This window comes from Pseudomonas sp. ASL8 (assembly GCF_056680355.1).
The window spans coordinates 3692501-3750171 of record NZ_CM155278.1 but is presented as its reverse complement, the minus strand read 5'-3'; the positions used below and the strand labels follow the sequence as shown (position 1 = coordinate 3750171).

Below are 57671 nucleotides of genomic sequence, written 5' to 3'. Positions count from 1 at the left end.
TGCGCTGTCGCGCAGCAAACCAGGTTGTGATTTGTGTGTCGTAATCAGTGGTGGCGTGTCAGATGAGACGCCTTCGCGAATAAATTCGCTCTCACCGGGATCTTGATTTGCCTTTGGTTTTTGAGTGAATTGACTGCCGAATTACGGCGAGGCCCCGTTTCCAGAAGGCCGAGCGCAGGCGTTGCGCAGGGGGTGACGAGGCAAGGACGCCGAGTAAGCCGCACGGGGCCAGGGACGGCCCCTTGCGGCGACCCCCGAAGCAACGCCGGAGCGAGGGTAGTCGGAGCCATGGCGAGGACCCGTATGGAGGGGCAAGCGTTTTCGGTTACCTTTTAGGCGTTTGTAAAAGGTGACACGCTGTAAGAGCGGAACCGTAATTCCAGCACACCCAAATGCCGGATATACACATCAAGACCAGCGCCAACTCATTGTTTTTAAATAATTAAAAATTAGTTTGATGAGAGCGCGACGCAGCCAACCGCCAGACCCGCGCCAGATCACGGGCTCGATCATGCAACAAGCTCGCGGCGTTGCGACAGGCATAACCGAGCGTCATTGGACCGCTGGTCAACGCAAACGCCGCACTGATGCCATGCGCGTACAGGTCGGCATAGCCCTCCCCCAACGTCCCGGCCAACACGATCACTGGCACCCCCTTGCGTTGGGCAATGCGGGCGACACCGAACGGGGTTTTACCCCGCAGCGTCTGGGCATCAAAACAGCCTTCGCCGGTGATCACCAAATCGGCACCGTCCAGCGCGTAGGCAAGGCCCACAAGGTCGGCCACCACTTCTATGCCTGGGCGGAAGGTCGCATTCAGGTAAGCCTTGGCAGCGAAGCCCATACCTCCTGCCGCCCCGCAACCGGGTTGGTCGCGCACGTCATGACCCAGCACCTGGGCCGAATGATCGGCGAAATGCCCCAGCGCGGCATCCAGCTCCAGCACTTGCTGCGGGGATGCCCCCTTTTGTGGGCCAAAAATATGGGAGGCACCCTGCGGACCGCACAGAGGGTTATCGACATCCGCCGCAACCTCGAAATGCACGTCGCGCAAACGCGCATCAAGACCGTCCAGTTCGATCCGTTGCACCTGCGCCAAAGCCTGACCACTCGGTATCAGAGGCTGATCATTACCGTCGAGAAAACGCGCACCCAACGCCGACAGCATGCCACTGCCCGCATCATTGGTCGCGCTGCCGCCAATCGCCAGGATGATCCGTTGCGCGCCAGCGTCCAGCGCCGCACGAATCAACTCGCCCGTGCCATGCGTGCTACTCAGGCAAGCGTCCCTTTGCTCAAGGGTCAGTAACTGCAAGCCGCTGGCCATGGCCATTTCAATGATTGCGGTCCGGGTCTGCTCCAGCCAGCCCCACTGTGCCTCGACCGCAACACCCAGCGGTCCACTCACAGTGGTGCTCATCCACTGCCCATCACAGGCGGCCAGAACCGCTTCGATGGTGCCCTCACCCCCATCAGCCATCGGGCATTGAACCAACTCGGCGTCAGGCCAGACTTCTGCCAGGCCCCCGGCAATAGCATTGGCGACAGCCTGAGCACTCAGGCTGTCCTTGAAAGAGTCGGGTGCGATGACGATTTTCATGGGGGTCTCCTATCCGTAATGAGTGGATGTTCTCACCCTCGCCGAGGTTTTCCGCCTGACCTTCGCACAAGGAACGTCGGCGGTTATTGGTCATTGGACCAAAACGCCGTACTGGATTTTAGTCCGTGACGATTCGAGGCGTCATTTGCACGCCCAGATACAAGCGCAACAAATCGTCGGTTTTGTAGGGATCGCAGCCGCTGAGTTCAGCAACCTTTTCCAGTCGATAGCGCAGGCTGTTGCGGTGAATACCCAGCGCGTCTGCACAGGCCTGACTTTCACCGCTGTAGTCGAACCAACTGCGCAGGGTTTCCAGCAACTGCCCGCTGTTGCTTTTTTGCAGCCGGATAATCGGGTCGGCCACGCCTTGGGCGAGCCAATCGTTGCGATAACGCCAAAACAGCACTGCCAGACGATGAACGGCCAGGCGTAATAGCCGCTGCTGCGGATGGACATGCCGGGCATAGTCGAGCAAATCACGCCCCGCGGCACAGGCCTGGCGCAACGTCACCAGATCAGCCGATTGCTCGACCGTGACCATTCGCACCACGGGCCAGCCCTGCTCGTCAAACTGCTCCAACAGCAGCGTATCGTCGCGCTCTTTACCTGCGGCGCGGCACCAGTGCAACAACGTCGGCTCGCGCACCACACACCAACTGTGGGCATAACGGGCGTTCAACCAAGTGGCAATCTGGTTGGCCGCAGGCGTTTGCGCAGGCAGCTCGATCAATACCGACTGACGCGGCAATTGCGGTTGCAGCCCCAGATGCTCGGCTTCGTCGACCTGGCTGTCAGGGCAGTCGACCAGCAACAACCGCGACAGCAGGTCCTCGCTGCGCTGATGCCGCCACTGTTGATCCGCCTGCTGGCGACGGTGCTCCATGAGCATCTCGGCAGTCATTTTCACCAGTTCGCCATAGACCCGGACCTCGTCCGGCTCACCGGTAATCCCCAGTACGCCCACCAGTTTCTGGTCAAGCATCAACGGCAGATTGACCCCCGGACGCACACCATTCAGATGCTTGGCCGTGTGCGAATCAATCTCCACCACCCGGCAGTTGGCCAACACCAACTGCGCGCCTTCATGCCGTGTATACAACCGATCGGCCTCGCCACTGCCGATGATGATACCCAGATAGTCCATCACATTGACGTTGCACGGCAGAATCGCCATGGCACGGTCGACGATGTCCTGCGCAAGGTCGTGATCAAGAGCGAACATGGTGGGCTCCGGGGAGAGTGGGGTTGTGAAGAGCCTGCCTGAGATACCGCATTCGCGAATGGACCGACGCGAAATCTGATGCTGCCTACTCAATCGGCGCCAAGCGTTCGCGACTGTTGGTCAAGTGGGTCCACATGGCGGCGCGGGCGGCGTCCGGGTCCTGGCGACGAATCGCGTTCAATAGCGCTTCATGTTCGAGGTTGGCCAGATAACCGTGGTGAGCGAGGGTGTTACCGGCACGTTCGCTCGACGCAATACGGCTGCGCGGAATCATGGCACTGCCCAAGTGCTGCATGATCTCAATGAAGCACGGATTGCCGGTCGCTTCGGCGATCAACAGGTGAAAACGTCTGTCCGCCTCGACGCAGCTGTCGTCCTTGGCCAGCAGGTCCTGATAATCATCCAGAGCCTGACGCATGGCCACCAGTTGCTCATCGGTACGGCGCCGGGCAGCCAGCGCAACCGCCTGAGTTTCCAGACCGATGCGCAGTTCGATGATGTCACGCACGCTGGCGGCGGTTTCCACCTTCAGACGCAAACCGGTCTGACCTTGATGCTCAAGCACAAAGGTGCCGATGCCATGGCGGGTTTCAACCAGCCCTGACGCCTGCAACTTGGAAATCGCCTCGCGAACCACGGTGCGGCTGACGCCGTGCTCGCGCACAATTTCATTTTCCGAAGGCAGTTTTTCCCCCGGATTGATCTTGCCCAGCAGGATGCGCTGGCTCAGTTGCGTCACCAGATCGGTGGCCAGGCTGTGCGAACGCTGTTTGGGGGCGACACGGATTGGGTCGTGCATGCGGATGATGTCCAGATAAAACGTTGAACGCTGCGATAGCGGGATCATACCACCAGCCAAGGGGGCAAGAACCTGCAACAGAAAGCGCCGTTCACTCGCGAAAACCCTCACACTAGCTTGTATGACAACCTGCTAAATACTTCCTGAACCCCTATCCTCTCCCCTAAAGCGCGAACCCTGAATAAGCGCATAAAACAGCGTAATTACTCATCAAAAACCTCTTGCAGAGTAAAATTTTACTTGTATGATGACTGTCAACCAGGCGCATGACCTTGGTGCAACTCAACCCGCATAAAAATAACGAGTGGGAGATCCAACTGTGACTACATCCAATTCCAGGGTGAACGAGGGCGCGAGCTCGGCGCTGCTTTCGGCCGTGTCGAAAGTGAAGCGCCATGTACTGCCGCTGTTCGTCATCATGTTCATCGTCAACTACATCGACCGAGTCAATATCGGCTTCGTGCGCACCTACATGGAACACGACCTGGGCATCGGCGCTGCCGCCTACGGTCTGGGCGCCGGCTTGTTCTTTATCGGCTACGCGCTGTTTGAAGTCCCCTCCAACATTCTGCTGCAAAAGGTCGGCGCGCGAATCTGGCTGACCCGCATCATGCTGACCTGGGGCCTCGTGGCTGCGGGAATGGCATTTATCCAGAACGAAACCCACTTCTACATCCTGCGCTTTCTGCTGGGCGTCGCTGAAGCCGGCTTCTTCCCTGGCGTCATCTACTACTTCACCCGCTGGCTACCAGGGGTCGAGCGTGGCAAGGCCATTGCTATTTTCCTCAGCGGTTCGGCGATTGCCTCCCTGATCTCTGGCCCGCTGTCGGGTGCGCTGCTCCAGGTGAGCGGCTTGGGTTTGCACGGTTGGCAGTGGATGTACTTCATTGAAGGCATGGTCTCGGTCTGCCTGTGCTTCTTCGTCTGGTTCTGGCTGGACTCCAAGCCCCACGATGCCAAGTGGCTGAGCCGCGACGAGCAAGATGCGCTGGTCAATGCCATCGACGCAGAGCAACTGGAGCGCGAAGCCGCCACACCGATCAAACCGTCGCTGACCACCCTGCTCAAGGATCGGCAGATCATCCTTTTCTGTGTGATCTACTTCTTTATCCAGCTGACCATCTACGCCGCCACCTTCTGGCTGCCCAGCATCATCAAGAAGATGGGCGACCTCAGCGACATGCAGGTGGGGTTGTTCAACTCCATCCCGTGGTTGCTGTCGATTATCGGCATGTACGCCTTCGCCTCGTTCTCGGCGAAATGGAAACACCAGCAAGCGTGGGTTGCCGTAGCACTGCTGATCGCCGCTGCCGGGATGTTCATGTCCACCACCGGCGGGCCAGTCTTTGCCTTTGTCGCGATCTGCTTTGCGGCACTGGGTTTCAAATCGGCATCGTCGCTGTTCTGGCCCATTCCGCAGGCCTATCTGGATGCGCGGATCGCTGCCGGGGTCATCGCGCTTATCAACTCGGTCGGCAACCTCGGTGGGTTCGTCGCTCCGACAACCTTCGGCTGGCTTGAAGAACACACGGGGTCAATTCAGGGCGGTCTGTACGGCCTGGCCGGGACCTCGATCATTGCCGCAATCATCGTTTTCGCCGCGCGCAATAAACCCAAAGGAGCACCCGCCGCCATTGCAGGAAAACCGGCGCCGACCCACTCCTGATGCTAATGGCCGCGCGTCGAGACTGATCGATTCAGTGCTCGGCGCCGCCCCGAAACGACCGAATACCTATTTTTACAGGATCACACCATGACCACCTTGAACTCCGAAGTTGTGGGCAAAGCCCCCGTCATCACCAGCATGCAGATCGTTCCCGTGGCCGGCCACGACGGAATGCTCCTGAACCTGAGCGGCGCTCATGGGCCGTTTTTCACCCGCAACATCGTGATCCTCAAGGACAACGCAGGGCATACGGGCGTCGGCGAAGTACCGGGCGGCGAACGCATCCGCCAGACCCTGGAAGACGCCCGCTCGCTGGTCGTCGGCAACCCGATTGGCACGTACCAAAAGATTCTCAATCAGGTGCGCCAGACGTTCGCCGAGCGTGACTCCGGCGGCCGAGGCCTGCAAACGTTCGACTTGCGCATCACCATCCATGCCGTCACTGGCCTGGAAGCCGCCATGCTGGACTTGCTCGGCCAGCACCTGGACGTGCCCGTCGCGGCCCTGCTGGGCGAAGGCCAGCAGCGCGACGAAGTGAAGATGCTTGGCTATCTGTTCTACGTTGGTGACCGCAACAAGACCGACCTGGCCTACCGCAGCGAACCTGACGCCGACAACGATTGGTTTCGCGTGCGCCATGAACACGCCATGACTGTCGAAGCCGTGGTGCGCCTGGCTGAAGCCGCCCACACAAAATATGGTTTCAAGGACTTCAAACTCAAGGGCGGCGTGTTACGCGGCGAAGAGGAAATCGAAGCGGTTACCGCCCTCGCCGAACGCTTCCCGGACGCACGCATCACCCTGGACCCCAACGGCGCCTGGTCGCTGAAAGAGGCGATCCGTCTATGCCGCGACCAGCATCATGTGCTGGCCTACGCCGAAGACCCCTGCGGCGCGGAAAACGGTTTTTCCGGTCGCGAAGTCATGGCCGAATTTCGTCGCGCCACGGGCATGAAGACCGCCACCAACATGATCGCCACCGATTGGCGCGAAATGGGCCATGCGATCCAGTTGCAGTCAGTCGACATCCCGCTGGCCGACCCGCATTTCTGGACCATGCAAGGTTCCGTCCGCGTGGCGCAGATGTGCAACGAATGGGGCCTGACCTGGGGTTCGCATTCGAATAACCACTTCGACATCTCCCTGGCAATGTTCACCCACGTCGCAGCGGCGGCACCGGGCGACATCACCGCCATCGACACCCACTGGATCTGGCAGGACGGGCAACGCTTGACCAAAGCCCCGCTGCAGATCGTCGACGGCTGCGTGCAAGTACCGAAAAAACCGGGGCTGGGCGTTGAATTGGACATGGACCAGGTAGCCAAGGCTCACGAGCTGTACAAAGGCATGGGGCTGGGCGCGAGGGATGACAGCGTGGCCATGCAGTTTCTGATTCCAGGCTGGTCGTTCAATAACAAGCGTCCGTGCCTTGTTCGTTAAGTTGCAGAGGCGATAAGTTGCAAGTGCGGTAAGGCTATTGCCAACGTGGCGCACGGCGCGGAATCACTTCCGCGCCGTTTTTTCTTCTGGCGCAGAGGCCGTGCTAAGGTTCGCGCAGACCCTGACCGCGATGCCCTCCGATGCCCCATCTCGTCCATACCCACCCTCGCCTGACTGCCGCGGCACTGCTCGGTTGTATCGGTGGTTTCCTGTCCAGCTACGTTGTTCCCGGTCTCGCGCCCACCACTCAAATATTGATTGGCTGGAACGTTGGGGTATGGACCTACCTGATCCTGATGATCTGGCTGACGTTTCGCGCTCAAGCCGACGACGTCAAACGCTTCGCTATTATTGAGGACGAAAATGCCGGGCTGGTGCTGGCGACGGTGTGCGTAGCAGCGATTGCCAGCCTTGCCGCCATCGCTCTGGAGCTGGTCGGCAGCAAGGACTTGAGTGCCCATGACAAGGCCCTGCACTACGGTTTTACTGGCGTGACCGTCGTCGGTTCCTGGCTGCTCACCGGCGTGATTTTCAGCCTGCATTACGCCCGCCTGTTCTACACCTCCACCACCAAGGAACCCCCTCTGCGCTTCGCCGATGGCGAGAAAAAACCGGATTATTGGGACTTTCTCTACTTCTCTTTCACCATCAGCGTCGCCGTACAAACAGCAGACGTTGGCGTCGCAAGCAGAGACATGCGCAAAACCGTACTGGCTCAGTCACTGATCGGCTTTTTGTTCAACACCGCTATTCTGGGGTTCTCGATCAACATCGCAGCAGGGCTGTTTGGTTGAGTGGAGCCCTGTTTCGATCGCAGGTTATCCGGCGGCACGGCTAGTCCCGCGAATAATCCCACTGTGTTTTTGGCGAGGAAAACCTCAATGACTGAACATTCCCTCTTACAGATCGCCGTGCTCGATGACTGGCAGTCGGTGGCGAGTAACGTGGTGGACTGGACCGTTCTCGACGCCATTGGCAAAGTCAGTTTCCTGCATGAATTCCCGGCAGATACCGCCAGCATGGTGGCGCGCCTGGAGTCGTTTGACGTGGTGTGTGTCATGCGTGAACGCACCCTGTTCAACGAAGCCTTGTTGAGCCAGTTGCCGCGCCTGAAATTATTGGTCACTGGCGGCATGCGCAATGCCGCAATCGACCTCCCGGCGGCCGCACGATTGGGCATTCAGGTGTGCGGCACTGACAGCTACAAGAACGCAGCCCCGGAAATGACCTGGGCCCTGATCATGGGAATTACCCGTAACCTGGTGGGCGAAGCCAATTCGTTGCGCAATGGCGGCTGGCAGATCGGCCTGGGCGGCGATTTGTACGGCAAGACCTTGGGGATTCTCGGCCTCGGCAGCATCGGCAAATGGATTGCACGCTATGGCCAGGCCTTTGGCATGCGGGTTATCGCCTGGAGCGAAAACCTCACGGCCGAACGCGCAGCGGAATCGGGCGTGACGTACGTCAGCAAGCAAGCGCTGTTTGAACAGGCGGATGTATTGTCGGTGCACCTGGTGCTCAGCGACCGCAGTCGCGGGATGGTCGATGCGCAGGCGCTGAGCTGGATGAAACCCACCGCGTACCTGATCAACACCGCACGCGGCCCGATCATCGACGAAGCGGCATTGATCAACGCGCTGCAACACCGCCGAATCGCCGGGGCAGCGCTGGATGTGTATGAACCGGAACCCCTGCCCGCCGACCATCCGTTTCGGCACATGGACAACGTGCTGGCGACCCCGCACATCGGCTATGTCACCGAGAACAATTACCGGACCTTCTTCAGTCAAATGATCGAAGACATCCAGGCCTGGCACGGTGGCAAACCGATTCGGGTGTTTGATTGATCATGAGCGGCGGGACAAGCGTGCGCAGCACCTACTCGCCCAACGCAAAACGCTTCAGGGTTTCGCCATCCAGCCGGTAGCGAACCCACTCATCCTGCGGCGCGGCGCCGATGGCTTTATAAAAATCGATAGCCGGCGTGTTCCAGTCCAGCACGCTCCATTCGAAACGACCACAACCGCTGTCGTACGCCAGTTTCGCCAGATGCCGGAGCATTTTCTTGCCCGCCCCGCCGCCGCGATGGCTGGCCGAGATGAACAGGTCTTCCAGGTACAAGCCCTTGCGCCCCTGCCAAGTGGAATAGCTCAAGAAGTACACGGCGAAACCAATCGGCTGATCGTCTGACAGGCAGATCAAAGCCCGTGCTGGCGACGGCTCGTCGAACAGGCTGCGCTCGATGTCCGCCACACTGGCCAACACTTCGTGCTCGGCCTTTTCGTAGATCGCCAGTTCAGTGATAAAACCCAGAATAACCCCGGCATCGGCCCTGGTCGCTTCGCGGATATGGATGCTCACGGTCACGCTCCTGAATTTGAACGGTTCTACTTAACGAAATGCTCTCACCCCGGAGGGCGAACGCTCAGCAGCGGATTGTGTCTTAACTCTCAGTACCGTGCAGCATTCGATGCAAACCCGCGTGACGTGTGCGCTGAACTTGACCCGAGGACTTTTATGAACAGCAAAGAAAATGGCAAGACCCCCGGTCTGTCCGCTGAAGAAGAAAAAGACGTCGAAAAAAGCCAACCCCCACGTGCCGCCGTGCTGCACGAAACCATTCGCCTCCAGGGTGATCAGGAGCTGGAGCGCAGCATCGCCGCCCTTTGGTGGTCGGCCCTTGCCGCCGGTCTGACCATGGGTTTGTCACTGATGGCCATGGGGCTGTTCAATGCACGGCTGCCCGCCGGCGAGGCCAGCAAAGTGATTGCCAGCCTGGGGTATTCGGCGGGGTTTCTTGCGGTGATTCTGGCGCGTCAGCAGTTATTCACCGAAAACACCCTGACCGCCGTGCTGCCGGTGATGACCAAACCAACACTGGGCAACTTCGGTCGGCTCTTGCGTTTGTGGGGCGTGGTGCTGGTCGGCAACCTGACCGGCACCCTGCTGGTGGCCTACGTCATGCTGCACTTGCCGATTTTCGATGCAAAAACCGATGCAGCGTTTCTCGATATTGGCCGCAAGGTCATGGAAAACAGCGCGAGCCAGATGTTTTCCAAAGGCATCATTTCCGGCTGGATGATCGCCACCATGGTCTGGATGATCCCGTCCATGGAGAGCGCGAAAATCTGGATCATCATCCTCATCACCTACCTGATGGCCTTGGGCGATTTCACCCACATCGTGGTTGGTTCGGCCGAAGTTTCATACCTGGTGTTCGCCGGTCAACTGCCGTGGAAAGACTTCTGGCTGATCTTTGCCGGGCCGACCCTGGCCGGGAACATTATCGGCGGCAGTTTTATTTTCGCCCTGATCAGCCATGCCCAAATCCGCAGTGAAAGCGGTCCACCCAAACAACAAGGAAGCAAGGACCGGGGTCAGCCTGACAAACACAAGAATGAAGAGATCAAGCGCGGATAAGAGCGCGCGCCTATCTGGAAACGGAGCGGCGCGCCTCAAAGCCACTAACGGCAAATTGTTCGGCAAAGGCGGCGCGGCAGAGCTGTTGGGGCTTAAACCGACGACCCTGGCTTCAAGGTTAAAGCGGCTGGATATTGAGTTGGAAGACGGAAATAAAGGGTAAGTACCCCATCATTATTTTCAGGAATAGTCGCTATCACCCTCGCACCCCTTCTTACTTCGCGGCAGAACAATTAGCCTGCGCGCAATCTATTACCAGACAGCCTTTCGCGCGCGTGTTGCAGGCGTGTTTGGCTCACTTGTCCGCCCGAGAACGCTTTTCTTATGAGTACCACGACCCAAACCCGCCACGCCGAGGCCCCCACGATGACGCGAGGCATGGTGATGCTGTTCGCGTTTTGCTGTGGCGCTATCGTCGGCAATATCTATTACGCCCAGCCAATCATCGAGCTGATTGCGCCGGACATCGGCCTGTCCAGCACCATGGCCAGCGTGATCGTGTCGCTGACCCAGATCGGCTATGCGCTTGGGCTGTTCTTCCTGGTGCCGCTGGGCGATTTGCTGGAGAACCGACGGCTGATGATCATGACCTCGCTGTTGGCCATCATCAGCTTGTTGGGCGCAGCGTTCAGTCAACAACCGAATGTGTTTTTGCTTGCGTCGTTATTGGTGGGGTTCAGTTCAGTGTCCGTACAGATCCTGATCCCGCTGGCAGCGCATCTGGCACCGGAGGAATCCCGAGGGCGGGTCGTTGGCGGGATCATGGGCGGGTTACTGCTGGGGATTCTGCTGGCGCGACCGCTGTCCAGCGTGATCGCCGACCACTTCGGCTGGCGAGCGGTGTTTGTCTCGGCATCGGTACTGATGATGATCATCAGTGTGGTGCTCGCCACCACCATGCCCAAACGCCAGCCTGACCATAGCGCCTCGTACGGGCAACTGCTGTTTTCGCTGTGGACCTTACTGCGTACGCAACCCGTGTTACGTCAGCGGGCGTTCTACCAAGGGTTGATGTTTGCCGCGTTCAGCCTGTTCTGGACCGCCGTGCCGCTGGAGCTGGCACGCAACCATGGCCTGTCGCAGACGCAAATCGCCTTGTTCGCGCTGGTCGGGGCCATCGGCGCGATCGCAGCGCCCATCAGTGGGCGTCTGGCCGATGCCGGCCACACCCGCATTGCCAGCCTCGGGGCATTGGTCCTGGCGGCCTTGAGTTTCCTGCCGGCGCTTATTCACCCTGTTTACAGCGTGATCGGGCTGGCCGTGACCGGCGTGGTCCTGGACTTCTGCGTGCAGATGAACATGGTACTGGGCCAGCGTGCGGTCTACGCCCTGGATGCCACCAGCCGCAGCCGCCTGAATGCGCTGTACATGACCAGTATTTTCATCGGTGGGGCCTTCGGCTCGGCGATTGCCAGTGTGCTGTATGACCACGGCGGCTGGCTGTGGATCGTCGTTGCCGGCAGCGCGTTCCCGGTGGTAGCGCTGCTCAGTTTCCTGAAAAACGCGTCAGGCGAACGGCGCGACGCTGTCATCGCTGGCTGATCAGCGCATTGACCCGTCCTGAAAATAAGGGGCGCCCGGCTCGAAGCCTTCGCGCACTAAACTGCGCGTACCGGGGCGCCCCACAGGTTCAGATCGTCAGAGATGCAACGCATGCCCCAACGCACGCAACGCCGCTTCCTGGACCGCTTCGCCGAGTGTCGGGTGAGCGTGGATGGTGCCTGCGATGTCTTCCAGGCGAGCGCCCATTTCCAGGGATTGGGCAAAGGCCGTAGACAGCTCCGACACGCCGACCCCGACGGCTTGCCAGCCGAGGATCAGGTGATTGTCACTTCGTGCGACCACTCGCACGAAACCGCTTTTCGATTCCAGAGTCATCGCCCGGCCATTGGCCGCGAACGGGAAGTTGGCGACCAGCACCTCCAACCCTTCGGCCTTGGCCTCCTGAGGCGTCTTGCCGACCACCACCAGTTCTGGATCGGTGAAGCACACGGCGGCAATCGCCACGGGATTGAACTCGCGCTGTTTGCCGGCGACCAGCTCTGCAACCATTTCGCCTTGAGCCATGGCACGGTGAGCGAGCATCGGCTCCCCCGCCAGATCGCCGATGGCCCAGACATTGCGCATGCTGGTCTGGCAACGCTCGTCGATCTTGATTGCCGCGCCGTTCATGTCCAGCGCCAAGGCTTCGAGGTTCCAGCCTTGGGTATGCGGACGACGACCGACAGCGACCAACACCTGATCAGCTTCCAGCGCCAGCGTCTCGCCCTCTGGATTGCGCACCTGCAAGGTCTGCGTGACCGGGTCGAAACCTTCGACGCTGTGTTGCAGGTACAGCTTCACACCGAGGGTTTTCAGGGTCTCGGCAATCGGCTGGGTCAGTTCCTGATCGTAAGCCGGCAAGATCCGGCCGCGGGCCTCGACCACGCTGACGTCCGCGCCCAGCTTGCTGTAGGCAATGCCCAGCTCTAGACCAATATAACCGGCACCGACCACGATCAAACGCTTGGGGATGGCGCTGGGTGTCAGCGCTTCAGTGGACGAAATGATCGGCCCACCGAGGGGCAGCATCGGCAGATTGACCGAGGTCGATCCGGTGGCCAGCAGCAGGTGCTCGCACTGAATACGCATGCCAGCGCCTTCAACCTCGACGGTCTTGCCGTCAATGATCCGCGCCCAGCCGTGAATGACCTGAACCTTGTTTTTCTTCAGCAAGGCCGCGACGCCTGAGGTCAAGCGGTCAACGATGCCGTTCTTCCAGTTCACGCTTTGGCCGATGTCCAGCGTGGGTGGCTGGACACTGATGCCCAGCGCCGAGCCTTGACTGAGGCGCGTGGTCTGATGGAACTGTTCAGCGACGTGGATCAGCGCCTTGGACGGTATGCAGCCGACGTTCAGGCAGGTGCCACCCAGTGTCTGGCCTTCGATCAAAATAGTCGGTATGCCCAACTGCCCGGCACGAATCGCCGCGACATAACCGCCGGGGCCGCCGCCGATGATCATCAAGGTGGTGCTAAGAGTCTGCTGCATGATTACTCCACAAACAGGGTGGCGGGTTGTTCGAGCAAGCCACGAATGGCCTGGATGAATTGCGCCGCGTCCATGCCATCGACCACGCGATGATCGAAGGAGCTGGAGAGGTTCATCATTTTTCGAATCACGATCTGGCCTTTAATCACCATCGGCCGTTCGACGATGCGATTGACGCCGACGATGGCCACTTCCGGCAGATTAAGTACCGGCGTACTGACGATGCCACCCAATGCGCCGAGGCTGGTCAGGGTAATCGTGGAACCGGACATCTCCTCGCGACTGGCTTTGCCTGTACGTGCCGCGCTGGCCAGACGGGAGATTTCCTCAGCGTTGGCCCACAGGCTGCGGGCTTCGGCGTGACGGACCACGGGCACCATCAGGCCGTTATCGCTTTGGGTCGCGACACCGACATGCACCGCGCCGTGACGGGTGATGATTTGCGCCTCATCGTCGTAGCGGGCGTTGATCTGCGGGAAGTCGCGCAGGGCCACCACCATGGCGCGCACAAGAAATGGCAACAACGTCAGTTTGCCGCGACTGGCGCCCCATTTTTCGTTGAGGTGGACGCGCAGTTCTTCGAGCGCAGTGACGTCCACTTCTTCGACGTAACTGAAGTGCGCCGCGCGGCGTATCGCGTCTTGCATGCGTTGGGCGATTTTGCGCCGCAGGCCGATCACCGGGATCTGCTGTTCATCATTGCGCTCGGCGTAAGCGGCTGCGGGGGCAGCACTGGCTTGCTGGCTCTGCTCGATATACGCGTCCAGATCTTCATGCCGAATGATGCCGGCCGGGCCGCTGCCCTGCACGAAACGCAATTCGATACCGGCATCCAGGGCCCGCTTGCGCACGGCTGGCGAGGCTAACGGACGATCATCGGCCTGACGGGTAGACCGCGCTTCAAGCGAGCGTTTTACACCGGGGACAGGCGCGGCTTGAGGTTTGGCTTCAGCCACGACGCTGACATCGACCTTGGGCGGGGCGACAGGCGTTGGCTGATGAGCAGGTTCAGCCACGGCAGTCGAGGCAGTCTCCTTGAGGTTACCGGCGCCTTCGACTTCGATCCGAATCAGCTCACTGCCTACAGCCATGACTTCACCGGGCTGCCCACCGAGAGCAATCACCTTGCCGTGTACCGGGGACGGGATATCGACCATCGCCTTGTCGGTCATGACATCGGCCAGCACCTGATCTTCAACGACCATATCGCCGACCTTGACGTGCCACTGAGACAATTCGACTTCTGCAATGCCTTCACCAATGTCCGGCATTTTAATAACGTGCGTGCCCATTCAGACCTCCATGACCCGTTTCAAAGCCGCACCCACTCGGGATGGACCGGGGAAATACGCCCACTCTTGAGCATGAGGATAAGGGGTATCCCATCCAGTAACGCGCTCGATAGGCGCTTCCAGATAGTGGAAGCAGTGTTCTTGCACCAGCGCCACCAGTTCGGCGCCAAAGCCGCAGGTGCGCGTGGCTTCGTGAACCACCACACAGCGACCGGTTTTCTTCACCGAATTGACGATGGTCTCCAGGTCCAGCGGCCAGAGGCTGCGCAGGTCGATGACTTCAGCGTCGACGCCGGTCTCCTCGGCCGCCACTTGAGACACATACACGGTGGTGCCATAGGTCAGCACGGTGACGTCGTTGCCGGGACGGGCAATTGCCGCCACGTCCAGCGGCACCTTGTAATACCCCTCAGGCACGGCACTCGCCGGATGCTTCGACCACGGCGTTACCGGCCGGTCGTGATGACCATCGAACGGGCCGTTATACAGGCGTTTGGGTTCAAGAAAAATCACCGGATCATCATTCTCGATGGAGGCGATCAACAGGCCCTTGGCGTCATAGGGGTTGGACGGCATGACTGTGCGCAAACCGCAGACCTGGGTGAACATTGCCTCAATGCTTTGGCTGTGAGTCTGACCGCCATAAATGCCGCCACCGCAGGGCATGCGCAGGGTCAATGGGGCGGTGAACTCGCCGGCCGAGCGATAGCGCAAACGTGCGGCTTCAGAAATGATCTGATCCGACGCCGGGTAGACGTAATCGGCGAACTGAATCTCGACCACTGGCCGCAACCCGTAAGCCCCCATGCCCACCGCGACGCCGACGATCCCGCTTTCGGAGATCGGCGCATCGAACACTCGCGAGGTGCCGTATTTGCCTTGCAGGCCTTCGGTGCAGCGAAAAACCCCACCGAAATAACCCACGTCCTGGCCAAACACGACCACGTTATTGTCGCGCTCAAGCATGATGTCCATGGCCGAGCGCAAGGCCTGGATCATGGTCATGGTGGTTGTGGTCATGGCGGTTTCCAACTGAATATTATTGTTGTGATCGTTCATGTCAGATCCCCAGTTGCTGGCGCTGCTGGCGTAAGTGCTCCGGCATCTCTTTATAGACGTCTTCGAAGAGGGTCGCGGCGCTGGGCATTTGCCCGCCAGCCAAGGTGCCGTAGCGTTCGGCTTCTTTCTGCGCGGCGATGATTTCGGCTTCGAGCTCGGCGCTGGTGGCTGCGTGTTCCTCTTCGGACCATTGGCCGATGCGGATCAGGTGTTGTTTGAGGCGCACAATCGGGTCGCCCAACGGGAAGTGACTCCAGTCATCGGCAGGCCGGTATTTGGACGGATCATCGGACGTCGAGTGCGGGCCAGCGCGGTAGGTCACCCACTCGATCAGAGTCGGACCCAGGTTGCGCCGGGCGCGTTCAGCCGCCCAGGCCGAGGCCGCGTAGACCGCGATGAAATCGTTGCCATCCACCCGCAGCGAGGCAATCCCGCAGCCCACACCGCGACCGGCAAACGTCGTTGCTTCGCCGCCGGCAATGGCCTGGAAGGTAGAGATTGCCCATTGGTTGTTGACCACGTTGAGGATCACCGGCGCGCGGTAGACGTGGGCGAACGTGAGGGCGGTGTGGAAATCCGATTCGGCGGTGGCGCCATCGCCGATCCAGGCCGACGCGATTTTAGTATCGCCCTTGATCGCCGACGCCATGCCCCAGCCGACCGCCTGAACGAATTGAGTGGCCAGGTTGCCGGAGATGGAGAAAAAACCGAAGTCACGCACTGAGTACATGATCGGCAGTTGCCGTCCTTTGAGGGGGTCGCGTTCGTTGGACAGCAGTTGGCAAATCAGATCCACCAACGGCACTTCGCGAGCCATCAGGATGCTTTGCTGACGATAGGTCGGAAAGCACATGTCGGTCACGTTCAACGCCAAGGCCTGGGCGCTGCCAATGGCCTCTTCGCCAAGACTCTGCATATAGAACGACATTTTCTTCTGGCGCTGGGCGACGACCATGCGGTTGTCGAAAATCCGCGTCTTGAGCATGGCACGCATGCCTTTACGCAGGATTTCGACAGAAACGCCTTCAGCCCATGGGCCGAGTGCCTGACCTTGATCGTCGAGTACCCGAATCAGGCCTTTGGCGAGGTCAGCGGTATCGGACGGTTCGACATCTATTGGGGGCTTGCGGACGAGACCGGCATCGTTCAGATGCAGGTACGAGAAATCGGTTTTACAGCCTGGACGGCCAGAAGGTTCAGGAACGTGCAGGCGCAGGGGTTCGTATTCGTTCATGGGCTTTCTCTACGCTCGCTTTTGTCATGTGTTTTTGTTGGGCGCTGGAGCTTGTTCAATCACTGGACGCCGATATTCCCTTTGGAAAATCTTGTCCTACACAAATCATAGGCCTGAGCGTGGAGAATATTTTTCTCAACTTCGTTGCGTGCAGAGCCATTTAAAGATATTTATTCTGAATAAATAGAATAAACAGGCGTATTTGTCTCATGAGAAAGCTTGATCGTACTGACATAGGGATTCTCAACAGTCTTCAAGAGAATGCCCGGATCACCAATGCCGACCTCGCACGCTCCGTCAATCTCTCCCCTACACCCTGCTTCAATCGGGTCAAGGCGATGGAAGACCTGGGGCTCATCCGGCAACAAGTCACCCTGTTGGACCCGGAGCTGTTGGGGCTGCACGTCAACGTGTTTATCCATGTCAGCCTGGAAAAGCAGGTCGAGGAAGCCTTGCACGAGTTCGAAGAGGCCATCGCCAATCGTCCCGAAGTGATGGAGTGCTATTTGATGGCGGGCGACCCGGATTACTTGATTCGGGTGCTGGTGCCGACCATTCAGGCACTGGAGCGGTTTTTGCTGGATTTTCTGACCAAAGTGCCAGGAGTGGCCAACATTCGCTCCAACTTCGCGCTCAAACAGGTGCGCTACAAAACGGCGTTGCCGTTGCCAGCCAATGGGTTGAGCCTCGAGCGCTAGTGAGCCCGGTACGGACGCTTGTCAGCCATCGCCGTGTTACTATCGCCGCTCATTCGCAGCCGTCTGGCATCGTCGTGAAATCTTCTCTTCTCTTCTCTTTTTGCCCATGACATCAACGTCCGATACCCAACCCGACTTGCCGACAATTCTTGTTGTCGATGACGAGTTGCGCTCGCGGGAGTCGCTGTGTCGGGTGCTGAATCAAGAGTTTGAAGTGCTCCTGGCCGACTCGGCGATCGAGGCTCGCAAGCTGCTCGAAGAGCACCCAGTCTCGGTGATTATCTGCGACCAGCGCATGCCCGGCATGAGTGGCATCGAGTTCCTCCAGGAAGCGCGCGAGCGCTGGCCGGAAGTGGTGCGTATAGTCCTTTCCGGCTACACCGATTCGGAAGACATCATCAACGGCATCAACCTCGCCGGGATCTATCAGTATCTGCTCAAACCCTGGTTACCGGAGCACTTGCTGAGCACCGTACGCAACGCGGTGGAAAGCCAGGCCCTGCAAAATCATATGCAACGACTGGACCTGGAGTTGCGCGCTGGCACTCCGGTGCTGCGACGGCGCAACCAGGAGACCCTTTCCCGGGTGCGTGAAACCTTCGATTTTTCACGCATTGTGCGTGCCGTTGGCGGACCGCTGGATGCGCTCTGTGAAATGGCCGCGCGCGTTGCCCGTTATGACCTTTCAGTGCTGCTGCTGGGGGAGTCGGGCACCGGCAAGGAACTGCTCGCTCGCGGCATTCACTATGCCAGCCCGCGAGCAGCCAACGCATTTGTCATGGAGAACTGCGCGGCGCTGCCCGACACCTTGCTTGAGTCCGAGCTTTTCGGTCACAAGCGTGGCGCCTTCACCGGCGCCCATCAGGATCACATCGGCCTGTTCCAGCGGGCAAACGGCGGTACCCTGCTGCTCGACGAGATCGGTGATACCTCACCGGCGTTTCAGGTCAAGTTATTGCGGGTTCTGCAGGAAGGCGAGTTACGCCCGGTCGGCGCGTCCAGCACAGTACGAGTCGACGTTCGGGTCATTGCTGCGACCCACCGCGACCTTGAAGAGGACGTGCGCGCCGGGCGTTTCCGTAGCGACCTTTATTACCGGCTGGCGGGCGTCAGCCTGGCGCTGCCGCCCCTGCGCGAACGCAGCGCTGACGTATTACCGATTGCCAACAAGTTACTGGATGACGCCCGCCAGGAACTCGATCTACCCGAATTGAACTTCGCCAACGATGCCTTGGCCAGCCTGATCGGCTACTCCTGGCCCGGCAATATCCGCGAACTGCGCAACGAGATCTACCGCGCCGCCGCCTTGTCCGATGGCATGCAAATCAACGCGCGGGCCTTCTCCTGGCGCGTGTTGCAAGGCCAGGCCAGACTTGCCCTGTCCACCAGTACACCGACCTCAAGCCCGACCGGAACACTGCAAGAGCAACTCGACGCCATCGAGGCAACCCTGTTAAAAGAGTCGTTGTTGCGTCATCGCTGGAACAAGACCCACGCGGCCCGTGAGTTGGGCCTGTCTCGCGTAGGCTTGCGGCAGAAACTGCGCCGCTTCGGTTTGGAGGAGTCCTGATGAAAGACAACGCGTTCAATGTGCTTTGGCTCCAATCGGGTGGCTGTGGGGGCTGCACGATGTCGCTGCTGTGCGCCGATACTCAGGACTTCGCAGGCATGTGGCGCAGTGCCGGAATCGAACTGCTCTGGCACCCGTCGCTGTCGCTGGAAACCGGCGACGAAATGGTCAGCATCCTCAACGACTGCTTGCAGGGACGTACCCGTCTCGACGCGCTGTGCATCGAAGGCTCCATGCTTCGCGGCCCCAACGGCACCGGGCGCTTTCACATGCTGGCCGGCACAGGTCGGGCAATGATCGACTGGGTTCGGGACCTGGCCGGGGTGGCCGAGTACACCCTCGGCATCGGTACCTGCGCCGCGTATGGTGGCATCACCGCTGCCGGCAACAACCCGACGGACGCCTGCGGCCTGCAATACGACGGCCATCGCCTGGGCGGCCTGCTGGGTGCCGATTACCGTTCACGTCGCGGCCTGCCGGTGATCAACGTCGCCGGATGCCCGACTCACCCTGGCTGGGTCACCGACACACTCATGTCACTGGCCGCCGGCCTGTTCGCCGAGCCCGACCTGGATGTCCTGGGGCGGCCGCGCTTCTACGCCGATCAACTGGTTCACCACGGCTGCACGCGTAACGAGTTCTACGAATACAAGGCCAGCGCCGAGAAACCTTCGGACCTCGGCTGCATGATGGAAAACCTCGGCTGCAAGGGCACCCAGGCCCACGCTGATTGCAATACACGCTTGTGGAATGGCGAGGGTTCCTGCACCCGTGGCGGCTATGCCTGCATCAACTGCACCGCCCCTGGCTTCGAAGAACCGGGGCATGCGTTCAACCTCACGCCCAAGGTGGCAGGCATTCCCATCGGCCTGCCAACCGACATGCCCAAAGCCTGGTTTGTCGCCCTGTCAGCGCTGTCCAAATCGGCAACGCCCAAGCGGGTCAAGCAGAACGCCACGTCCGACCATCAACTCATCGCGCCCGTTGTGCTTATCCCACGGCGTTAGGAAAGCCTTATGTCACGTCTGGTGGTGGGTCCTTTCAATCGTGTCGAAGGTGACCTCGAAGTGCAGCTTGAGGTGGAGGATGGCCGCGTGCGTTCGGCGCAGGTCAACGCCACCATGTTTCGCGGCTTCGAGCAGATACTGCTGCAACACGCCCCGCTTGATGCGCTGGTCTATGCCCCACGCATCTGTGGCATTTGCTCGGTATCCCAGTCGATTGCCGCCGCCCGTGCACTGGCCTCACTGGCCGGTGTGCAACCGCCTGACAACGGTCTGCTGACGATCAATCTCATGGCGGCGACAGAGAATCTCGCTGACCATCTGACTCATTTCTATTTATTTTTCATGCCCGACTTCGTGCGCCCGGCGTATGCAGGACGACCGTGGTACGCAGCCGCTCAGGCGCGCTTTACGCCGGGCCACGGTAGCCAGCAACGTCTGGCGGTGTCCGCCCGCAAACGCTGGCTGGACCTGATCGGTACCTTGGGCGGAAAGTGGCCGCACACTGGCTCCATCCAGCCCGGCGGCTCGACCCGAGCCATTGATGCGGCCGAACGTCTGCGTTTGCTGACACGGGTTCGCGAGTTCCGCCAATTTCTCGAAACTGAGCTGTTCGCTACCCCGCTGGAGCGCATCGTCGGGCTCGGCAGCGAAAACGAACTCTGGGCCTGGCAGGCAGAAGCGTCGGGCCAAGGCGATTTGCGCCAATTCCTCGACATCGCGCTGGACAGCGGACTGGAGCATCTCGGTCCGGGACCGGGGCTCTATCTGTCTTATGGCGCCTATCCGCAGCCCGACGGGCACATGGTGTTCCCACAAGGTCTGTGGAACGCGGTCACGCAGCGAGTAGAAAGCCTGGACCTGGCTGATATCAGCGAGGACGCCGCCCACGCCTGGCTGGATGACAGCGGCGGCCCCCTGCATCCGGCCCAAGGCCAAACCGAACCGCTGGCAGAAAAACCTGCCGCCTATACTTGGAACAAAGCCCCACGACTGGCAGGCGCGGTGCTCGAAACCGGGGCCTTGGCCCGTCAACTGATCGCGGGGCAACCGTTGCTGCGCGATGCCGTCGCCCGCTGCGGAGCAACCGTCTACACCCGCGTACTGGCCAGGCTGATGGAGCTGGCCCGTGTGGTGCCGCTGATGGAGCAGTGGCTGATGGCCCTGCGCCCCGGCGAACCCTATTATCGCGCCGCAGAACTGCCCGACAACGGCAGCGCCGTGGGCCTCACTGAAGCGGCGCGCGGCGCCCTCGGCCATTGGCTTCGGGTCGAGCACGGACGCATCGCCAGCTACCAGATCATCGCGCCGACCACCTGGAACTTTTCCCCGCGTGACGCCCAGGGTCGGCCCGGGGCACTGGAGCAAGCCCTTGAGGGCGCGCCCGTGCTGCCCGGCGAGAAAACACCGGTTGCGGTGCAGCATATCGTTCGTTCTTTCGACCCGTGCATGGTTTGCACGGTGCATTGAACCAGGAGAACGTCATGGCGCGCAAAGCAGCGCCCGGCAACCTCGACGAGGACGCCTGGCTGGAAGTGATCGGCAAGATGGATGAAGTCTATTCACAGCTGGTGCAGGACGAAATCGCCCTGGAAGAAAAAAATGCCGAGCTGGAACAGTCGCAGCAGTTCATTGCCGGGCTGCTGTCGTCCATGTCCGATGTGCTGCTGGCCTGCGACCCGGACGGGCGCATCGAAGAATCCAACAATGCCCTGCGCACGCTGGTAGGACGCGACGAACAGACACTGCTCGGCAGCCCGGTCTACGCCTTGCTGGCCGACGCGCGAAGTGACGAACAACTGCGCAAGACATTAGCCGGCCTGCGCAGGCCCAATGCCAGTGCCAGCCTCGAACTGAACTTCAAGGACGCCCTCGGCGCGCCACTGCCCGTAGACATCAGCTGCACCGTGCGCAGTACGGGCAACGGACGCTGCATCGGTCACGTGCTCGTGGGGCGCCCGCTGGGTGAGCTGAAACACGCCTACCGCCAGTTGCACGAAGCCCACGAAGCCCTTAAGCGCACCCAGCAACAACTGCTGCATGCGGAGAAAATGGCCTCCCTCGGTCGGCTGGTCGCCGGGGTCGCCCACGAACTGAACAACCCGATCAGTTTCGTGCTCGCCAATGCCCATGTTCTGGGGGGTTACCGAGAGCGTCTTGAGCAGTATCTGGAGGCAGTCAACGCCGACGAACCACGGGAGATACGCGAAGCCCTGCGCCGACAGTTGCGCATCGACCCACTGCTGGCCGACCTGCCGTCGCTGATAGAGGGTACTCTGGAAGGCGCGCAACGGACCGCCGACATTGTCAGCGCGCTGAAGCGTTTTTCGGCGGTGGATCGCGAGACGCTGGGCGAGGTTGCGCTGAACGAAGTGGTCGAGCGAGCCATTCACTGGATCACCCGCGGCATCGCACCGGACCTGCGCGTGCACTGGCACCCCGACAGTGCACCCTGCGTGCACGGCAACAGCGGACAGTTGCTGCAAGTGCTGATGAACCTGATGCAAAACGCCTACGACGCCGCCCAGGCCGCCGAGCGCGAAACAGCGGAAGTGTGGATAAGCGTCGAACAGGAGCCCGGCTGGGTCACCCTGCGCCTGCGCGACAATGGCAGCGGCATTACCGCAGAGCATCTGACCCAAGTGTTCGATCCCTTCTTCAGCACCAAGCCGGTCGGCAAGGGCACAGGCCTGGGGCTGTCGATCAGCTACAGCATTGTCGAACGCTGCGGTGGCCGCCTGATCGCAGGCAATCATCCTCAAGGCGGGGCCGAGTTCACCCTGATCATCCCCAGTCAGTTCGCTGACTAAGCGCAGACGCGCCGAGTGCCACTGCAAAGTGAGTGTCCATTTACCCACGAACAGTGCAAAAGCAGTGTCCAGCGCACGCCACACAAACACGGCTGCTACGCGGTCGAACGGGGCTGGCACAGGGTTTGTATGACATTCTCTTTGATTTCCAGCCTGCCCCCCTTCCTTGCGGAGTACTCATGCCTGTATCCAACGCCGCCGGAACCGCCAAAAGCGTGGCACCTTTGATCTTCAAGCGCCACGTGGTGATGATTTTCGGCGGCCTGCTCGCCGTCAATCTTATGGCCTGGCTCTGGGCCTTCATTGCCTTCCGCGACTACCCGTTGCTGCTCGGCACCGCGTTCCTCGCCTACAGCTTCGGCCTGCGTCATGCCGTCGATGCGGACCATATCGCCGCCATCGACAACGTCACTCGCAAGCTGATTCAAGAAGGTCAACAGACCGCCACCGTAGGCCTGTTCTTTTCCCTGGGACACAGCACCATCGTGATCCTCGCGACCCTGGTCATCGCCCTGACCGCCTCGACGTTCAAGGCGGACATTGAGGCGTTCCACGGTATCGGCGGCCTGATTGGCACCTCGGTTTCCGCCGTCTTCCTGCTATTGGTGGCGCTGATCAACCTGATCATCCTGCGCTCGGTGTACCTGGCTTTTCGCCGGGTCCGGCGCGGCGAGCGGGTCGGCGAACAAGAGATGAATGCAATGCTCGCGGGCGGTGGCCTGATCGCGCGACTGGTACGCCCACTGTTCGGCCTGATCAGTCGCAGCTGGCACCTTTACCCACTGGGTTTTCTGTTTGGCCTGGGCTTCGATACCGCCACGGAAATCGGTTTACTGGGCATTTCAGCGGCACAGGCTTCGCAGGACTTGCCCATCTGGTCGATCCTGGTCTTCCCCGCGCTGTTCACCGCAGGCATGGCGCTGGTCGATACCGCCGACAGCGTGATGATGACCGGCGCCTACCACTGGGCGCTGATCAAACCTGCGCGCAAGCTCTACTACAACCTGACCATCACCTCGGTCTCGGTGTTGGTGGCGCTGCTGGTGGGTGGCCTGGAAGTGCTGCACCTGATTGCCTCACGCCTGGGTCTTGAAGGTGGCGCATGGGACGTTATCGCGTCCCTGAACGACGACTTCGGCTTGATCGGCTACCTGATCATCGGACTCTTCATCCTCACATGGACCCTCTCCCTGCTGTTCTACCGCCTTAAAGGCTACGACCGGCTGGACCTGGATTACCCCGCTGCGTGAACCCGCCGCCCCCGTCTTCGACGCCGCGCTGTCGCGCAGCAACCTGGGTTGTGATTCTGCCCGGAGGGCGTAGGAGCGCGCTTGCCCGCGATAAGGTCCGAAGGATCTTCCTGCGATAGTGGATCCAGTCATTTTGCGACTGCTTCGCAGCCGATCGCAGGCAAGCGCGCTCCTACAGGATCGGTGTTTGGCTGAAAACATAATGAAATTTACGCTTTATTTTTCAATAACTTATATTTTTTTGATGGGAGCAGTTCGCTCCCATCGGGGTCTTGATTGGTCTTTGGTTTTTGAGTGAATTAACTGCCGAATCACGGTCAGCCCGCCCGCCTCTTACCGATCAGTCCGTTGCCAGTAAATAAGGCCACTGGACACCAACTATCCACTTACTTGCAGTCGACCTTAAAGCACCACGCCCGAATAATATTAAAAACTCCTTAAAAAACAACCACATACATGAAATTAAGCGCTACCTGGCAAGACCGCGACGAAATGGCACAGGTCTTGTAGTTACCAGGTATTACTTTCAGTACGCGGCGTGCAACCCCACTCGAAGAATATTCCTGGGGAGGAGAAAACAGGTGACCGAAACATTTTATGAAGTGATGCGCAGACAGGGCATCTCACGTCGGAGCTTTCTCAAGTTCTGCTCCCTAACCGCGACGTCACTGGGGCTTGGCCCTGCGTTCATGCCAAAAATCGCCTGGGCGATGGAGAACAAGCCGCGCACGCCGGTGCTCTGGCTGCATGGCCTGGAATGCACCTGCTGTTCCGAGTCGTTCATCCGCTCCGCGCACCCGCTGGCCAAGGACGTGGTGCTGTCGATGATCTCCCTCGATTATGACGACACCCTGATGGCTGCTGCCGGGCACCAGGCTGAAGCCATCCTCGACGAGGTGATGACCAAATACAAAGGCAACTACATCCTCGCCGTTGAGGGCAACCCGCCGCTGAATCAGGACGGTATGAGCTGCATCATCGGCGGCAAGCCGTTCATCGAACAATTGAAGCGCGTTTCCCGCGATGCCAAGGCGATCATTTCCTGGGGCTCCTGCGCCAGTTGGGGCTGCGTGCAAGCGGCCAAACCCAACCCGACCCAAGCGGTGCCGATCCACAAGGTCATCACCGACAAACCGATTATCAAAGTACCGGGCTGTCCGCCGATTGCCGAAGTCATGACGGGTGTAATCACCTACATGCTGACCTTCGACCGCTTGCCTGAGCTGGATCGTCAGGGTCGGCCGAAAATGTTTTACAGCCAGCGTATCCATGACAAGTGCTATCGCCGTCCGAACTTCGACGCCGGTCAGTTCGTCGAGGCCTGGGACGATGACGCCGCACGCAAGGGCTACTGCCTTTACAAAGTCGGCTGCAAGGGCCCGACCACCTACAACGCTTGCTCGACCGTGCGCTGGAACGGCGGCACCAGCTTCCCGATTCAATCCGGGCACGGCTGTATTGGCTGTTCCGAGGAAGGGTTCTGGGACAAAGGTTCGTTCTATCAGCACCTGACCGACGTCAACGCTTTTGGTGTGGAGGCCAATGCCGATCAAATCGGCCTTGCCGCAGGTGTCACGGTCGGCGCTGCAGTCACTGCCCATGCCGCAGTGACCGCCCTCAAACGCGCCAGCAATGGCAAAACGCCCACTGCACCGCATGACGCCCCAGCGACAAGACAGGAATAACCATCGATGAGCAACTATTCGACCCAGGGTTTCGACCTGAACAACACTGGCCGACGCATCGTCGTTGACCCTGTCACTCGCATCGAAGGCCACATGCGCGTAGAGGTCAACCTCGACGCCAACAACATCATTCGCAACGCGGTCTCCACAGGCACCATGTGGCGCGGCCTCGAAGTGATTCTCAAGGGCCGCGACCCGCGTGACGCCTGGGCCTTTGTCGAGCGCATCTGTGGCGTGTGCACCGGCTGCCACGCGCTGGCCTCGGTGCGTTCGGTCGAAGATGCTCTGGGCATCCGCATTCCGCCGAACGCGCACCTAATCCGCGAAATGATGGCCAAAACCCTGCAGATCCATGACCACGCAGTGCACTTCTATCACCTGCATGCGCTGGACTGGGTGGACGTGGTGTCCGCGCTCAAGGCCGACCCCAAGCGCACCTCGGAATTGCAGCAACAGGTCTCGCCGTCTCACCCGTTGTCGTCGCCTGGCTATTTCCGCGACGTGCAGAATCGGCTGAAGAAGTTTTTCGAAAGCGGCCAACTCGGACCGTTCATGAATGGTTATTGGGGCAACCCTGCCTACCAATTGCCGCCTGAAGCCAACCTGATGGCGGTCACCCATTACCTCGAAGCCCTCGACCTGCAAAAAGAATGGGTGAAGATCCACACTATTTTCGGTGGCAAGAACCCGCACCCGAACTACCTGGTGGGCGGCGTGCCCTGCGCGATCAATATCGACGGCGACCTGGCCGCCGGTGCCCCGCTGAACATGGAACGGCTGAACTTCGTCCGCGCCCGCATCGATGAAGCGCTGACCTTCTGCCGCAACGTTTATGTACCGGATGTGTTGGCCATCGGCACCATCTACAAACAGAAAGGCTGGTTGCATGGCGGCGGTCTGGCCGCGACCAACGTGATGGACTATGGCACTTACGCCAAGGTCAATTACGACGACAGCACCAACCAACTGCCGGGCGGCGCGATTCTCAATGGCAACTGGGACGAGATCCTTCCGGTTGACCCTCGCGATCCGGAGCAAGTGCAGGAGTTCGTCACCCACTCTTGGTACAACTACCCGGACAACGATAAAGGCCTGCACCCGTGGGACGGCATCACCGAAGCCAATTACGAGTTGGGGGCAAAAACCAAGGGCACCCGCACCGCCATCGAAGAAGTCGACGAAAGCGCGAAGTACTCCTGGGTCAAATCGCCTCGCTGGCGTGGGCATGCCATGGAGGTCGGGCCACTGGCTCGCTACATCCTGGGATATGCCCATGCCCTCAAAGGCAACCCGCACTGTCAGCGAGTCAAAGAGCAGCTTGAGGGCGCATTGCAGGCGGTCAACCACAGCCTGCCCAAGACCCTCGGCATGCCTGAGACCGACTACAGCGCCAAAATACTGCTGCCAAGCACCATCGGCCGCACCCTGACCCGCGCGCTGGAAGCCGAATACTGCGCGGAGATGATGGTCGACGACTGGAACGAGTTGATGACCAACATCCGCAACGGCGACCGCTCCACCGCCAACGTCGAGAAATGGGACCCTGCCACCTGGCCGTCCGAAGCCAAAGGTGTCGGCATCGTCGCCGCACCGCGTGGCGCGCTGGGCCACTGGATACGCATCAAAGACGGTCGCATCGAAAACTACCAGTGCGTCGTGCCGAGCACCTGGAACGGCAGCCCGCGTGACGCCAAGGGACAGATCGGGGCTTTCGAAGCCGCATTGATGAACACCCCCGTGGCCATTCCCGATCAGCCGGTGGAAATCCTGCGCACCCTGCACTCCTTCGACCCTTGTATGGCCTGCGCCACCCACGTGATGAGCGAGGACGGCGCAGAGCTGAGCACCGTCAAGGTGAGCTGAGTAATCAAGGCATCCGGCAGGTGCGACAAGGCACCTGCCCTTCCAAAGGTGAAGATATGACCCTCCAGACCGAAACACCCATGGGCCTGCCGGAGTACGTTTACGAGGCACCGGTGCGCCTGTGGCATTGGATCAATGCCGCCTGCATCTTGGTGCTGGCGGTAACCGGGTACTTGATCGGCTCGCCGCTGCCCTCCCAGCCAGGCGAAGCCAGTGCGCACTTCCTGATGGGCTACATCCGCTTCGCGCACTTCAGCGCAGGGTATCTGTTTGCCATTGGTATCCTGGGCCGCGCCTATTGGGCACTCGTGGGCAACCATCACGCCCGCGAGTTGTTCTCGGTTCCGGTGTTTAGCAAAGCCTACTGGACCGATTTCCTCAGCTGGCTGCGCTACTACCTGTTCATCGGGCCTACCCCGGCGCCCACATTCGGGCACAACCCGCTGTCGCGCTTCGCGATGTTTTTCGTCTTCCTGCTGAGCTCGCTGTTCATGGTGCTGACCGGTTTCGCCCTATACGGCGAAGGTTCGCAAATGGGCTCATGGCAGGAACGGATGTTCGGCTGGGTACTGCCACTGCTCGGGCAATCCCAACAAGTCCACACCCTGCATCACGTGGGCATGTGGGTCATCGTGGTGTTCATCATCCTGCATGTGTACGCCGCTGTGCGCGAAGAAATCAGCGGTCGCCTCAGCCTGATCGGCGGGATGATCTCCGGCTACAAGACCTTCAAAAAATGAACACACCGACAGAGTCGCACATGAACACTTCAGAATCGCCCCGTCCGCGCATCACCGTATTGGGAATCGGCAACCTGCTGTGGGCCGACGAAGGCTTCGGCGTGCGCTGTGTCGAGGCCTTGCAACAACGCTATGAGTTCGCCGACAACGTCGCGCTGATCGATGGCGGTACTCAGGGCCTGTACCTGATCCAGCATGTGCAGGAGGCTGATTATCTGCTGATTTTCGACGCCGTCGATTACAACCTGGCCCCCGGTGAATTGAAATTCATCGCCGATGACGAAGTGCCCAAGTTTCTCGGGATCAAGAAGCTCAGCCTGCACCAGACCGGCTTTCAGGAAGTGCTGATGCTCGCCCAACTGACCGCTCACTATCCTCAACGGGTACTGCTGATTGGTTGCCAGCCGGAGCAGATGATGGACTATGGCGGCAGCTTGCGGCCCAGCGTCAAGGCGGCCATGGAAGGCGCACTGGACGAAGCCGTTCGGGTGCTTGAAACCTGGGGTGCCGAGCCGCGCAAACGTGCTTCGCCGCTGACCGGGGACGAAGCCGTGACCCTGCCGCATCTGGAATTGCAACGCTACGAAGGCGAACGCCCGTCCGCGCAGACCGCCTGCCGGATCGGTGACGAACGCATCCTCGCCAGGCGCGCCTGATATGTGCATCGGACTGCCCATGCAAGTGGTTGCCGTCAACCCTGGCTCAGCGGTGTGCCGTGACCGCCACGGCGCGGAACGGCTCATCGATACAGTGCTGGTCGACACCTGCACTGTGGGTGACTGGTTGCTGATCTTCCTCGACGCGGCACGCGAACGCCTCGATGCACAGCGGGCGGCGGAAATTGATTCGACCCTCGCCATGCTCGAAGCCGCGATGTACGGCACCCCGCCAACACCCGACAGCGCACCCGGTTTCAGTCTGCCCTCCGCGATGAACGCCGAGCAGCTCGCCGCCCTGCTGGGCCAGATGCCACCCGTTGCTGCGCACACGCGGCCTAACCTCAAGGAACCCACATGAGTGAATCCGCCGCCTTCATGGCGCCCATTCCCGTCACCCCGGCTATCCCGCCACTGATCACCCGTCTGGTAGAGCAATTCGATGCCACCTGGATTGGCAGCGACAACCTCGACGCCTGGCTCGCTGAAGGCGGTAACTGTCTGTTACTGCTGTGCGGTGACCCGGTGCGCCACCCTGAATCGCTGGATGTGGCAGTGGTGTTGCCCGAACTGCGCCAGGAAGTTGCCAGGCGCCATGGCTGCACCCTGCGGTTGGGCGTGGTCCATCGCGCCGAGGAAGAAGCCATCGCGGCACGCTTCGCCCTGCGCCGCTGGCCAACCCTGGTCTGGCTGCGTGACGGTGGCTATGTCACCACCATCGACGGCATGCATGACTGGGACGAATACCTCAGCCTGGCCGACAAGGCCTTGAACCTGAGCAACGCCCGCATCCCCTTGTTCGCCGAAACGCCCAGCGGCGCTACCGGCGGCTGCCAGTGAATAGAGAAACGCCCATGGCCCCGCAAATGTACATCCCGGTGGTCGATCTAGGCCCAGGCTCTCAAGTGGAAGACGAGGTCCTCGAATACATCAGCATGCCGCAAGGTATGTACACCCACAGCGCCCCGATACTGCCCGAACCGGAAGAACTGGATACGCTGCCCGGCGCCCGTCAGGCCTTGCAGGACCTGCTGCAAATGCTCCACGCCTGCAATCGCGGTGAAGTGACCCAGAGCCTCGACCTCAGTGGGCTTGAGGCCGGCGACCGCACGTTGCTCGATCAACTGCTCGGCGAGGGCGAAGTCAGCGTACGCGTTGTCGTGCAACCTCCGTTGCGCATCCAGGAATCGATCTTCGCCGGGGTCTGGCGAATTTACGGTGAGGGCCACGACTATGTCGAAGTCGGCGCCGCCCCTGTGCAACTGCGCACTACCGCCCATGCGGCGGCCCGACCAGCCGCGTTTGACCTGCCGCCACAACTACCGCCTGGCGTGATGAACGCTCCGGCGATTCTCACCGAGGTGGAAGACCAGACCCGACGCTGGCAAACCGGTAGCCCCGCGCACGTGATCAACCTGACACTGCTGCCGCTGTCCGAGCAGGATATTGCTTTCCTAGACGCTTATTTGCCGGTCGGCCCGGTGCGGGCACTGGCTCGCGGTTACGGTAACTGCCGAATCAGCAGTACCCTGGTGCACAATTGCTGGCGCGTCACCTACTTCAATTCCCAGGACGCACAAATCCTCGACACCATTGAGATCACCGACTTGCCAGAAGTGATTTGTGCTGCGCCGGAAGACCTCAGCGATTCGCTGGAACGTTTCGAGGATGTCATCCAATGGTTCGAAGGACAGTGACATGAGCGACAGACCCAGCTTTGAAGGCAGCTACAGGGGCGACTCAGCCCGCATCAGCGATGCCACCCGCCTGGAGTGCAAAATCTGCTGGTGGGTGTACGACCCGAGCGAAGGCGACCCGGTCTGGCAAATCGAGCCCGGCACGCCGTTTTCAGCGCTGCCGGACCATTGGTGCTGCCCGAACTGCGACGGCGCCGCCGAGCAGTTCATGGTGCTCAATGACGCCGTCTGAATCGCCAGCCTCCCCGAAGCTTCGGGGTGAGGAACTGGCTGCCCACTTTAGAGACATCGCCGACACCCGCATGCGCGGCCTGCCCTTTCTCAACCCAAGGCTGGACGTCGAGGCGGTAGGCTTCGCCGTGCAGGTTGCCGGTGAAGATGCGAGCTCTGGCGTACTCGGCATTCTGATCACGCCCTGGTTCATGAACCTGATGTGGCTGGCGCCAGCCCTGAGTGCGCCGCTGGCCCAAGGGGCCTCCCATGAACACTTTTTCGGTGGCCAGCGCCTGACATTCATAGGCGCAGTTGACGAGGCGTTCGGGGCTTACCAAAGCTGTTCGTTGTTTTCCCCGATGTTCGAGTTCGCCGATCAAGCGGCAGCCCGTACTACCGCCGAACAGGTGCTTTCCCTGTTGCGCGATCCCCCCAAAGAGGAAGCGCAGCAACAGCCGGCGCTCAGTCGCCGCGCCCTGCTGTTCGGGCGTCGGCCGGGTGCCCCGGAATGAATGCCTCAAGCAGTTTTTCACAACTCGGCGGATCGCTGAGAGTGCGTCCCGGTCAGCAACCGGCGATCATTGGCAGTCGGCCATTGCTCGCCGCCCGGCTGTTGCGAGGCCAGCCACCCGAGGCCGCCGCCCAACGACTGCCTCTGCTCTACAGCCTGTGCGGTCAGGCCCATCGTTTGACTGCACAACTGGCCATCAGCGCAGCATTGCAGGGCCAGACGAACACCCAAGTAGCCGCCAGCCAGGCGTTGCTGGCAGAAACTCGTCGTGAACACTTGCGACGTGTCTTGCTGGACTGGCCGCCGCTGCTCGACCCAGGCGCTCCGCGCCCCTCTCCAGGGGAACTGCGCGCGTGGGATCAGGCACCCGAAACGGCCATGACTTTCTGGCTTGGCGGCCCGGTACGCGCCTGGCTACAGCAGTGGGAAGACGACCCTCATCACGCCTTGCTGGAATGGACCGAGCGCAACGAACACTGGCTGAGCCGCATGCTTGCCAACTGCCGCAAAGACGCAGACGCCCTGCAATTGCCGGTGCATGCACTGCAACTGATCACCGATACTCCGGCGCTGTTCGCCGTGGCCGATCACCTGCGCCGTTCCACCGACTTCGCCCTGCGCCCTGAGCTGAATGGCCAGCCCTGCGAAACCGGCAGTTGGACCCGGTTCGGCGAAACACATCCGGAACGCTACACCAGCGCCTGGCTGAGGCTGGGTGCGCGGGTTGCCGAGCTGGCACGACTGTCTCTGCCCGATGCTCGCCCACCGGCGCTTGGGGTGATGGCGCTGGGTCAGGACGAAGCCCTGGCCTGGAGCGAAACCGCTCGCGGTCTGTTGCTGCATCGGGTATGTCTGGAACGCAGCGGCGGCAACGTGCTGATAGCCGACTATCAGATCGTCGCCCCCACCGAGTGGAATCTTCATCCGCAGGGCGTTCTGGCCCTGGCGCTGTCATCGCTGTCGAGCACCGATCCACGCAGCCAGCGCCAGGCTGAACTGCTGATGGCGGCCTTCGATCCCTGCATCGCTTTTACGCTGGAAACAGACAAAGACAACCACCAAGGACAATCAAGTCATGCATGAACTGAGTCTGGCGGGCGGCATTCTCAGCGCCGTGGAAGCAGCGGCTGCCGCTGATCCGTTCGTGCGCGTCAGCCGTTTGCGCCTGGAAGCCGGAAAATTGGCAGGGGTCGAGGTACACGCGTTGCGTTTCGCCCTGGAGGCACTGGCACCGGGCACCTTGCTGGCCGGTGCGCAGATCGACATCGAGGAGCCACACGGTCAGGCCTGGTGCCTGGATTGCGCTGCCACTGTGCCATTGGTCGAGCGCGGCGCACCGTGCCCGACCTGCGGCGGTTTCTGGCTGCAACCCACCGGCGGCACCGAATTACGCATCCTCGACCTGCAGGTCGAGGATCACTGATAGTTGATTTCTGATTTGAAATCTGGAGGAACGCCATGTGTGTCGTTTGCGGCTGCGGTACCGGCCATTCACACGAGCAACACCCAAGCAACGAGTCAACCACCGATAGCGACGTGCGGGTCGACGCCACGGGCGATCTGCATTACGGCGCGGGCGAAGCGCGGGTCTCGGTACCTGGTTTGAGCCAGGCAAGGACGATCCGCATCGAGCAAGATGTGCTCGGCGAGAACGACCGCCATGCCGCGCGTAACCGAGAGAATTTCATCGCCCACGGCGTGCTGGCCCTCAATCTGGTGTCCAGCCCCGGCTCCGGCAAAACCACCCTGTTATGTGCCACCCTCCTCGCCCTGCGCGAGCGCCGCGCCGGACTGCCAATTGCGGTGATTGAAGGCGACCAGCAGACCCGCAACGACGCCGAGCGCATCCGCGCTACGGGGGTTCCGGCGATCCAGATCAACACCGGCAAGGGCTGCCACCTGGACGCGCGGATGATCACCGAAGCCTACGCGCGCCTGCCGCTGCACGACGCGCTGCATGCCGCAGGGCATGGACATCACCACCCAAAGGCCCCGCTGCTCTCCAACCATCACCACCACGCCGCCCACGATCATCACGCTCAAGGCGCAGGCGAACCGGCGGGCATTCTGTTCATCGAGAATGTCGGCAACCTGGTGTGCCCGGCACTTTGGGACCTCGGCGAGGCCGGTAAAGTGGCGATCCTGTCGGTCACCGAGGGCGAGGACAAGCCGCTCAAATACCCGGACATGTTCGCCGCCGCAAAGCTGATGATCCTCAACAAGATCGACCTGCTGCCTCATCTGGACTTCGACGTGCAGCGCTGCCTGGACTACGCCCACCAGGTCAATCCGCAGTTGCAGATCATTCAGCTCAGTGCCCGTGACGGCACCGGCCTGGACGCCTGGCTCGACTGGCTGCTGGCCGGTGCGCCGGAGAGTGACCGCAAGGCTGCACGCATCGCCGCACTCGAAGCCGAACTGGCAGCGCTGAAGGCGCCGGCCAAGGAGGCCTGACGTGCATAGCCAGAAACTCCCCAATGCTAATGTCTGGCCGCCCGTACTGGCCTGCGGTGCCTGGCTGAAAAACGCAGCCTGTCTGCTGCAACGCGATCAAGTGCTGTGGTCGCCGGTGCATGGCGATTTGGGCGATCCACAAAGTTGTCTGGACCTCGACGCCTCGCTGGAGCGTTTGCTCGCGCATGCCGACGCTACCCCGCAGGCTATCGCCCATGACCTGCACCCGGACTTCTACAGTTCCCAACTGGCCGTGAGCCTGGCCGCTCGGCTGGACGTGCCCGCGCTGGCGGTCCAGCACCACCATGCGCATATCGGCGCACTCATGGCCGAACATGGGCTCGACGGTCCGGTGCTGGGTCTGGCGCTGGACGGCGTCGGCCTCGGCAGTGACGGCGCGGCCTGGGGGGGTGAGTTGCTATGGGTCGCGCCCGACGCCTGGCGCCGACTCGGGCATCTGCTGCCACTGCCACTGCCGGGCGGCGACATTGCCGCCCGTGAGCCTTGGCGCCTGGCCGCAGCCGCACTGCATCTACTGGGCCGCAATGAAGAAATCATTACTCGCCTCGGCGCGCTGGTCGGCGAGCAAAGTGCTGGCACCGTTGCAGGCATGCTCCGCCGTAACCTCAACTGCCCACCCAGCAGTGGCGCGGGACGCTGGTTCGATGCCGCCGCCGGTATTCTCGGGATCAGTGTGCGCCAGCAAGCCGAGGCAGAAGCCGCCATTGCCCTGGAACGTCTGGCCAGCGACTATCTGGCAGCGAATACCGAGCCAACAGTCGAAGGCCTGTGGCGCATCCGCGCTGACGGCGTGCTTGATCTACGGCCGCTGCTCACACGTCTATTCGATCTGGCCGATCATGGCCGTAGCGCCGAAGGTGCCGCACTGTTCCACCTGACACTCGCGGCGGCCCTGACCGACTGGGTGCTGCAACAGCCCGCAAAACTGCCGGTACTGCTCGGCGGTGGCTGCTTTGCCAACCGCCTGCTCAGTGCGCGTCTCAGCCACCTGCTCGGCACCCACGGCGTGCCGGTCTTCAGCGCACAGAGCGTGTCCTGCGGCGATGCCGGACTGGCCCTCGGCCAAGGCTGGATCGCCGCCCACTGGCCCGAACTTGAAAGCCAAGCGGCGTTGCCGCTGGAGGAACCCCTGTCATGTGCCTAGCTATTCCCGCCCGTGTGGTCGAACTGCGCAGTGGCGACACCGCGCTGGTCGATCTCGGCGGCATCCGCAAAGAAATCTCTATAGCGCTGGTGCCCGAGGCACAGGTTGGCGATTACGTGGTTATCCACGTCGGCTATGCCTTGGGCCTGATTGATCCAGAAGAAGCCCAGCGCACGCTGGACATGTTCGACGAGTTGAACCGCACGCAACGGGAAGCCTCATGAAGTACATCGATGAATACCGCGACGGCGAGCTGGCTCAACGCATCGCCGCACGCATCCGCGAAGAAGCCCATCCCGACCGCTCTTACCGTTTCATGGAGTTCTGCGGCGGCCACACCCATGCGATTTCCCGCTATGGGGTCAGCGAGCTGCTGCCCGACAACGTGCGCATGATCCACGGTCCCGGCTGCCCGGTCTGCGTGCTGCCGATTGGACGCATCGACCTGGCGGTGAAGCTGGCCCTGGAACACGGAGCAATCCTGTGCAGCTACGGCGACACCTTGCGCGTGCCTGCGTCTGAAGGGCTTTCCTTGCTCCGCGCAAAGGCCCATGGCGCCGATATCCGCATGATTTATTCGCCGCTGGATGCACTGAAAATCGCCGAAGCGAACCCGGAACGGCAGGTGGTGTTCTTCGCCATCGGTTTCGAAACCACCACACCGCCAACGGCACTGATTATTCGCGAAGCGGCGGCACGCGGCCTGGATAATTTCAGCGTGCTCTGCTGCCATGTCCTGACTCCGGCTGCGATTTCGCACATCCTCGCCGCGCCGGAAAAAGACGCCGCGTCGGCGGTGGAACTGGATGGTTTTGTCGGCCCGGCGCATGTCAGTATCGTCATCGGCTCGGCGCCTTACGAAGCCTTCGCCCGCCAATATCACAAGCCGGTGGTCATCGCCGGTTTCGAGCCACTGGACGTGATGCAGGCGATCTTGATGCTGGTGCGCCAGGTTAATGAAGGTCGGGCGGAAGTCGAGAACGAATTCATCCGCGCTGTCGGACGCTATGGCAATACGGGCGCCCAGGCGCTGATGGATGAGGTCTTCGAGTTGCGCCCCAGCTTCGAATGGCGCGGGCTCGGTGAGGTCCCCCTCAGCGCCCTGCGCATTCGCCCGGCTTTCGCCCGCTACGACGCCGAAGTGCGCTTCGACCTGGAGTACCAGGCAGTGCCGGATCACAAGGCCTGCGAATGTGGCGCCATCCTCCGGGGGCAGAAAAAACCCACGGATTGCCGCCTGTTCGGCACCGTGTGTACGCCCGAAAATCCAATGGGCTCGTGCATGGTGTCCAACGAAGGCGCCTGCGCCGCGCATTACGCCTACGGGCGCTACAAAGACATTGAGGTAGTGGCTTTATGAACGCTGGTTCCCCCGTCAAGCGCGGCTATGTCCGCCCCCTGAACCTGCGAGACGGACGCATCGACATGAGTCACGGCGCTGGCGGCCGTGCTTCGGCGCAATTGATCGAAGAACTGTTCGTCGCCGCCTTCGACAACACCTGGCTGCGCGAGGGCAACGACGGCGCGGTCTTCACACCCGAACTCGCCCCCGGCGAGCGCATGGTCATGGCGACCGACGCGCATGTGGTTTCACCGCTGTTCTTCCCCGGCGGCGACATCGGCAGCCTGTCCGTGCACGGCACCGTCAACGACGTCGCCATGACCGGTGCGCGGCCGCTGTACCTCGCCGCCAGCTTCATTATTGAGGAAGGTTTCCCACTCGCAGACCTGAAACGCATCGTCGAGTCCATGGCCCGTGCCTCCCGTGAGGCGGGCGTACCCATCGTCACCGGCGACACCAAGGTGGTCGAACGCGGCAAGGGTGACGGCGTGTTCATCAGTACCACCGGGATTGGCGTGGTCGCCGCCGGGGTGAATACCGGCGGCCATCGAGCTCGCCCTGGCGATGCCATTTTGCTGTCCGGGAGCATTGGCGAACACGGCGTGGCAATCATGTCCAAGCGCGAGGCGCTGGAGTTCGACACCGAGATCCTCTCCGACAGCATCGCCCTGCACGAACTGGTTGCCCATATGCTCGCGACCGCTCCCGGTGTGCGCGTGCTCCGCGACCCGACACGTGGTGGCCTCGCGACAACGCTGAACGAGATTGCCGGTCAATCCGGGGTTGGCATGCTCCTCGACGAAGCCATGATCCCGGTGCTGCCACAGGTCGAAGCCGCGTGCGAACTGCTAGGCCTCGACCCGCTGTACATCGCCAACGAAGGCAAATTGGTCGCCATCTGCTCCGAGGCCGACGCTGAACCGCTGCTGCACGCCATGCGCCAGCACCCGCTGGGGAAAGACGCGGTACGCATCGGCACCGTATTGGATGACTCGCACGGTTTCGTGCAAATGCAGACCCGCTTCGGTGGACGCAGGATAGTAGACTGGCTGACCGGAGAGCAGTTGCCTAGAATCTGTTGATCATAGGGTTCGAGCTGCCGGACAGCCCATGACTGAACGGCCTCGACCCACAGACCAAGAGCATCATTGAACCGATGTATGACCTCCGATCATCGCGACTCCCTCCGCTTTTACGCAAACTCCTGCGACCGCTGCTGGATCCCTATCGACGCTACCGCAACGCCCGGCTTATCCACGCCGTGCGCGTATCGCTGGGGTTGCTCGCGTCGATCTTGTTGACCACCGGCATCAACCTGCCCCACGGGGAGTGGGCCTCGGTTACCATGCTGGTGGTGATCGGCGGGCTGCAACACCACGGCAATATCGGCAAAAAAGCGGCGGAGCGGGCCTATGGCACGCTGATCGGTGCCGCCGTCGGCCTGTTGCTGGTCGCCCAGCAAGCGTACTTGGGCATACCGTTGCTCACGTACCTGGGCATGTCCACGGTGTGCGGCTTTTTTGCTTATCACGCGATCGGCAAAGGCGGCTACACGGCGCTGCTGTCGGCGATCACCGTGTTCATCGTCGCCGGTCATGGCGATAACCCGATATCTGATGGCCTTTGGCGCACCGTCGATATTCTCATCGGCATCGTCCTGGCCTTGGCGTTCTCCTTCGCACTACCGCTGTATGCGGTGTTTTCCTGGCGCTACAACCTGGCGAGCGCACTGCGTGACTGTGCCGCTATTCACAGCCGCATCATCAGCGGCCAATCGGTCAGCGACGACGAGTACCTCAAGCTGATGAACCGCCTGACCGGCGCCATGGTGCAACTGCGTTCGTTGATGCCATCCGTGTCCAAGGAGGTGCGGATATCACTCCATAAACTCGACGCCATCCAGCGCAATCTGCGGCTGTGCATCAGCACCCTGGAGATCCTCGCCAACACCCGGCCCGCCGCCAACGACGAACAGGCCATGGCCTTGTTGCAACTGTCCCTCAAAGCCGAACACAAACAGATACGCGTACAGCTGATTGCGATGGCGCGCGCACTGCAAACCGGTGTCTCGGAGCGGATCGAGCGCCCTGTCGGCGGGCCCGACAACACGGCCACGTTGAGTGCCCCGGTCTACTCGGCGCTGGACGGCTACCGACTGTTGACCCTGCAACTTGCCGCCACCGTCGATGACCTGCGTCAGCAACTGGCGAATACCGCTGTGAAATGGAAGATCTGACTGTTGCTCATTGGGCCGCGAAAACGCCCTCCACGATGAATCAATACACCTGCGACTCTAAAAAGGTGCCCGCACTAATCCGACAGAATGAGCCGTGTTTTTCAGGGCCCCTCCTATACTCCACTGCGCACGCCATCTAACAGCAACACCATGCACGCCTTGTTTTTCATCTATTGAATAACGAAGGGAGCAGACTGTGCGACCCACTCTCCTTGATCAGATTCGCGCAGGGGCCTCGCGCTGGTGGCAAGAGTCCTTTATTGATCGCTATCGTCTTTGGCGCGCCCGCGTTAACGGCATTGAAGTGACTCAGTCGATCCAGTATTACCGTGCTGCCGAACACTTAACCGACAGCGCCGACCGTGGACCGGATAACGCGGTCCAGTTGGTGGCGTACAAAGCCGCCTGGGTTCGGGTTTATGTACGTTCCGGGTTATTAAGCTCCGTTGCCAATGTCACTGGTTCGCTGGACCTCGCGCGCCGTAACCACGCCTTGAACTATGACGCCGTCGCGACTTACGCCGCTCAAGGTGCAGCGACTGTTACGGCTGAGCAAACCGTTGATTACGCGACCGAGCGCAACAACATAAACCGTACCTTGAACTTTCTGATTCCAGCCCAGGAGTGTCATGGCACGTTACGGCTGACGGCGCGCCTGCAAGGCATTGAAGGTTCAGACAGCAGCGTTATCATCAATACGAACCTGATTCAGACCCTGCGTGTGCGTGCGATTCTCGTCGCGTACAATGGTCCCAGTTCCGCCAATACACCCGCACCCGGTCAACCGGCCATTACCCAACTCACGCTTCCCGCGCCGACACTCGCGGATTTGCAAACCAATGCATCGATGGCGTTCGCTGCCATGCCCGTACAGGCCACCGGATCGTTCGCCAGTTGCGGCACCTTGAACTGGGCAACCCCACTGGACGACGCGCGCTCTGGACCGGGAGGCTGTTCAACCAATTGGGGCACCCTGCTCAACTGGCTTGCGCTGCTGCGAGACAACGATGGCAACCGCGCGGACGTTGTGTATTACGGGTTGCTTCCCGCTGGCATCCCGCTCAACGTGCCAGGCTGTGGACAGGATGGCCTGGGCGCCGGAGCAGTGGGTAATCAACTGACGTTCCTGCATGAAATCGGCCATGGCTATGGTTTCCAGCACACCCCGTGCGGCGCGGCGGGTGCGACCGATCCAAACTACCCCACTTACGAACCCTATGCCTCGGCGTCCATTGGCGAATTCGGGCTCGATATTCGCAACGGCGCGGTATACGACCCGACGACGGCGCGGGACTACATGTCCTATTGCAATCCACGCTGGATGTCGCTGTACCAACACGACCGCTTGCTTCAGCACCCGCGACTTGAGCCCCGGTGGTTGAGAGAGCGTTCGATTTTCGATGATTACCCTCTGGAAAGGGCTTTTGACGTCGAGCACCTCTGGTGGCCCGATCCACCATGGCTACAGGACGAACTGCAGGGTCGAACGATGAATCCGGTCATTTCCATCGTGGGTCATGTCGAGGAAAACGGTGAGATCCAGGTTCAATCTGTCGCACGTATCCCTGTAACCGCGTTGCCCACGGGCGTGCAGACCCGCTGGGTTGCGCAACTCATGGACGAGCAGGGCCACGTGATTGCAAGTGGATCGCTGGTGCGCTCCGACTTCCAGGGTGGATGCGGCTGCTGCCAAGGCCACGGACACCCTAACCAAGACCCCGACCGCCCACCGTTCATGTTCAAAGTCCACCTGCCTGACAGGGCGCCCGGCTCATCGCTGCGCATCGCAGGTCCGGCAGAGCACGTCTGGACACGCCAGGCGCCTGCGCGTCCTCCGCAGTTCGTCAGCGCCACAGCCGACGTGACATCGACACAGCAACTGGCGCTGAGGTGGCAGGTCGACGCCGAAGGCGATGTCGACGTCTGGGTGCAATGGACTGTCGATAAAGGCGAGCGATGGCACGGCTTGGCCGTTGGCTTACGGGGTGGTGAAGCTGAGCTGCCGCTGACCGGTTTACCCGCAGGACAGGTCCAGTTGCGCTTACTCGGACATGATGGATTTTTCACCGCACAATCGCCAGCACTGGTCGTCGACTTGCCCGAACGTGCGCCTGAGGTGGCGATTCTTTACCCGCAGAACGGGCAGACGCTGCGAGCCGATCAACCGATACAGGCGTCGGGCAATGCGACCGACTCCGCAGGGTATCCACTGTCAGCTGAGCGACTCACCTGGATGCTCGACGACAAGGTTGTAGGGCGGGGGCGCGAAGTGTGGCTCTCCCCTGCTGCCGGTCGTCATGAACTGGTACTCGACGTCGACTGGAGCCAAGGCCGGGTTCAAACGGTCGTGGTTTTTAATACGGCAAAAGATCAGGGCCGAACGGGTCCTCACGCCCAGTGAGAAAGGCCCCTGCTCAGGACTGCATTCAACCGAAAAAGCACCTACACACGTGGGCCGGCTCATTAAGCGTGTCTGTGCCCACCGCTTACAGGCGATAATGCCCCGCAATCTTGTTATCCACTCAACAAAGGGGCGCTGCAGCAGTGATGTTTGAGATCAAGCAATTCAATCCTGAAACCTATCGACGGCAAACACGACGCAGTACGCTGATCATTATTGTGATCTTTGCGCTGCTGTCCATGGTGCTGTCCAGCGTTGCCGTGAAGCTGTTTGGCGAACCCGGTGGCGATAATTTTCGCTTGAATGCGGCGGGCGTTATGGCCGCGTTGGCACTGACCGTGACAGTGGTGCGGTTCCAGTTCTGGTCGCAGGCATGGATGGCACCGGCCGTTTATGGCTGGCAGCTGAAACGCAGCCTAATGAGCATTACCAACGTCATGCATTACGTCACCGAGGGCGTACAGGCCAGTGACCCGACGGCCATGAAACTGCTGCGCTTTTATCACCTGGGGCTCACGCAGATGCACCAGTTGGATGGCAACTCCGGCGCTGCAAGCCAGACGGTGCGAGAGGCCGACCTGCACAAGGCGCGCATGGAAGCTCTCGGCATTGATACCGACCAGCATCGACTGGATCCTGCCTGGCTTGCGGCGGCGAAGAAAGCCAGTGTGGCGAAGGCGAAGTAACACCCTCGCGATACAGCCATCGCCCCAACGACACGTTGATACCTGAGCGTTGGGGCCAGGCCCGGAGCAATGACAGCCCCGAGCCTTTCAGGCTGTTCTTGACGCCCAGACAATCACTACGGACAGGTCACATCCGGTTTTTACGTGACCACCTGATAACAAGGCACATAGGCCGCGCCGCCTGGCAGCTTCATGCGGTGCTGCTCGACGAACGATTTCAACAAGCGGTCCAGAGGCTGCATCACCGCCGCGTCGCCACGGATCTGGTAAGGGCCATGCTGCTCGATCAGGCGAATGCCCTTGTCTTTCACATTGCCCGCAACGATGCCGGAAAAGGCACGCCGCAGATTGGCCGCCAGCTCATGAGGAGGCAGGTCAAGACTCAGCTTGAGGCTGGCCATGTTGGCGTGGGTGGGGTCGAACGGGCGCTGAAAGCCTTCCTCGATCCTTAGCATCCAGTTGAAATGGAAGGCGTCATTCCGGTCTCGGCGGAACTGCTTGACCGCTTTTAGCCCCGCTGTCATTTGCCTGGCCACTTGAACGGGGTCATCGATGATGATCTCGTAACGAGTCTGTGCGACCTCCCCCAGCGTAGCGCCGACGAACGCGTGCAACTGATGCAGGTAGGGCGCGGCACTCTTTGGCCCGGTCAGGATGACAGGGAGCGGCAGGTCCTTGTTGTCAGGGTGCATCAGGATCCCGAGCAGGTAGAGGAACTCCTCGGCTGTGCCGGCGCCGCCTGGAAAAATGATCACGCCGTGACCAACGCGCACGAAGGCCTCAAGGCGTTTTTCTATGTCAGGAAGGATCACCAGCTCGTTGACAATCGGGTTAGGCGCCTCGGCAGCGATGATTCCCGGTTCGGTCAGGCCCAGGTAGCGGCCACCGATGATTCGCTGCTTGGCGTGAGCAATGGTGGCGCCTTTCATCGGCCCTTTCATTACGCCAGGCCCGCAACCGGTGCAGATGTCCAGGCTGCGCAGGCCCAGTTCGTGGCCGACCTTCTTGGTGTACTTGTATTCCTCGGTGTTGATCGAATGGCCGCCCCAACACACCACCATCTTCGGTTCCAGACCGGGACGCAGGGTGCGGGCGTTGCGCAGCAGGTGGAAGACGTAGTCAGTGATCCCCTGGGAGCTGCTCAGGTCGATGCGCTGGCTGTCCAGCTCACTCTCGGTATAGACGATGTCGCGCAAGGCACTGAACAGCATTTCGCGGGTGCTGGCGATCATCTCGCCGTCGACGAAGGCATCCGCCGGCGCGTTGAGCAGTTCGAGGCGCACGCCACGATCCTGCTGGTGAATGCGCACCTCGAAGCTCTGGTAGGCCTCAAGAATAGTCTTGGCGTTATCTATGTGGGCGCCTGTGTTGAGGATTGCCAGGGCGCACTGGCGGAACAGTTTGTAGATGCTGCCTGCCCCGGCTTCGCTCAGTTGCTGTACTTCGCGTTGGGACAGAGTCTCCAGGCTGCCCCTTGGGCTTACCGAAGCGTTAATTACATGTCTTGGGGCCATTCTAGGTTCCTGAGAGCGATGCCACCGACCCCGTCAGGGTCAGTGGCATCAGGAGGGTGAGTGCCAAATACAGTCGCGCGTGACGGGTATTTTCTCCGGCGACCGGGCTGAAAAGCAAACGTTGCGGTGAGACCCTCCGGGTTCGAGCGCCTTCACCACAACAGAGAAAGCGGCAGCTAAAGGCCAATGAGCAGTTTCGTCATCTTACCCCGGCCTCGCATGGAACGGCGCGAACTCATGGAGTCGCCGGGTTTTCTTGCCCTCCTTTTCACCACCTATACTCAAAAGACCATGATCTGAGGCGCTGAACGCCCCCTTCCGATGAGGAAAGGGCAAAGCGGCAAAAGCCCCCCACACCGTGTGTCAGAAGGATAGCCGCGCACTGAAGCTTGCGATGCAAAAAAGGCGTGGAGTGTTTGCTTGAAGCTCATCCGATGCCGGGTGGGTTAACGCGGTCGAATCTATTTAGAGGACTGCGACCTTGAACCTGCGTTCCTTGATCGTCGCCTTGATCGTCGCCTTGATGATGACGTTGGCAGGGTGCGCCACGAAAGATCGCGCCCCCGACCAGACTCCGCCGGTTCTGGTTTCGGAGGATACCTGGCGGCAGGTCGACTGGGACATTGTCACTGCGTCTGTGGCTGCGAAAGAATCGGTCAAGGACTATGCGCGCCGCTCCATGGCGAACTGGAGGGACCTCGCCTACCAGCGCACCGAGGCAGACTTCATTCCGTGGTTTACCGGCTACTGGACCCAGCAATGGCTGACGCTCAAGGTGGCCTGGTACAAGGTGAGCTCAGGGAAAGAGACAGATCCGGCCAAACGAATGGCTAACTATCTGCAGGAGCAATACCACGATCGCGTGCTGGCCCCTGTCGCCAAGCAGATCAATCCCGACGTAGTCATGGAGCAGGCGACAAAACTGTACGTCCAGCTCCTCGGCACGCAACTTCAGGGCATTGCGCCACGCTACGGTGTACCTCTAGACCAATTCGACCGGCGACTCAAAGACATTCCAGCCATCGCGCTGGCGCCACCTCCCGCCCGCAGCGCTTCGCTCTACCAGATTATCCACACCGATCCTGTCGCCAAGCTGCCGGCGTATGTGGCCCTGGTCAATCAGATCCACACTACCGCACGTGGTGTGGGAGCAGGGCCATCGGACGCAAGCATATCGTCAGTGGCAAAACGGACCAGCGAAAAACTGGAGGCCACGCTCCCAACCAGAGGTGTCGCAAGCGCTGTCGCAGCGGCGGTTGGCCGGGTAGCAGGTACGATGATTTCCCTTGCTGTGTCGGGTTTCGGCGCCATGGCGCACGAGAGCGAACGGTCCGAAATGGTGGAGCAGCTACGGGTAATCCTGAACGTCGCCCTGGATGATGAACGACGCAGTTTGATGGACAATCCCACCACTGGGGTAATGGCAGGGGTTTATCACTTGTCAGGACATATCGAGGGAAGCCTCGTCAAAACCTTTACGCCGCCAGTCGAATTGGAACCGATACCTCAAGACCTTCCCTCGCCAGGCGAGCAACCGCTCCAGGACGACAAACGTGATGAGCAAGCGACCGACAACGGGAACGCGACTGAATAACCCCGCACGGGTTGTGTCGCGTCATCTCATTGCGGTGGCACTCAAGGAAGATAAATAATGAATTGACCGCCGCCCAACTTGCCGCCGTTGGCCAGTTCGATATGCCCATGCACGCCATTGCGCTCATGCCGTTTGGCAATGTGCGCAGCGAAATAGAGGCCCAGACCCGTGCTGCCGCTGCTTTGATTGATGCCCTGCACATAGTCTGACTGACGTTCGATCATCTGCGCTGGATACCCGGGGCCGTCGTCATTGATCGTCAATACGAGTTGATCCCCCTCCTCGTGGGCGCTGATCAATACCGCATGGCGCGCATAGCGGATGGCATTGATAATAATGTTCGCCACCACCGAACCTATTAGTTCACGGTCGAAGAAGCCGAGCACATTAACGCCCTCGAGTTCGTAGCTCGCGACGATCCCATGACTGTTCAAGACATCTTGATGGCACGCCAGTTGTGCTTCGATGAAATCATCGAGTTCATGATAGTCAGGGCGCAGGGGCAACTGATTGACGCCCAGCTTGTACAGCCCGAGCAGTTGCACCAGCATCCCGTTGAGGTGGGCGAACTCGTATTCGATGGCGCCATGCTCGGGGGTGCCTTGCTGCACGTCGGGCAGCCGCATCAACCACTGACTGTGAGCGTGCATCAACGTCGCCAGGGAGTTCTTCATGTCATGCACGATGGAGGCGATCACCATCGAGAAGTCGAGGCCCTCATCGGTAGTACTCATGCGCCAAACGCCCTGCTCTGCAACTTCTGATAACGCTCATAACGGGGATCCGTGTCAGGCATCATGCCGATCATGTTCAGGCACACTCGACATTCTTCAAGCCGTGCAGCATCTGGAGCCACGCCTTTCGCAGGCAACAACGATTGCACCATGTTCAGCGCGATACTGATGTTCTTCGATTGCAACGCCAACGCACGACGGAAAAAATCCTGCGCTTCGGCGAGATTACCGGCCTTGTAACTGCGTACGCCTTGAAGGTTGAGGTCAGCGGCGGCCTTGCCCGCACCAAGGATCGCGGGATCATCGGTCAGGCGGGAGATGCCCTGCATGACTGCGGGGTCATCGCCGTAGATTTCTGCGCAGTTTTTCAATACCCCTGCTCCAGCTTCCTCATGACCCAAGCGCTGAAGCTGGGCGGCAACCGCCAGTGCCGCGTCGGCACCCAGAAAGTTCTCCATCCCCTTAAGAACTTCCAACGCCTGCTCGGTCAGCTTCGCAGCGGCCTCAGGATCCGACTGCTGCAGGCTGGTTGCTTTCATCAGACGAGTGCGCAATTGCAGCCCCTGATCGTTGCCGTATTCCTTCGCGACTTCACCCAGCGTCTGGTTGATCTCCACCCGTGCCCTGGCATCCAGGCCCTTATCACCATTCTTGCTGATCAGTGCTTGTGCCAGGCCGAGGTTGCTCTCTGGATCCTTGAAGCGAGAGTACTGCCCTTGGGACACGGCATGACGATAAGCCTTGGAGGCGCTTTCAAAATCATCGTTACCCATCGCCAGCTTGCCCAGCAACCTTTGCCGACGCACAGCCAATGGCGACAAGCGCACAGCATCCTCGAGCACGCTTTGAGCACGTCGGGCGTCACCACGGGCAACTAACACATCAGCCAGACCATCGTAGAGCGTCGGGATCATCGGGAAAGCAATCATTGCCCGCTCGTAAATCGACTGAGCCTCGCTGGCCTTACCGCGCTTGAACAGTAATTTGCCAAGCGCCGCGTAAGCCCAAGGCGTAGCACGGTCGGCCAGGATCATCTTGAGAAAGCTTTCCAGCGCATCATGCTGATTAAGATCGCGCAGCGCGTCAGCCTTGTAGCGTTGGCAGAGGGGCGCAAAGCGCTGGTCCTTCTCGGTAAGGCTGGTACAGGCGGCCAATACTTCGGCAGGTTTGCCGCGATCAAGCGCCTGGAGAATCGGTTTGAGCAATGTCTTACGCTGGTCAAGCTTTTCAAGGCGCTGGGCCAAGCCCGCACGGTTGAACGGTTTGGTCAGATAGGCATCCGGCTCCCATTCCAGGGCGCTCATCACCATGGCCTGGCTGTTCTCGGCGGTGACCATGACGAAAACACTTTCATGGCTTATCAGCTTGTCGGTCATCAGGTCTTCAAGCACCTGCTGACCATTTTTCTTACCATCACCGAAATTGAAATCATGCAGGATAAAGTCGTAACGCTTCTGCGCGCACATGAGTAGCGCCTGCTCACCCGTATCGGCGGTATCTACTTCCACAACGCCCAGTTCCCGCAGCATGGACCTGACCGAACTACGAAAGTCGGAGAAATCATCGACGATAAGAAACTTTTTTTTGTTGTACGCCAGCATCGAGATTCCTGTCATGGGAAATAAGAGTAGGAGCCCAAAAGCAAATACCAATGCAAGGACGGATTGAGCTTCGCTGCCCATTTCGGCGCGCACATAATAGCTAAGCGTAATAGGTCATCAAGCGACTTTACATAGCAATGCTATCCTTCTTGCTGACCGTATCGCAATGGCCTTGATCCAAGCGTTTCCAGACGTTCAGGCGAACGCTATCAGGGCTTAAGCGGCAACCGGATTTTTGGTCAATTCGGATAGTCGAAAGATAGTCTGCTATCGACCTAAAACAGGGCGTCGCAGCAGACAGAAATCGGCAAGGACGAGACGATGGACAAGAACCGTAATCACACGACAAACAAGGCAGAAAATTACGCATATGTGTCTTCTACTTACAGTGAGTGGCGGACAGGAAACTTTTGCCTTAATACACTAAACGCAATGAGTATTCTTTACCGTGAGAAGTGTTATCTGACCCGCGCCTTTGGAGAATGTATAAAAAACCGGGTTAAGTATCATTTCAGATCAATGGCCGAGGCATTTGTTTGATCGTCCAGGAACATTGATCATGGCAAACATGCTCCTGCAGCTTGATTGCCAGCAGTGATCAGCGATGTTCTATCAGGAGGACGACTCGCAGCGGTTCTCCCCCACGTCCGACAGGTCAAATGAGTAGGTATTGCGACCCGACTTCTTGGCGGTGTACATCGCGTGGTCAGCGTGCTGGACCAAGGCTTCAATATCGTTGCCATCGCGCGGGAACATACTGACACCCATGCTCGCATTGACTCTCACTTCATGACCATCAATGAACAGGGGAAGCTGGAAGCGGTTATGCAGCTTCTCCAGGATGGTGACAATATGCTGGGCATCCTCAACCGCCTCGAAGAAGATGACGAATTCATCCCCCCCCAAACGTGCCACCGAATCGTTTTCGCAGGTGGCAGAACGTAGCAGGTTCGCCACCGCCTTGAGCACATGGTCACCGAGGCTGTGGCCGTACCGGTCATTGATGCTCTTGAAGTGATCGAGATCGACAAACAGCACCGCCAAGTGCTTGCCGCTACTCTGTGAATTGATCAAGGCACGCTCAAGACGATCAAAGAACACCCGACGGTTCGGCAGACCGGTCAGCGGATCATGTCGAGACAGGTGTTCGAAGGCCGTGCGGCTGTGCGTGAGATCCTCCAGTTGACTGAGGATTTCCTCCTGCATTTCGCGGAAACTCTGGGCCAACTGGCCTAATTCGTCCTGACGCGAGGGCAGTTCGCTGATCTTGCGTTCACGGGAAAATAGTTGCACGGCTTGGGTCATGCTTTTCAGCGGACGGATGACCGCACGCGAGGTGATGATCGCTGTGAGCAGGGCCAGCAGACTGAACAGCAGGACGATCTGGACGATCTTCTGGCCTACCCGCGAGGCCTCGGCGAGTACGAGGCTTTGCGACTGACCGAGACCGAGGACGATGAAAGGTTCCGAGGTCTGCGCATTGTTTGAGATGCGCACGAACGCTGCAACCAGCCCATCTTGCTGCTCCTGCGCGACGCTACGGCTGATCAAATGGTCCTTATGCTTCTCACCAAGCAGTCTGGCGACTTCCGGGAACTCGTCCTGGATGAACAGACGGCGCCCTTGGTCAAATCCGAAAGTGCGTTGGTGGTCTGGGTGGACCAGCAGGTCGCCCCAGCGATTACTCAGATACACCTGGTATTGCGCGGGCAAATCCCCCTGCAGTTGATTAAAGAGCTGATCGAGGTCGACGTTGATCACCAGCAGGGCGAATACTTTACCGCTGGCATCCGCCACTGGCGTGGACACATGCAGGGTCGGCTTGCCCAACCCGGAGTGAGCGCCCTGCTCATGGTTAATCACGATCGGGGACAGGCGTGTTTCACCGGGCGCCAAGCGCAAGGTGTCGAACACGTAGGCGTAATGGGCCTTCTCCTGCAGATCGGCACCGCTGACGCGTAACAGGCGCTCACCGTCGCGATCCACCCGCACCAGCTCGAGGCCATGGTCGACCGCGCTGATCAGGCGGATCTGCATATAGTCGGGGTGCACTTGCAACATGGCGCGGAACAACTCGGCAAGGTTGTCTTGGGCATGTAAACGCAGGCTCTGGCTACTGGCGCCCGGAAGCTCGCGCACCTCCGGGCCGTTGGCCAACAGTTGCGCATCGAGACCGATGTCGTCGAGATTGCCGTGCAGGTTGCGCCCGAGCACCTGGACGGAAGTGAGCAGGTCGCGCTCTGCAGCTTTAAGCAGAATGTCGCGACTACTGGTGTAGGAATAGTATCCGGCCAGACCGGTGGGCAGGATGCCGAACAGAGCCATCAGACACCCGAGCTTAAGAGCGATACTGAACCTCATCGCGCCTCCTGCAGGGGCGGCCGGTCGCCGGACATGATGCGCTGCCACAGCGCAGTACGATGTGCATCGTCCTCGACAGGACGCAGCCAAATCAGTTGTGCCGATGGGTCCATGCCAACCGGCTCTACCAAGGTATTGGACAAGCCCTGGCGCTCGCTCAGAGCGCGACTGACATGGGGCTCAAGAGTAAAGTTGATCCAGGCTTCGGCCAACACTGGATCGCGCGCGTTGCGACTGATCGCCCAACAGTCGAGCCAAGCCAAAGCACCCTCTCGCGGAATCACGTAGCCAACATCGGCGCCAGCGTCCTGCAACTGCTTGAGCTGCTGCCGGCCATAGTTGGCGAAGAGCAAAGCCACCGAGTGTTCACGAAATAGTTCGGCAGCTTCCTCGGGCAGAGAATAGAAGGTCAGCACGTTGCGGCGCAGCGCGACCAGCTGATCAGCGACCAAGGGGAAATCAGCGGCGGCGATGTGGAACGGGTCGCCACCGCGCGCCAGGCTAGCCAGAGAGAAGTTATGGCTGCTGGTGTTGAAAGCCAATACACGGCCTTGGAATTTGGGATCCCACATGCTGGTGATTGACTGCGGAGGCTGACTGAACTGCTGTCGGTCATAGATCAGCCCCATGTCCGAATAGGTGTAGGGGATCGCGTAGACATTGCCGCCGGCCATAATCCCGGGGATCTTCGAGTAGTCGCGAAAGCGCAAGAGTTGGCGCGAGGTGTTAGTTATACGCGCAGGTTGCAATGGCTGTAGCAGTTGCTGACCTATGTAGTACTCGACTTCCGCGGTGTTGGCAGCGATCAAGTCGTAGTTGCCACCCTGATTTTCCGCCAGCTTGCTGCGCAGCACTTCGTCGCTGCCAACCAGAGTGACTTCGACCTTCACTTCGTAACGCGCCTCAAACTCCGCGACCAGGTCGCTGTCGGCATAGCCAGGCCAGGCAAGCAGACGTAGCGTTTGGACGCCAGCCTGCGCCAGCGGCGTGGCCAGGGTGGAGAGCAGGACGAGCAGAAATGGGTAGAAGTGCTTCATCGACAAGGCCAAAAAAAGCGAGATTTTGAGTATATAGATGGCTATATGCCTTAGTCTTTAATACCACGCCCAACTTTCGCCGTTGGTCGGAAATAGTCTATTGCGGAGATCAATGAGAGCGACCCGCCTGTGTCGAAACCGAAAAGCTGCTCACCGGAACCCGATCGGGTTTAATTCGAACCATAACAGAGCATTGTGGCTCAGCAATTCCCACGACTGGTGCGTTGATTGCGCTTTCTGCCTTTGCCGTAAAGAAGAAAATAGGTAAGCCAGCAGCCCTCCTTGACCTGTTTTTTCCTGCAAACGCGTTCCGTGCCAGGCCCATCGCTCATCAATAGCAATTGAACAGAGTCACCCTTCTCACTGCGTGGGCGACACGCTTGCTTGTGGCCGACGGCAAAGACTGGCAAGCAACTTGCTTGGCCTGATCACACTTGAGCCATCAACGACGATGGTTTCACAACTATTACGGGCAACGGCGTCCGCTCACCTCCGCATTTCGGCAGGTGAGCGTGCGCCGTTTTTGCGTTCACCCCGGTAAAAAGGAAATCCTATTGCCCGCTCAAGGAATCCTCCCAATGGGTCATGCCACCACAACGCTGCACAGGGACGCAGGCAAGCGCCGTCCTACTGGCACATCGTTTGGGAAAGCATTATTCAAACCAGGCATGGTCCTACTGGAACGCAGCGGGATCAACCTCTGGTTACCGCTCGGTCTTGCCCTCGGCGCCTGCGGTCTCGCGCTAGCCGAACAGCCTGCAAGCGCACTGGCCCTCATCCCTGGCGTTCTCTACCTAGGCGGTGCCTGGCAATTGCGCGAGCGCGATCAACGCCATCTACAGACATTCTGGAACACCGAACTGGCACGACTGCTGCGCAGCTCCCGGGATGCCGACCCCGCGACGCTGCTAGTGACCACAAGCACTTCGCTGCGCAACAGCGAACGCATGCGCAGCGAAGTGCAGTTCGCCAGCCGCGCGTTGGAACAGATGGCCCAGCAGGCCAGCGACCAGGGTGAGGAACAGAGCCAACGGATCGCCATGATCGCCGCTGCCAGCGAGCAGATCGACCAGACCCTGCACAGCATCGACACCTTGGCCCAGGATGCATTGGCGGCCTTCGCCGACGCCCATGCACGGAGTGACGCCGGTTGCCTGGAGGCTCGTGCCGTGGGCGGCAGCATGCTCGCCATCCAGTACAGCCTGGGCAATACCGCACAGGCTGTGGAAGCTTTGCTGCAGCGCACCGCAGCAGTCGAAAAAACAGTGAATAACATCCAGGCGCTGGCCAAGCAGACCCAGTTGCTGGCACTCAATGCATCCATTGAGGCAGCCCGCGCTGGCGAACATGGGCGTGGTTTCGCCGTGGTGGCAGATGAAGTCCGCAGCCTGGCTCAGGCTACCGACCAGGCGACCCACGAAATCACCAAGGTCGCGACGGCGATCGCCATGGCAGTGCGCCAGGTAGATGGCGAGGTCAAAGAACACCGCCACCTGCTGGAAGCCGGCAACCAGCAGAGCGAGCACCTTGCCACCAACCTCGATGACCTGGCTCAACGGAGCCAGACCAATCTGCAACAACTCGGCGCCATGCAACAGGCGCTCAGCGAACACCAACAAGCCAATCACGCTCTCAGCGAACAGCTGCAACAGGTCAATGGGGCCGTACAGGTGCAGAGCACACAGACTCATACGCTGCACGACCTGACTCGCTATCTCAACCAGCTCACCGCCGGAAGCCGCACATGAACCTACAGCCCGCCATGGCATTCGATCTAATCCAGCCGCCGCAGGGCGACCCGGCACTGCGGCGGGCACTGTTGCAGGGCATCGACCTGCTGCAAGGCCTGCAGCAGCATCGCGGTCTCGGCGGACAAACCACCAGTGAAGCACGGCAGCGATGCCAAGCGCTGGGCTCCTCGCTCGACCACCGTTGGAAGGAATGGCCCTATGCTGAACAGCGGCAGAACTGGCAAGCGTTACGCCGTGCTCCCGCAGATTTCGATGGCCATTGCCGTTTGCTGCAAGACCTGCTCGGCACTATCCAGCACCTCGAACTGCACCGTTGTGCGCTCAATCTTGAGCCCCCAAGCATCGCCGAACGCTGTTGGGAACTGGAAGACCTTGGCCGGCTGCGGGGTCTGTCAGTACGCGCAGCCGCCCATCGAGCCTGCCCTTTGGAAATGCTTATCCAGTTGCAGTACCTGCACGAACGCTTACTCAGGCATGCCCCACGCTCGCTGCACAGTGCTCTCGATCAGTTGCAACGCTGCCTCATCGGCACCCAAATAGTATCCATCGCCCCTGCGGAGTGCTACGCCCTGCTTACCCCATTGCTCGACGAACGTCTGGACGCCATCCGACGAGATCTGTAAGCGTCTGCCCAACACACCTTGTGCTTAAGCAGGCATCCACTTATGCGGGAGCAAGTCGGTAATCTCACTCGCCCGCTGCGTCGGCAGGCGGGTGAGAACGTCTTTCAGATAGGCATATGGATCATGGCCGTTGAGCCGCGCCGACTGGATCAAACTCATGATCGCCGCCGCACGTTTGCCGCTGCGTAACGAACCCGCAAACAGCCAGTTTGAGCGCCCCAAAGCCCACGGTCGGATTTGATTTTCTATCCAATTATTGTCTATGGGTACCGCACCGTCGTCGAGATATCGAGTCAACGCCGTCCAGCGTCTGAGGCTGTAATTCAAGGCTTTGGCGATGGCCGACCCCTCGGGCACGAGCTGCCGTTGGGCACTCATCCAGGCGTGCAACGCATCGATAATCGGTGCCGCTTTTTCCTGCCGTATTCGTCGCCGAATGTCCGGTTCCAACTCTTTTACTTCACGCTCGATTTCGTACAGCGCGGCGATGTAGTGCAGCGCTTTTTCCGCGATCTGCCTTTTGTTGGTGGCGTGCAGGTCGAAAAACTTGCGGCGCGCATGGGCCATGCAGCCGATTTCGGTGACGCCCAGATCGAAGCTGGCCTTGTAGCCAGAGAAGTCGTCGCAGACTAACTTGCCACTCCAGTCGTGCAGGAAGTTTCTCGCATGTTCGCCCGCTCGACTTGGGCTGAAGTCGTAAACGACCGCTGCCAAGTCGGCGAACTGGCTGGTGGCGTAGGCCCAGACATAAGCTCGATGGGTCTTTTTGGCACCCGGCATCAGCATCTGCACTGGCGTTTCGTCCGCGTGGACTACGCCATGCTCAAGCACCGCTTCGCGCAAGGCGTCCACCAGTGGTTGAAGCTGTACGCCGCAGGCACCGACCCATTGAGCCAAGGTTGAACGAGCGATTGGCAGGCCGGCTCGGCCGAAGATTTTCTCTTGTCGGTACAGCGGCAGATGGTCGGCAAACTTGGCCACCATCACGTGGGCCAGCAGGCCCGCCGTCGGGATGCCTTTGTCGATGACATGTGCCGGCACCGGCGCCTGGATCAGTGTTTCGCACTGTTCACAGGCCCATTTCCCCCGGATATGACGCTCAACCGTAAAGACGCAGAGCGTGTAGTCGAGCTTTTCGCTGGCATCTTCGCCGATACGTTTCAGGGCGCAGCCACATTGGCAGTGGCTATTGTCCGGTTCGTGATGGATCAACGTGCGAAGAAACTGTGGCGGCAACGGTGCGCGTTTGGGTTGCTGGCGTACGGCGGATGCTGTCGGAGCCGGTTGCAGCGCTTCAAGCTCGGCTTCGATGGCGGCGATATCGGTATCAATCAGGTCATCGAGCAAGCGCCCTTGATCTGGGCTTAGTTGCTCACTGCGCTTGGCAAACTTGAAGCGCTTGAGCAGTGCGATTTCGTGGGCCAGCTTCTCGTTGACCGCCTTGTGATGATGGATCTGCTTGTCCATCGTCTCCACTTTTTGATCAAGGCTCACGACGCGCTGTATCAACTGAGCCGCCAGCGCGCGCAGTTGTTCAGGGTTCAGTTGGTCAAGATTGGCGAGGGAAGTCATGCCCCTTATTTTGCCAAAGTGGCTTGCAGGAGCCGATAGATATTTTGGACAAATGTGGCGGCAAGTCAGCCATGGCGGGCTCTAAAGCAGAGTAATCACACCCCCGGTACCCACTCTTTGCCACGGTAGTCCGAGTATCAGCGCCTGAAGTTGTTCAGCATCCAGTTCAAGCTCTGAACCGTTGCGAACACCAGGCCAGTGAAATCGACCCTGATGCAGTCGACGAGCTGCGAGCCAGATGCCTACTCCGTCATGCACTAACACTTTTATCCGATTGGCGCGGCGGTTGGCGAAGAGATAAGCACAGTGCGGCTTCGCCGCACCGAACACCGACACGACCCTCGCGAGTGCGGTTTCAGTGCCAGCACGCATGTCCATCGGCGCGGTAGCAAGCCAGATAGAGTCGATGCGAATCACTGGGCTAGTCCCCGAACGAATCGGGCACAACCTTCAGGGTCGTTGGCGGGCCAGTTCACCACGAGCTGTCCTTGCCCGCACTGCACATCTATTTTGATCGTGGGTTCGGTACGCGTTGAGACGTTCGGTTCCAGTTTTAAAGGTACGAAAGCAGGCAGATTTTTACCGTCAACGTCGCGGTAAAGCGGTATCCATTTGCGCACGAGATTGGCGTTGATGCCATGACCCAGCGCGACGCTGGCGATAGACGCGCCGGGTTGCAGGCATTCCTGGATAACCTGGGCTTTGAAGGACTTGGGGTAAGAGTGTCGTGGGTGCATGGCGATTCGCTTAATAGGCTAAAAATGGTGTCCACTTAATTAGGTGTCCACCATCGCCCTAAGCGTTGGGATCAGTAAGGTGTGTTGCCCGGACGGTTACCGAGATCTGGATTAAGGCGGATCTCCGCCCGAGTTAGCAACGGAACGTTACAGTCGTATGCGAGCAACTCTTGAGCCCTTTTTTCTGCGCACAAACAAAACCCCTGTCTGCATAAGCAGACAGGGGTTTCGGAATTTAATCTTGACGATGACCTACTCTCACATGGGGAAACCCCACACTACCATCGGCGATGCATCGTTTCACTGCTGAGTTCGGGATGGGATCAGGTGGTTCCAATGCTCTATGGTCGTCAAGAAATTCGGTAGCCAGACCGTTACTTGCGTAACGTGCCAGCGAATGGGGATGTGATAGATTTGTGGGCTGTTGCCAATTTTCGGTTTGTGTCGTCTTCACACACCGCAATCTGCTCTTTCGACGCAAATTGCTTGGGTGTTATATGGTCAAGCCTCACGGGCAATTAGTATTGGTTAGCTCAACGCCTCACAGCGCTTACACACCCAACCTATCAACGTCGTAGTCTTCGACGGCCCTTCAGGGGACTCAAGGTCCCAGTGAGATCTCATCTTGAGGCTAGTTTCCCGCTTAGATGCTTTCAGCGGTTATCTATTCCGAACGTAGCTACCCGGCAATGCCACTGGCGTGACAACCGGAACACCAGAGGTTCGTCCACTCCGGTCCTCTCGTACTAGGAGCAGCCCCTCTCAAATCTCAAACGTCCACGGCAGATAGGGACCGAACTGTCTCACGACGTTCTAAACCCAGCTCGCGTACCACTTTAAATGGCGAACAGCCATACCCTTGGGACCGGCTTCAGCCCCAGGATGTGATGAGCCGACATCGAGGTGCCAAACACCGCCGTCGATATGAACTCTTGGGCGGTATCAGCCTGTTATCCCCGGAGTACCTTTTATCCGTTGAGCGATGGCCCTTCCATACAGAACCACCGGATCACTAAGACCTACTTTCGTACCTGCTCGACGTGTCTGTCTCGCAGTCAAGCGCGCTTTTGCCTTTATACTCTACGACCGATTTCCGACCGGTCTGAGCGCACCTTCGTACTCCTCCGTTACTCTTTAGGAGGAGACCGCCCCAGTCAAACTACCCACCATACACTGTCCTCGATCCGGATAACGGACCTGAGTTAGAACCTCAAAGTTGCCAGGGTGGTATTTCAAGGTTGGCTCCACGCAGACTGGCGTCCACGCTTCAAAGCCTCCCACCTATCCTACACAAGCAAATTCAAAGTCCAGTGCAAAGCTATAGTAAAGGTTCACGGGGTCTTTCCGTCTAGCCGCGGATACACTGCATCTTCACAGCGATTTCAATTTCACTGAGTCTCGGGTGGAGACAGCGCCGCCATCGTTACGCCATTCGTGCAGGTCGGAACTTACCCGACAAGGAATTTCGCTACCTTAGGACCGTTATAGTTACGGCCGCCGTTTACCGGGGCTTCGATCAAGAGCTTCGCGTTAGCTAACCCCATCAATTAACCTTCCGGCACCGGGCAGGCGTCACACCCTATACGTCCACTTTCGTGTTTGCAGAGTGCTGTGTTTTTAATAAACAGTCGCAGCGGCCTGGTATCTTCGACCGGCATGGGCTTACGCAGTAAATGCTTCACCCTCACCGGCGCACCTTCTCCCGAAGTTACGGTGCCATTTTGCCTAGTTCCTTCACCCGAGTTCTCTCAAGCGCCTTGGTATTCTCTACCCAACCACCTGTGTCGGTTTGGGGTACGGTTCCTGGTTACCTGAAGCTTAGAAGCTTTTCTTGGAAGCATGGCATCAACCACTTCGTGTGCCAAAGCACACTCGTCATCAGCTCTCGGCCTTAGAATCCCGGATTTACCTAAGATTCCAGCCTACCACCTTAAACTTGGACAACCAACGCCAAGCTGGCCTAGCCTTCTCCGTCCCTCCATCGCAATAACCAGAAGTACAGGAATATTAACCTGTTTTCCATCGACTACGCTTTTCAGCCTCGCCTTAGGGACCGACTAACCCTGCGTCGATTAACGTTGCGCAGGAAACCTTGGTCTTTCGGCGTGGGTGTTTTTCACACCCATTATCGTTACTCATGTCAGCATTCGCACTTCTGATACCTCCAGCAAGCTTCTCAACTCACCTTCACAGGCTTACAGAACGCTCCTCTACCGCATCACCTAAGTGATACCCGTAGCTTCGGTGTATGGTTTGAGCCCCGTTACATCTTCCGCGCAGGCCGACTCGACTAGTGAGCTATTACGCTTTCTTTAAAGGGTGGCTGCTTCTAAGCCAACCTCCTAGCTGTCTAAGCCTTCCCACATCGTTTCCCACTTAACCATAACTTTGGGACCTTAGCTGA

General features: G+C 59.8%; 50 protein-coding genes and 2 rRNA genes (1 of these 52 cut by a window edge). 34 read left to right on the top strand and 18 right to left on the bottom strand.

Annotation, left to right across the window (positions count from 1 at the left end; translation table 11 throughout):
- Positions 1 to 442: 442 nt before the first annotated feature.
- The 3 genes from AC1MEA_RS17275 to AC1MEA_RS17265 form a co-directional block, all read right to left on the bottom strand.
- The gene (locus AC1MEA_RS17275; protein ID WP_480416897.1) at positions 443 to 1600 is read right to left on the bottom strand and encodes a glycerate kinase; all 1158 of its coding nucleotides are present in this window, start codon (positions 1598 to 1600) and stop codon (positions 443 to 445) included.
- Positions 1601 to 1718: 118 nt separating this feature from the next.
- On the bottom strand, positions 1719 to 2822 hold the full coding sequence (locus AC1MEA_RS17270; protein ID WP_480416896.1) for a sugar diacid recognition domain-containing protein: 1104 nt from the start codon (positions 2820 to 2822) through the stop codon (positions 1719 to 1721).
- 85 nt (positions 2823 to 2907) lie between these two features.
- Positions 2908 to 3621 carry a FadR/GntR family transcriptional regulator gene (locus AC1MEA_RS17265; protein WP_219063250.1) on the bottom strand — a complete coding sequence of 238 codons (714 nt, stop codon included), beginning with the start codon at positions 3619 to 3621 and terminating at the stop codon, positions 2908 to 2910.
- A gap of 319 nt (positions 3622 to 3940) precedes the next feature.
- Between AC1MEA_RS17265 and AC1MEA_RS17260 the strand changes: the two genes are divergently transcribed.
- The 4 genes from AC1MEA_RS17260 (at position 3941) to AC1MEA_RS17245 (ending at position 8574) form a co-directional block, all read left to right on the top strand.
- The gene (locus AC1MEA_RS17260) at positions 3941 to 5287 is read left to right on the top strand and encodes an MFS transporter (RefSeq protein ID WP_480416895.1); all 1347 of its coding nucleotides are present in this window, start codon (positions 3941 to 3943) and stop codon (positions 5285 to 5287) included.
- 87 nt (positions 5288 to 5374) lie between these two features.
- The gene (gene gudD / locus AC1MEA_RS17255; protein WP_480416894.1) at positions 5375 to 6727 is read left to right on the top strand and encodes a glucarate dehydratase; all 1353 of its coding nucleotides are present in this window, start codon (positions 5375 to 5377) and stop codon (positions 6725 to 6727) included.
- A gap of 140 nt (positions 6728 to 6867) precedes the next feature.
- A complete protein-coding gene (locus AC1MEA_RS17250) occupies positions 6868 to 7521 on the top strand; it encodes a DUF1345 domain-containing protein (RefSeq protein ID WP_480416893.1) in 654 nt (217 codons plus the stop codon).
- 87 nt (positions 7522 to 7608) lie between these two features.
- On the top strand, positions 7609 to 8574 hold the full coding sequence (locus AC1MEA_RS17245) for a D-2-hydroxyacid dehydrogenase family protein (RefSeq protein WP_480416892.1): 966 nt from the start codon (positions 7609 to 7611) through the stop codon (positions 8572 to 8574).
- 31 nt (positions 8575 to 8605) lie between these two features.
- Here the strand turns inward: AC1MEA_RS17245 and AC1MEA_RS17240 are convergent, their stop codons facing one another.
- Complete coding sequence (locus tag AC1MEA_RS17240; protein WP_480416891.1) at positions 8606 to 9088, bottom strand: N-acetyltransferase family protein; 483 nt, start codon at positions 9086 to 9088, stop codon at positions 8606 to 8608.
- A 156-nt stretch (positions 9089 to 9244) separates the two neighbouring features.
- Between AC1MEA_RS17240 and AC1MEA_RS17235 the strand changes: the two genes are divergently transcribed.
- Both AC1MEA_RS17235 and AC1MEA_RS17230 read left to right on the top strand, forming a co-directional pair.
- Positions 9245 to 10147 carry a formate/nitrite transporter family protein gene (locus AC1MEA_RS17235; protein ID WP_480416890.1) on the top strand — a complete coding sequence of 301 codons (903 nt, stop codon included), beginning with the start codon at positions 9245 to 9247 and terminating at the stop codon, positions 10145 to 10147.
- Between the two features lie 324 nt (positions 10148 to 10471).
- Positions 10472 to 11689, top strand: a complete 1218-nt coding sequence (locus tag AC1MEA_RS17230; RefSeq protein WP_449634483.1) for an MFS transporter — start codon at positions 10472 to 10474, stop codon at positions 11687 to 11689.
- Between the two features lie 96 nt (positions 11690 to 11785).
- Here the strand turns inward: AC1MEA_RS17230 and lpdA are convergent, their stop codons facing one another.
- From lpdA to AC1MEA_RS17210, 4 genes are read right to left on the bottom strand one after another with little or no spacing between them, the layout of a single operon-like run.
- Complete coding sequence (gene lpdA / locus AC1MEA_RS17225; protein ID WP_480416889.1) at positions 11786 to 13177, bottom strand: dihydrolipoyl dehydrogenase; 1392 nt, start codon at positions 13175 to 13177, stop codon at positions 11786 to 11788.
- Between the two features lie 2 nt (positions 13178 to 13179).
- Complete coding sequence (locus AC1MEA_RS17220) at positions 13180 to 14469, bottom strand: dihydrolipoamide acetyltransferase family protein (RefSeq protein ID WP_480416888.1); 1290 nt, start codon at positions 14467 to 14469, stop codon at positions 13180 to 13182.
- Positions 14470 to 15528 carry an alpha-ketoacid dehydrogenase subunit beta gene (locus tag AC1MEA_RS17215; RefSeq protein ID WP_480416887.1) on the bottom strand — a complete coding sequence of 353 codons (1059 nt, stop codon included), beginning with the start codon at positions 15526 to 15528 and terminating at the stop codon, positions 14470 to 14472.
- Between the two features lies 1 nt (position 15529).
- Positions 15530 to 16762 carry a thiamine pyrophosphate-dependent enzyme gene (locus tag AC1MEA_RS17210; protein ID WP_480416886.1) on the bottom strand — a complete coding sequence of 411 codons (1233 nt, stop codon included), beginning with the start codon at positions 16760 to 16762 and terminating at the stop codon, positions 15530 to 15532.
- Positions 16763 to 16971: 209 nt separating this feature from the next.
- Here AC1MEA_RS17210 and bkdR point away from each other — a divergent pair, with 209 nt between their 5' ends.
- From bkdR to AC1MEA_RS17085, 25 genes are all read left to right on the top strand, one after another.
- On the top strand, positions 16972 to 17460 hold the full coding sequence (gene bkdR / locus AC1MEA_RS17205) for a Bkd operon transcriptional regulator BkdR (RefSeq protein ID WP_322178554.1): 489 nt from the start codon (positions 16972 to 16974) through the stop codon (positions 17458 to 17460).
- A gap of 106 nt (positions 17461 to 17566) precedes the next feature.
- Positions 17567 to 19030 (top strand): sigma-54-dependent transcriptional regulator, encoded by a 1464-nt coding sequence (locus AC1MEA_RS17200; RefSeq protein ID WP_480416885.1) that lies wholly within the window; start codon positions 17567 to 17569, stop codon positions 19028 to 19030.
- Entirely contained in the window at positions 19030 to 20037 is a 1008-nt protein-coding gene (locus AC1MEA_RS17195) for an NADH-quinone oxidoreductase subunit B family protein (protein WP_219063216.1), read from the top strand. Before AC1MEA_RS17200 ends, AC1MEA_RS17195 begins: the two co-directional genes overlap by 1 nt.
- A 9-nt stretch (positions 20038 to 20046) precedes the next feature.
- Complete coding sequence (locus AC1MEA_RS17190) at positions 20047 to 21504, top strand: nickel-dependent hydrogenase large subunit (RefSeq protein ID WP_480416884.1); 1458 nt, start codon at positions 20047 to 20049, stop codon at positions 21502 to 21504.
- Positions 21505 to 21518: 14 nt separating this feature from the next.
- Complete coding sequence (locus AC1MEA_RS17185; RefSeq protein WP_480416883.1) at positions 21519 to 22844, top strand: PAS domain-containing sensor histidine kinase; 1326 nt, start codon at positions 21519 to 21521, stop codon at positions 22842 to 22844.
- Positions 22845 to 23023: 179 nt separating this feature from the next.
- Positions 23024 to 24094, top strand: coding sequence for a HoxN/HupN/NixA family nickel/cobalt transporter (locus AC1MEA_RS17180; RefSeq protein ID WP_449634475.1), 1071 nt, complete (start codon positions 23024 to 23026; stop codon positions 24092 to 24094).
- Between the two features lie 605 nt (positions 24095 to 24699).
- On the top strand, positions 24700 to 25779 hold the full coding sequence (locus AC1MEA_RS17175; protein ID WP_219063252.1) for a hydrogenase small subunit: 1080 nt from the start codon (positions 24700 to 24702) through the stop codon (positions 25777 to 25779).
- A gap of 6 nt (positions 25780 to 25785) precedes the next feature.
- Positions 25786 to 27642 carry a nickel-dependent hydrogenase large subunit gene (locus AC1MEA_RS17170; RefSeq protein ID WP_219063220.1) on the top strand — a complete coding sequence of 619 codons (1857 nt, stop codon included), beginning with the start codon at positions 25786 to 25788 and terminating at the stop codon, positions 27640 to 27642.
- A gap of 56 nt (positions 27643 to 27698) precedes the next feature.
- Positions 27699 to 28382: a Ni/Fe-hydrogenase, b-type cytochrome subunit gene (gene cybH, locus AC1MEA_RS17165; RefSeq protein ID WP_480416882.1), complete on the top strand. Its 684-nt coding sequence runs from the start codon at positions 27699 to 27701 to the stop codon at positions 28380 to 28382.
- 20 nt (positions 28383 to 28402) lie between these two features.
- The gene (locus AC1MEA_RS17160) at positions 28403 to 29038 is read left to right on the top strand and encodes a HyaD/HybD family hydrogenase maturation endopeptidase (protein WP_480416881.1); all 636 of its coding nucleotides are present in this window, start codon (positions 28403 to 28405) and stop codon (positions 29036 to 29038) included.
- A 1-nt stretch (position 29039) separates the two neighbouring features.
- Positions 29040 to 29399, top strand: coding sequence for a HypC/HybG/HupF family hydrogenase formation chaperone (locus AC1MEA_RS17155; protein WP_480416880.1), 360 nt, complete (start codon positions 29040 to 29042; stop codon positions 29397 to 29399).
- Positions 29396 to 29878 carry a thioredoxin domain-containing protein gene (locus AC1MEA_RS17150; RefSeq protein ID WP_219063224.1) on the top strand — a complete coding sequence of 161 codons (483 nt, stop codon included), beginning with the start codon at positions 29396 to 29398 and terminating at the stop codon, positions 29876 to 29878. The genes AC1MEA_RS17155 and AC1MEA_RS17150 overlap by 4 nt, the downstream gene beginning before the upstream one ends.
- Before the next feature lie 14 nt (positions 29879 to 29892).
- Positions 29893 to 30735: a hydrogenase expression/formation protein gene (locus AC1MEA_RS17145; RefSeq protein ID WP_480416879.1), complete on the top strand. Its 843-nt coding sequence runs from the start codon at positions 29893 to 29895 to the stop codon at positions 30733 to 30735.
- Between the two features lies 1 nt (position 30736).
- Complete coding sequence (locus AC1MEA_RS17140) at positions 30737 to 30967, top strand: rubredoxin (RefSeq protein ID WP_219063226.1); 231 nt, start codon at positions 30737 to 30739, stop codon at positions 30965 to 30967.
- Positions 30954 to 31460, top strand: coding sequence for a [NiFe]-hydrogenase assembly chaperone HybE (hybE, locus tag AC1MEA_RS17135; protein ID WP_480416878.1), 507 nt, complete (start codon positions 30954 to 30956; stop codon positions 31458 to 31460). Before AC1MEA_RS17140 ends, hybE begins: the two co-directional genes overlap by 14 nt.
- Complete coding sequence (locus AC1MEA_RS17130) at positions 31457 to 32542, top strand: HoxV (RefSeq protein ID WP_480416877.1); 1086 nt, start codon at positions 31457 to 31459, stop codon at positions 32540 to 32542. Before hybE ends, AC1MEA_RS17130 begins: the two co-directional genes overlap by 4 nt.
- Positions 32535 to 32882 carry a hydrogenase maturation nickel metallochaperone HypA/HybF gene (locus tag AC1MEA_RS17125; RefSeq protein WP_219063229.1) on the top strand — a complete coding sequence of 116 codons (348 nt, stop codon included), beginning with the start codon at positions 32535 to 32537 and terminating at the stop codon, positions 32880 to 32882. The genes AC1MEA_RS17130 and AC1MEA_RS17125 overlap by 8 nt, the downstream gene beginning before the upstream one ends.
- 35 nt (positions 32883 to 32917) lie before the next feature.
- On the top strand, positions 32918 to 33913 hold the full coding sequence (hypB, locus tag AC1MEA_RS17120) for a hydrogenase nickel incorporation protein HypB (protein WP_449634467.1): 996 nt from the start codon (positions 32918 to 32920) through the stop codon (positions 33911 to 33913).
- Between the two features lies 1 nt (position 33914).
- Positions 33915 to 35078: a Kae1-like domain-containing protein gene (locus AC1MEA_RS17115; RefSeq protein ID WP_449634466.1), complete on the top strand. Its 1164-nt coding sequence runs from the start codon at positions 33915 to 33917 to the stop codon at positions 35076 to 35078.
- Entirely contained in the window at positions 35069 to 35302 is a 234-nt protein-coding gene (locus AC1MEA_RS17110; RefSeq protein WP_219063232.1) for a HypC/HybG/HupF family hydrogenase formation chaperone, read from the top strand. The genes AC1MEA_RS17115 and AC1MEA_RS17110 overlap by 10 nt, the downstream gene beginning before the upstream one ends.
- Positions 35299 to 36438: a hydrogenase formation protein HypD gene (gene hypD / locus AC1MEA_RS17105; protein WP_219063233.1), complete on the top strand. Its 1140-nt coding sequence runs from the start codon at positions 35299 to 35301 to the stop codon at positions 36436 to 36438. Before AC1MEA_RS17110 ends, hypD begins: the two co-directional genes overlap by 4 nt.
- Positions 36435 to 37502 carry a hydrogenase expression/formation protein HypE gene (gene hypE / locus AC1MEA_RS17100; RefSeq protein WP_480416876.1) on the top strand — a complete coding sequence of 356 codons (1068 nt, stop codon included), beginning with the start codon at positions 36435 to 36437 and terminating at the stop codon, positions 37500 to 37502. Before hypD ends, hypE begins: the two co-directional genes overlap by 4 nt.
- Positions 37503 to 37576: 74 nt before the next feature.
- Positions 37577 to 38656 carry an FUSC family protein gene (locus AC1MEA_RS17095; RefSeq protein ID WP_480416875.1) on the top strand — a complete coding sequence of 360 codons (1080 nt, stop codon included), beginning with the start codon at positions 37577 to 37579 and terminating at the stop codon, positions 38654 to 38656.
- Positions 38657 to 38852: 196 nt separating this feature from the next.
- Positions 38853 to 41057, top strand: a complete 2205-nt coding sequence (locus AC1MEA_RS17090) for a M66 family metalloprotease (RefSeq protein ID WP_480416874.1) — start codon at positions 38853 to 38855, stop codon at positions 41055 to 41057.
- A gap of 146 nt (positions 41058 to 41203) precedes the next feature.
- On the top strand, positions 41204 to 41743 hold the full coding sequence (locus tag AC1MEA_RS17085; protein ID WP_480416873.1) for a DUF3087 domain-containing protein: 540 nt from the start codon (positions 41204 to 41206) through the stop codon (positions 41741 to 41743).
- Positions 41744 to 41883: 140 nt separating this feature from the next.
- On the opposite strand, the gene ppnN is transcribed toward AC1MEA_RS17085, so the two are convergent.
- The gene (gene ppnN, locus AC1MEA_RS17080; RefSeq protein WP_219063238.1) at positions 41884 to 43257 is read right to left on the bottom strand and encodes a nucleotide 5'-monophosphate nucleosidase PpnN; all 1374 of its coding nucleotides are present in this window, start codon (positions 43255 to 43257) and stop codon (positions 41884 to 41886) included.
- Positions 43258 to 43780: 523 nt separating this feature from the next.
- Between ppnN and AC1MEA_RS17075 the strand changes: the two genes are divergently transcribed.
- Positions 43781 to 44851 (top strand): hypothetical protein, encoded by a 1071-nt coding sequence (locus AC1MEA_RS17075; RefSeq protein ID WP_480918164.1) that lies wholly within the window; start codon positions 43781 to 43783, stop codon positions 44849 to 44851.
- A 41-nt stretch (positions 44852 to 44892) separates the two neighbouring features.
- Here the strand turns inward: AC1MEA_RS17075 and AC1MEA_RS17070 are convergent, their stop codons facing one another.
- From AC1MEA_RS17070 to AC1MEA_RS17055, 4 genes are all read right to left on the bottom strand, one after another.
- Entirely contained in the window at positions 44893 to 45585 is a 693-nt protein-coding gene (locus AC1MEA_RS17070; protein ID WP_219063239.1) for a sensor histidine kinase, read from the bottom strand.
- A complete protein-coding gene (locus tag AC1MEA_RS17065) occupies positions 45582 to 47186 on the bottom strand; it encodes a response regulator (protein ID WP_480416872.1) in 1605 nt (534 codons plus the stop codon). Before AC1MEA_RS17065 ends, AC1MEA_RS17070 begins: the two co-directional genes overlap by 4 nt.
- 612 nt (positions 47187 to 47798) lie before the next feature.
- On the bottom strand, positions 47799 to 49547 hold the full coding sequence (locus tag AC1MEA_RS17060) for a diguanylate cyclase domain-containing protein (RefSeq protein ID WP_480416871.1): 1749 nt from the start codon (positions 49545 to 49547) through the stop codon (positions 47799 to 47801).
- Positions 49544 to 50584, bottom strand: a complete 1041-nt coding sequence (locus AC1MEA_RS17055; protein WP_480416870.1) for an ABC transporter substrate-binding protein — start codon at positions 50582 to 50584, stop codon at positions 49544 to 49546. Before AC1MEA_RS17055 ends, AC1MEA_RS17060 begins: the two co-directional genes overlap by 4 nt.
- Before the next feature lie 578 nt (positions 50585 to 51162).
- Here AC1MEA_RS17055 and AC1MEA_RS17050 point away from each other — a divergent pair.
- Together AC1MEA_RS17050 and AC1MEA_RS17045 are read left to right on the top strand one after the other, a co-directional pair.
- Positions 51163 to 52332: a methyl-accepting chemotaxis protein gene (locus AC1MEA_RS17050; RefSeq protein ID WP_480416869.1), complete on the top strand. Its 1170-nt coding sequence runs from the start codon at positions 51163 to 51165 to the stop codon at positions 52330 to 52332.
- Positions 52329 to 52958: a hypothetical protein gene (locus AC1MEA_RS17045; RefSeq protein ID WP_480416868.1), complete on the top strand. Its 630-nt coding sequence runs from the start codon at positions 52329 to 52331 to the stop codon at positions 52956 to 52958. The genes AC1MEA_RS17050 and AC1MEA_RS17045 overlap by 4 nt, the downstream gene beginning before the upstream one ends.
- Positions 52959 to 52982: 24 nt before the next feature.
- Here AC1MEA_RS17045 and tnpC read toward each other — a convergent pair whose 3' ends face one another.
- The 5 genes from tnpC to AC1MEA_RS17020 all read right to left on the bottom strand — a co-directional run.
- A complete protein-coding gene (gene tnpC / locus AC1MEA_RS17040) occupies positions 52983 to 54530 on the bottom strand; it encodes an IS66 family transposase (RefSeq protein WP_480416867.1) in 1548 nt (515 codons plus the stop codon).
- Between the two features lie 81 nt (positions 54531 to 54611).
- Complete coding sequence (gene tnpB / locus AC1MEA_RS17035) at positions 54612 to 54902, bottom strand: IS66 family insertion sequence element accessory protein TnpB (protein ID WP_480918163.1); 291 nt, start codon at positions 54900 to 54902, stop codon at positions 54612 to 54614.
- A 41-nt stretch (positions 54903 to 54943) separates the two neighbouring features.
- Positions 54944 to 55267, bottom strand: coding sequence for an IS66-like element accessory protein TnpA (tnpA, locus tag AC1MEA_RS17030; RefSeq protein ID WP_480416866.1), 324 nt, complete (start codon positions 55265 to 55267; stop codon positions 54944 to 54946).
- 239 nt (positions 55268 to 55506) lie between these two features.
- Positions 55507 to 55622: ribosomal RNA gene (gene rrf / locus AC1MEA_RS17025) — 5S ribosomal RNA — on the bottom strand.
- A gap of 142 nt (positions 55623 to 55764) precedes the next feature.
- Positions 55765 to 57671 (bottom strand): 23S ribosomal RNA (locus AC1MEA_RS17020) (it continues 984 nt past the right edge of the window).

Excerpts from the sequence above, each read along its gene's own strand:
- AC1MEA_RS17275 (WP_480416897.1), bottom strand. The coding sequence starts at position 1,600 with ATGAAAATCGTCATCGCACCCGACTCTTTCAAGGACAGCCTGAGTGCT.
- AC1MEA_RS17270 (WP_480416896.1), bottom strand. The coding sequence starts at position 2,822 with ATGTTCGCTCTTGATCACGACCTTGCGCAGGACATCGTCGACCGTGCC.
- AC1MEA_RS17265 (WP_219063250.1), bottom strand. The coding sequence starts at position 3,621 with ATGCACGACCCAATCCGTGTCGCCCCCAAACAGCGTTCGCACAGCCTG.
- gudD (WP_480416894.1), top strand. The coding sequence starts at position 5,375 with ATGACCACCTTGAACTCCGAAGTTGTGGGCAAAGCCCCCGTCATCACC.
- AC1MEA_RS17250 (WP_480416893.1), top strand. The coding sequence starts at position 6,868 with ATGCCCCATCTCGTCCATACCCACCCTCGCCTGACTGCCGCGGCACTG.
- AC1MEA_RS17245 (WP_480416892.1), top strand. The coding sequence starts at position 7,609 with ATGACTGAACATTCCCTCTTACAGATCGCCGTGCTCGATGACTGGCAG.
- AC1MEA_RS17235 (WP_480416890.1), top strand. The coding sequence starts at position 9,245 with ATGAACAGCAAAGAAAATGGCAAGACCCCCGGTCTGTCCGCTGAAGAA.
- AC1MEA_RS17230 (WP_449634483.1), top strand. The coding sequence starts at position 10,472 with ATGAGTACCACGACCCAAACCCGCCACGCCGAGGCCCCCACGATGACG.
- lpdA (WP_480416889.1), bottom strand. The coding sequence starts at position 13,177 with ATGCAGCAGACTCTTAGCACCACCTTGATGATCATCGGCGGCGGCCCC.
- AC1MEA_RS17220 (WP_480416888.1), bottom strand. The coding sequence starts at position 14,469 with ATGGGCACGCACGTTATTAAAATGCCGGACATTGGTGAAGGCATTGCA.
- AC1MEA_RS17215 (WP_480416887.1), bottom strand. The coding sequence starts at position 15,528 with ATGAACGATCACAACAATAATATTCAGTTGGAAACCGCCATGACCACA.
- AC1MEA_RS17210 (WP_480416886.1), bottom strand. The coding sequence starts at position 16,762 with ATGAACGAATACGAACCCCTGCGCCTGCACGTTCCTGAACCTTCTGGC.
- bkdR (WP_322178554.1), top strand. The coding sequence starts at position 16,972 with ATGAGAAAGCTTGATCGTACTGACATAGGGATTCTCAACAGTCTTCAA.
- AC1MEA_RS17200 (WP_480416885.1), top strand. The coding sequence starts at position 17,567 with ATGACATCAACGTCCGATACCCAACCCGACTTGCCGACAATTCTTGTT.
- AC1MEA_RS17195 (WP_219063216.1), top strand. The coding sequence starts at position 19,030 with ATGAAAGACAACGCGTTCAATGTGCTTTGGCTCCAATCGGGTGGCTGT.
- AC1MEA_RS17190 (WP_480416884.1), top strand. The coding sequence starts at position 20,047 with ATGTCACGTCTGGTGGTGGGTCCTTTCAATCGTGTCGAAGGTGACCTC.
- AC1MEA_RS17185 (WP_480416883.1), top strand. The coding sequence starts at position 21,519 with ATGGCGCGCAAAGCAGCGCCCGGCAACCTCGACGAGGACGCCTGGCTG.
- AC1MEA_RS17180 (WP_449634475.1), top strand. The coding sequence starts at position 23,024 with ATGCCTGTATCCAACGCCGCCGGAACCGCCAAAAGCGTGGCACCTTTG.
- AC1MEA_RS17175 (WP_219063252.1), top strand. The coding sequence starts at position 24,700 with ATGCGCAGACAGGGCATCTCACGTCGGAGCTTTCTCAAGTTCTGCTCC.
- AC1MEA_RS17170 (WP_219063220.1), top strand. The coding sequence starts at position 25,786 with ATGAGCAACTATTCGACCCAGGGTTTCGACCTGAACAACACTGGCCGA.
- cybH (WP_480416882.1), top strand. The coding sequence starts at position 27,699 with ATGACCCTCCAGACCGAAACACCCATGGGCCTGCCGGAGTACGTTTAC.
- AC1MEA_RS17160 (WP_480416881.1), top strand. The coding sequence starts at position 28,403 with ATGAACACTTCAGAATCGCCCCGTCCGCGCATCACCGTATTGGGAATC.
- AC1MEA_RS17155 (WP_480416880.1), top strand. The coding sequence starts at position 29,040 with ATGTGCATCGGACTGCCCATGCAAGTGGTTGCCGTCAACCCTGGCTCA.
- AC1MEA_RS17150 (WP_219063224.1), top strand. The coding sequence starts at position 29,396 with ATGAGTGAATCCGCCGCCTTCATGGCGCCCATTCCCGTCACCCCGGCT.
- AC1MEA_RS17145 (WP_480416879.1), top strand. The coding sequence starts at position 29,893 with ATGGCCCCGCAAATGTACATCCCGGTGGTCGATCTAGGCCCAGGCTCT.
- AC1MEA_RS17140 (WP_219063226.1), top strand. The coding sequence starts at position 30,737 with ATGAGCGACAGACCCAGCTTTGAAGGCAGCTACAGGGGCGACTCAGCC.
- hybE (WP_480416878.1), top strand. The coding sequence starts at position 30,954 with ATGACGCCGTCTGAATCGCCAGCCTCCCCGAAGCTTCGGGGTGAGGAA.
- AC1MEA_RS17130 (WP_480416877.1), top strand. The coding sequence starts at position 31,457 with ATGAATGCCTCAAGCAGTTTTTCACAACTCGGCGGATCGCTGAGAGTG.
- AC1MEA_RS17125 (WP_219063229.1), top strand. The coding sequence starts at position 32,535 with ATGCATGAACTGAGTCTGGCGGGCGGCATTCTCAGCGCCGTGGAAGCA.
- hypB (WP_449634467.1), top strand. The coding sequence starts at position 32,918 with ATGTGTGTCGTTTGCGGCTGCGGTACCGGCCATTCACACGAGCAACAC.
- AC1MEA_RS17110 (WP_219063232.1), top strand. The coding sequence starts at position 35,069 with ATGTGCCTAGCTATTCCCGCCCGTGTGGTCGAACTGCGCAGTGGCGAC.
- hypD (WP_219063233.1), top strand. The coding sequence starts at position 35,299 with ATGAAGTACATCGATGAATACCGCGACGGCGAGCTGGCTCAACGCATC.
- hypE (WP_480416876.1), top strand. The coding sequence starts at position 36,435 with ATGAACGCTGGTTCCCCCGTCAAGCGCGGCTATGTCCGCCCCCTGAAC.
- AC1MEA_RS17095 (WP_480416875.1), top strand. The coding sequence starts at position 37,577 with ATGTATGACCTCCGATCATCGCGACTCCCTCCGCTTTTACGCAAACTC.
- AC1MEA_RS17085 (WP_480416873.1), top strand. The coding sequence starts at position 41,204 with ATGTTTGAGATCAAGCAATTCAATCCTGAAACCTATCGACGGCAAACA.
- ppnN (WP_219063238.1), bottom strand. The coding sequence starts at position 43,257 with ATGGCCCCAAGACATGTAATTAACGCTTCGGTAAGCCCAAGGGGCAGC.
- AC1MEA_RS17075 (WP_480918164.1), top strand. The coding sequence starts at position 43,781 with ATGATGACGTTGGCAGGGTGCGCCACGAAAGATCGCGCCCCCGACCAG.
- AC1MEA_RS17070 (WP_219063239.1), bottom strand. The coding sequence starts at position 45,585 with ATGAGTACTACCGATGAGGGCCTCGACTTCTCGATGGTGATCGCCTCC.
- AC1MEA_RS17065 (WP_480416872.1), bottom strand. The coding sequence starts at position 47,186 with ATGCTGGCGTACAACAAAAAAAAGTTTCTTATCGTCGATGATTTCTCC.
- AC1MEA_RS17060 (WP_480416871.1), bottom strand. The coding sequence starts at position 49,547 with ATGAGGTTCAGTATCGCTCTTAAGCTCGGGTGTCTGATGGCTCTGTTC.
- AC1MEA_RS17055 (WP_480416870.1), bottom strand. The coding sequence starts at position 50,584 with ATGAAGCACTTCTACCCATTTCTGCTCGTCCTGCTCTCCACCCTGGCC.
- AC1MEA_RS17050 (WP_480416869.1), top strand. The coding sequence starts at position 51,163 with ATGGGTCATGCCACCACAACGCTGCACAGGGACGCAGGCAAGCGCCGT.
- AC1MEA_RS17045 (WP_480416868.1), top strand. The coding sequence starts at position 52,329 with ATGAACCTACAGCCCGCCATGGCATTCGATCTAATCCAGCCGCCGCAG.
- tnpC (WP_480416867.1), bottom strand. The coding sequence starts at position 54,530 with ATGACTTCCCTCGCCAATCTTGACCAACTGAACCCTGAACAACTGCGC.
- tnpB (WP_480918163.1), bottom strand. The coding sequence starts at position 54,902 with ATGCGTGCTGGCACTGAAACCGCACTCGCGAGGGTCGTGTCGGTGTTC.
- tnpA (WP_480416866.1), bottom strand. The coding sequence starts at position 55,267 with ATGCACCCACGACACTCTTACCCCAAGTCCTTCAAAGCCCAGGTTATC.